Here is a 43756-nt window from a genome sequence, read left to right as displayed (position 1 = left end):
CCCCGTGAAGGGGCTGCGCAGGGGCCCGTGAAAAAGGGGGAGGGGGAGCAAAAGTGAAGAGGGGGTGTGCGGTGGCCCCTGGCGCGCGTCGGCCCGCCCGCACGTTTGCCCCCAAGGGCCCGGCGCCGTGCGGTGGGGCGCCGGGCCCTTGGGGGCCGGCTACGGGAGGGCCGGCTACGCGAGAAGGCCGGCGTGCTCCGGGTGCTTCTCAAACCAGCTGACGGCGTAGGAGCACGTGGGGCGCGCGTAGTAGCCGCTCGCGGCGATGCTCGCCACGGCGCGGCCCAGAAGTTCGCCCGCGACGCCCTGCCCGCGCAGGGACTCGTCCACAAAGGTGTGGTCGATTTCCACGATGCCGGGCTCAACCTGGGGGAAGGTCACCTCGGCCAGTACGTTCCAGCTGTCGTCCAGCACCTGCACGCGGTCGCGCTCCATGACGATGTCCATGCTGCCTCCTTGGGTCGGTGGTCCAACGGGGCTATTGTCGCACACGACAACGGGTAGAACCCATACCGAACCCCTACGTCGGCTAAGGACGGAGGCGCGTCATGGCGCGGGCCTGGCACATGGCAAACGGGCATCTGGCAACGGGCGAGAAGGACGGGCGTGCCGTCGTGGTCCTCCGGCGCCTCGATGAGGCGCGCGCCCGTGGGCTCTCGCACACGCAGCGCGAGGTGCTCGGGCAGCTGGAGCACGCCGCGATGCCCTTCCTGGAGCGTACGTCCACGGGCGCCGCGGGCCTCGTGGTCTCCTCGAGCGGCCGGCGGCGCTTCGGCTTCATACTCACCGCCTCCGAGCTGGTGCTCATCGACGACGGGGACACCTGTGCCACGGCGCTCGGCCGCGCCGTTGAGGACCGGGCGCGCGTCGAGGGGCCCGCGGGCGCGCTCTGCGCGCTGCTCCGCGAGCTCCTGCGCGACCACCCGGCCCGGCTCTCCCGCATGCGGGAGGACTTCGAGCGCCTCGAGGAGCAGGTCCTCGAGGGACATGAGCGCCCGGACCGGCGCACGATGATGGCGGACTCGAGGCGCATGCTCGGGCTCGACACGTTCTATCAGGGCATGTCCGACCTCGCGGGCGAGCTTGCCGAGGATGATACCGGCCTCGTGGCGCCCGCGGACCAGGCGCGCCTGCGCTCGCTTGCGCGCCTGCTCGGGCGGCTTGCCGCGCGCCTGGAGTCGCTGCAGGACTACAGCCTTCAGGTGCACGGGCTCTACCAGGAGTCCATCGACCTGCGGCAGAACGGCGTCATGCAGTGGCTCACCGTGGTGACCACCATCGTCATGCCGCTCACGCTCATCACCGGCTGGTACGGCATGAACTTCCCGCACATGGCGCTCTTCGACGCCCCGTGGGGCTATGCGGCGGTAATCGTGGCGTGCGTGACGATAGCGGCCGTGGAGATCGCGTTCTTCTCGCGCCGTGGCTGGCTGAGCTTCGGCGAGCGGCGCCGTCGCGATGGCAGACGGAAAGATTGATGCCCCACCCCAAATCACTCACGCAGGTGGCCGTCGCGGATCTCCCAGGTGCGGGTGGTGCAGGCCGAGAGGAACCTCCGGTCGTGGCTCACCAGAACGAGCGCGCCGGGATAGGCGGCGAGCGCGCGCTCGAGCGCCTCGGTCGAGTGCAGGTCCAGATGGTTGGTGGGCTCGTCCATGACGATGAGCTGGGGGTGGCGCAGGATGCCCTCGGCCAGCATGAGCTTGCGGAGCTCCCCGGGGCTCGTGCGGCCGCCCTCGAGGATGCAGTCTGGGTCTGAGTTGAGCTGCGCAACCGTGGAGAGCACGCGCCCGCGCTCGGCGGGGGGCAGCGCGGCGACGCGCCCCACCACGGCCCCGCGCGCCTCCGCCGGGAGCTCCTGCGGGATGTCCAGCACCTCCACGCCCTGTCCCGCGCCTGCCGCCCGGGTGAGAAGAACCCGCAGGTGCGCGAGCAGCGTGGACTTGCCGGCACCGTTGGGCCCGACAATGCCCACGTGGTCTGTGCTCCCCACCCAGAGCTCGGGAATCTCGAGCGTGCCCTTCGGGCCGCAGGGGATGGTCGCGGCCGGCACGTGCAGCACCGTGCGGCGGCGCGCGGGCTCGGCGTCCATCCAGAGGTCGCCGTCGTAGCGCTTGGTCACGCGGGCCGCGGCAAGGCGCTCCTGCGCGGCGGCCACCCGCGCGTCCATCTGCGAGGAGAGCCGTCCTGCCTGCCCGTCCTTGCCGGTGAAGATCGCGAGGTCGATCTTGCCGCGTGCGTCGCGGTCGCGCGGGTCTAGGCCGCGCTTGCTGCGCCGCGCGTCGGCCCGGGCCGCCTCGTGGGCCCGCGCGTCCTTCTCGGCCGCCAGGCGCGCGAGCTCCTTCTTTGCGGCCGTGCGCTCCGCCGCGACCGTCGCGCGCTCGAGCTCCGCCTGGTCGTGCGCCGCGCTGTAGCCGCCCGGCCGCACGACGATGCCGCCGGGCTCGAAGGACGCGCAGCGGCTGGCGAGCGCGTCCACGAGCTCGCGGTCGTGGCTCACGAGGATCCCGATGCCGCGAAAGCGCGCGAGCGCCGCGCCCAGCTCGGCGCGGGCGTCTGCGTCCAGATGGTTGGTGGGCTCGTCGGCCACGAGCACGTCCGGCCGCCCCCAGAGGGCCACGGCTACCTGCAGCTTCTTGCGCTCGCCAAAGGAGAGCTCGCCAAAGCGCCAGGGCATGTCGTCCTCGATGCGGAAGGCCTCGCGGAGCTCCCGGGCCTCGCGGCCGTAGTCCAGGGCAAAGTCGGTGAGCGCCTCGGGCGGCTCGTCGGCGTCCTGGGCCACGTAGGCGCAGACGAGGCCGCGCGTGACGGAGCCCGCGTCCGGCGTCAGCAGTCCGCAGGCGATCTTGGCCAGCGTGGTCTTGCCGCAGCCGTTGTCGCCCAGAAGGGCGGTCCAGCCGGTGGGGAAGGTGATGGTGACGTTGTCGAGCACGGCCTCGCGGGCCGCGGGATAGGCGTAGCGCACGCCGGAGAGCATCAGTTGCATAGACATCTCTTCTCCGTGCAAAAGTGACAGGCACCTTTGCACGGCAGGCACCTTTGCACATCGGGGTTTCTGATTGAGGATGTCTAGCGAATGCGCACGGCTCTCCTGCTCTCCGTCGGTCCGATGGCGGCGCCACCCGCGCTGCGGGGCCCATTCCCCGCTCGTCCGACGTGGCCAGTATGCCCCGGCGTGCGGCGCGGGTCAAGTATCATGCTGGAGTGACTCACAGGTGGCGAGAAGGACGGTGAGACTGCGTGAGACAGGCGGTCGTGGGGCTTCTGGCGCACGTCGATGCGGGCAAGACCACGCTCGCGGAGGCGCTGCTCGCCGAGGCGGGCGCCATCCGCACGGCCGGACGCGTTGACGGCGGTACCTCCCATCTGGACACCGACGCCATGGAGCGCGAGCGCGGCATCACGATTTTCTCGGCCACCGCGGCGCTCGACTGGGCGGGCGCCCACCTCATGCTCGTGGACGCGCCCGGCCACGTGGACTTCTCCGCGGAGGCCGAGCGCACGATCGCCGCGCTCGACTGCGCGATTCTGGTGGTCGGGGCAAACGACGGCGTGCAGGGCCACACCGAGACGCTCTGGGACCTGCTCGCGCGGCACGAGGTCCCCACCTTCGTCTTTGTGAACAAGTGCGACCTGGAGAACCCGGGGCGAGAAGAACTTCTCGCCGAGCTTGTCACGCGGCTCTCGCCGGGCTGCGTGGACGCGGCGGCTCTGCTTGCCGGCGACGCCGCTGCGGTGGAGGACGCCGCCGCGACGGACGAGGCCGCGCTCGAGGAGTGCCTGGAGACGGGCGCGCTCTCGGCGGAGACGCTGCGGCGCCTGGTGGCGGGGCGTGCCCTCTTTCCGGTGTTCTTTGGCGCGGCGCTGCGGGGCGGGGGCGTTCGCGAGCTGCTCGACGGCATGGTCGCATTTCTCGCCGAGCGCTCCTGGCCCAAGGAGTTCGCGGCGCGCGTCTTTCGCGTGAGCCGCGGCGCGCGCGGCGAGCGGCTTGCCTGGCTCAAGGTCACGGGCGGCGCGCTGCGCGCGAAGACGCCGCTCTCGGGCGTGGGGCGCCGCGGCGAGCCCTGGGCCGAGAAGGTCAACGAGGTGCGGCTCTATCAGGGTGCGAGCTTCGAGACCGTGCCCGAGGTGCCGGCGGGCCGCATCTGCGCCGTCACCGGGCTTTCGCATGTCATCCCCGGCAGCGCCCTCGGCGCGGAGCCGGAGGGTGCCTGCCCCGTGCTCGCGCCGGTCCTCTCCTACCAGGTGATTCCCGAGCCCGGGGCAGACGTCACGGCCCTCGTGCGGGCGCTTCGCGAGCTCGCGGACGAGGACCCGATGCTCGGTGTGAGCTGGCAGGAGCAGCTCCAGGAGGCGCACGTCCAGCTCATGGGCGAGGTCCAGCAGGACGTGGTCGCGGCGCTCCTGCGCGGGCGCTACGGTTTCAACGTGACCTTCGGCCCCGGCGGCATCCTCTACAAGGAGACCGTGACCGCGCCCGCCGAGGGCGTGGGCCACTTTGAGCCGCTGCGCCACTACGCCGAGGTCCGCGTGCTCGTGGAGCCGACGGCCCCTGGTGCCGGCGTGGAGTTTGGCACGCGCTGCGCGACGGACGAGCTGGACCTCAACTGGCAGCGCCTCATCCTCACCAACGCGCAGGAGCGCGACCACCTTGGCGTGCTCACCGGCGCGCCGCTCACGGACGTGCGCGTCACGCTGCTTGCGGGCCGCGCGCACGCCAAGCACACCGAGGGCGGTGACTTCCGCCAGGCCACCTACCGCGCGGTCCGCCAGGCGCTCATGGGCGCGCGCGAGCGCGGCGAGTGCCGGCTCCTGGAGCCGTGGTACCGCTTTCGCCTGACCGTGCCGTCAGACCGCGTTGGCCGTGCGCTCACCGACCTCACGCGCATGGCGGCCGACTTTGCGGCGCCGGCGGCGACGGGCGACGTGGCGCGCATCACGGGCGAGGTCCCGGCCTCCGAGGTGGGGGAGTACGCGCTCGAGGTCGCGCGCTACACGGGCGGTCGTGGCCGCCTCTCGCTGGAGCTCTCCGGGTATCGCGCCTGCCACAACGCCGACGAGGTCATCGCCGCCGCGGCCTACGACCCAGAGGCCGACCTCCCCAACACGCCGGACTCCGTCTTCTGCAGCCACGGTGCCGGCCACACCGTCAAGTGGCGCGACGTGCCGGCACACGCGCATACGGTCGTGGACCCCGCTCGCCTGCGCCCGTACCGGGCCGCCGACGCCACGTTCTTCTCGCGAAACATCGCGTGACCGTCGCGTTTCGTCCCTTGACAGCGGCGCGAGGCACGCTAGGGTTGCCGATGTGGGTAATCAATGGGAGAAGGGGCACTCGCATGACGGCAGCAACATCGGCTCGGGTGGCGCATGGTCTGGGCAGGAGGTCGTTCCTGGGCCTCCTGATGGCGTCGGGCGCGCTCGCGCTCGTCGGCTGCTCCTCGGGGACATCGGCCGCAGACGTGCCCTCCGATGGCGTCGACGGCGTCGAGGGCTCCCGCCTCACCTTCATCGGGGACGACAACTTCAAGCCCTACCGCTACGTCGAGACCGCAGACGACGGCAGCAAGAAGACGGTGGGGCTCGACATCGCGGTGGCCGACGAGCTGGCCTCCCGTCTCGGCTTCACCTACGAGTTCAGGCCCATGTCCTTCACCGGCACGCTGCCCGCCATCCAGAACAAGCAGGCGGACTTCTCCATGGCGCTTGCCTCCAACCCGGAGCGCGAGGAGACCTTCGACTTCACGCAGGGCTACTACCAGCCGCGCGTGGGCGTGCTCACGAAGGAGGGCGCCGAGCTCAGGGACGTGGACGCGCTCGACGGGTGCCGCCTCTCCTGCATGACGGGCACGGTCCAGAACCAGATGCTCACCGAGCTGTGCCCCGCCGCCCAGATCTCCACCTACGACACCGCCGACCAGGCTATGCAGGAGGTCGTGGCCGGCCGCGTGGACGCCTACGTGTGCGACGGCGCCGAGGGCGACTCCATGGCAAAGGCCAACCCGGGCCTGGCCTGCACGCTCCTGCCCGACGACGAGACGAGCGACTACGTGGGCGTCTACCGCATCATGGGCTGGAAGGGCGCGCCCTTCATCCCCGCCTTCGACGGCGCGCTCGACGACATGAAGGCCGACGGCACCCTCGAGGAGCTCATACACGCCTGGGTGGGCCCCGACTTCTCCTGCGGCGCCTAGCGCGGCTGGCGAGAAGAACGTGCGCTTTGACCTGATCGCCCCCTACGCGGGGATGTTTCGCGACGGCCTGGTGGTGACCCTCCAGTTCACGGGTTTCTCGCTCGCGGTGGCGCTCGCGCTCGGCGCCGTGCTCGCGCCGCTCAAGCTCGTGCGCTGCCGACCGCTCGCCTGGGTGCTCCGGCTCTACACCTCGCTTGCGCGCGGCATCCCGCTCATGGTGCTGCTCTTCCTCGTCTACTTTGCCACGCCGCAGCTCACGGGCTGGGCCATCACGCCGCTCCAGGCGGGGGTGGCCACGTTCGGCCTGGCGGGCGCGGCGAACGTCTCCGAGGTCCTGCGCGGGTGCATCCAGGGCGTTGACCGGGGGCAGTACGACGCCGCGCGCTCGCTGGGCATGACATTTTCGCAGGCGATGCGCCACGTCATGGTGCCCGAGGCCCTGCGCTCGGCGGCGCCCGCCCTCGTCAACGAGGCGATCACGATGCTCAAGGGGTCGGCCCTCGTCTCCACGATCGGCGTCGCGGACACGCTCAAGGCGGCCACCACGGCACAGGCCATGACCTTCCGCTCCTTTGAGCCACTGATCGTGGCGGCGCTCATCTACTATGTGCTCGTGGTGGCGCTCACCGCGCTCGGTGGCGTGCTTGAGCGGCGTCTTGCGTGAGAGGGGAGTCGTAACATGGGGGATAGCCCACAGTTCAGGTCCGCCGAGCGCGCCGACGTGCCGCTCGTCCTCACGTTCATCCGCGAGCTCGCGGACTACGAGGGCATGCTCGACGAGGTCGTGGCCGACGAGGCCACCCTCGAGGAGCAGCTCTTCGACCGCCGCGCCGCCGAGGTGATCTTTGCGCTGGAGGACGGGCGCGAGGTGGGCTTTGCCCTCTTCTTCCACAACTTCTCGACCTTCCTCGGCCGGGCGGGCCTCTACCTGGAGGACCTCTACGTGCGGCCCGAGTGTCGCGGGCGGGGCTACGGCAGGGCGCTGCTCCGGCGGCTCGCGCAGATCGCCCTCGAGCGGGGGTGCGGCCGGCTGGAGTGGTGGTGCCTTGACTGGAACCGCCCGAGCATCGACTTCTACCTCGCGATGGGCGCCGAGCCCATGAGCGACTGGACGGTCTACCGCGTGGCCGGAGACGCCCTCGCGGACCTCGCGGGCTGAGGCCGGGCGTCCGGCGAGAAGGACGACGGCTCGCGGGTCCTTCTCGCCCTGTGCCTTCGCCCAACATCAAATCTGGCTGCGGCGTTTTGGCACTTTGCGCCCCTTTTTATGGCCCGAAAGTGCCAAAAATCCGCGTCCAGATTTGATGTTGGGCCGATACGCACCAGGGCGGCATCGGACACCGCCCTAGACGAGGTCATATGGCATCTGCCTGGTCACCAGGTAGAAGAGCCCCAGCACGGGCCATGCGAGCGAGAAGAACAGGCAGCTCGCGCCCAGCACGGCGGCGCGCAGCACGTAGAACGCCGCGCGCCGCGCGCCCGTGCGCTCGCGGGTCTCGCAGCTCATCCGCACGAAGGCGCCGCCCGGCGTGGAGCCGCCGTGCCGCCAGGGCACCACGACCTCGACCCAGACGAACGCCGCGCACAGCGCCACGTCCATGAGCTGGGAGCGCACGCCCTCGGGGACGCCGGCGGGCCCCAGCCCAAGCGCCAGCGCCCCTCCCGCCGCGAGCGAGACGAGCCCGACGACGAGCAGGTCCAGCCAGAGCGCCACGCAGCGCCGCACGAAGCCGGGCTCGTGCGTGACCTCGCCCTCCTCGGCGAGCGCTCCGGGCGGTAGCACGCGCGCGAGCGCGGCCGCGCAGGCCCACCCCAGCGCCGTACCGCTCGTGTTGTAGATGAGGTCGTCCACGTCCGCCGTGCGGTAGGCGTACGGATAGACGCCGAAGAGCCCCGTGCCCTGCGCGACCTCGATGGCCAGCGACGCGAGCAGCCCCACGACCACGGAGCGCCAGAACCCCCAGCGCAGCAGGCGCCCCGCGATGAACCCCAGCGGCATGAACAGCACCACGTTGAAGGCTATCTGCGGCAGCGTGCTCGCGCCCTCGCGCGCGAAGTCCCCCACGAAGGCCAGCGGGTCCAGTTGCCAGGGGATGCCGTAGGTGATGCCGGGGCCGGAGCTGCCCTCCGGCAGCGGCCAGAGCGTGAAGCAGCCCAGTCCCAGCACGTAGAGGACCGCGAGGTAGGTGGAGACGACCGTGCCAAAGCGCGGGCGCCCGTCGCGGTGGTAGACCCAGGCCAGGATTGGCAGCGTGAGCACCACCGACGCGAACGGCCACAGCACGAGCGCCAGCACAAAGTTCTCCGTATAGCCCGCAAGGAAGCGCCTGATGAGGTTCATGTCGTCCGTTCTTCTCGCCCGGCTTGCCCGAGCCATTGTGAGGGAGGGCCGGACGCGCCGCCATCGGATCGCCTTGCGGTTGAGTGAGGGTTTCGTAAGGCGCGGGCTGTGGACGGTTCCTCGGCCCGGAGCGTCCGCAAGCCGCACGCTCGTGGGCGCGTGCGGCTTGCGGACGTTTTGGCGAGAGGAACCGTCCAAGCCCGCGCGTCTCCCTTGTCGCGTCCCCGGCGCGCCACTATCATGGTGTGGAAACGTTTCCACACCGCCTCGCCCGGGGAGGGCTGCCCATGTCCGTCGTTCTTCTCGTTGTTATCTACGTGGCCTTTGTGGGGCTGGGGATCCCGGACTCGCTCTTTGGCGCGGCATGGCCCGCCATGCACCCTGAGCTGGGCGTTCCCGTCTCGTGGGGCAGCATGGTCACGATGGTCACCTGCTGCGGGACCATCGTCTCGAGCCTCTCCTCGGCCGCGCTCATCGGCCGCTTTGGCACCGGGCGCGTGACGGCGGTCTCCACGGCGCTCACGGCGGCGGCGCTCCTGGGCTTTGCCGTGGCGCCGGGCTTTCCGTGGATCTGCCTGCTGGCCGTGCCGCTGGGCCTTGGCGCCGGCGCCATCGACACGGCGCTCAACAACTACGTGGCGCTGCACTACAAGGCGACGCACATGAACTTCTTGCACTGCGCCTACGGCGTGGGCATCACGGTGAGCCCGTTTTTGATGTCGCTCGCGCTCTCGGGTGGCACCTGGCGCGACGGCTACCTCGAGGCGGCCGTCGTCCAGGTGGCCATCATGGCGGCCACGATCGCGATCTTGCCGCTGTGGTCGCGCGTGGGCCACGAGGGCGCGCCGGGCGAGCAGGACGACGACCCCGCACCCATCGCGGCAAGCCCGCTCGCCCTCATCCGGCGCCGCGACATCCGCCTGGCCTGCCTCGTCTTCATGGCGTCCGTCGCCATCGAGGGCGTCTGCAACACCTGGTGCGCGAGCTACCTCGTGAGCGAGCGCGGCATGGCGGCCGGTGCCGCCGCCGGCATGGTGACGGTCTACTACGTGGGCGTGACGGCGGGGCGCTTCCTCTCCGGCGTGCTCGCCAACCGCCTCTCGAACAAGCAGCTCGTGGGCCTGGGGCAGGCGGTCACCTTTGTGGCCGTGCTCGTGCTTCTGGCCCCGCTGCCGCTCACGGCGGCGCCCGTGGGCCTCTTCCTCGTGGGCTTTGGCAACAGCCCGCTCTACCCCAACATGCTGCACCTCACGCCGCGCCTCTTTGGTCGCAACCTCTCCCAGTCCGTGATCGGCGTGCAGATGGCCGCCTCCTACGTGGGCTCGCTCACGCTGCCGCCGCTCTTTGGCGTGGTGGCGGAGCGCGTGGGCTTCTGGCTCTTCCCAGTGGCGCTCTTTGTGCTCTCCGTGGTGGTGCTCGCCGCGTTTCTTGGCCTCATGGCGCTCAAGGGCTGGAGGCCCCGACGCGGCTAGAATGTGCAAAAGTGCCTGTCCCCTTTCCACGTAAAGGATGCGTGCCATGAGAATCTACAAGGGAAACCCCGAGCTCGTCTTCCGCGGCAAGGTGGCGCCGTGGTATGGGCTGGTCTCCGGCCTCGTTGCCGTGGCGGGTGCGGTGCTGGCGCTCCAGCCGGGGATGCCGGCGGGCGTTCCGGCCGCGCTGCTCGTTATTGGGGCGCTGCTCCTCTGGCCCGTCGTGGTGCGCAACCGCGTGGAGCTCTACCGGGACCGCCTTGAGATCGTCTTTGGCTGGGGCCGCACGATCATCCCGTACGAGCACGTGCGCGGCGTGAGACCCTGCGAGGGCTTGCCCGAGCAGTTTACCTCCCATCGCTGCACCACCTCGTCCGACGGCGTCTTCATCGAGGCCCCGCAGGACGGCGACGCGGCGGTCTGCGTGATCGGCAACGAGGTGCTCATGGCCGAGCTCCGTCGCCGCGCGGGACTGGACGCGGGGCAGGCCCAGGCCGGGCGCCCTGCCGAGAGGGCCTGAGGCTACGCCGGGCGGCGCGCCACCACGGCAAAGGTGAGCGGGATGCGCGGTGCCCCCGCCGGCATGGTCCAGCCGTCGGGCGTCTCCACGAGGCAGGGGAGCGAGCGCCACTCGGCGTAGGGGCTCTCGCGGAAGTCCTCGATCGAGAGCCCGGCCGCCAGCAGGCTCCCCAGGACCTCCTGGAAGTCATGGTTCCAGTTGTGCGCACGGGTGTGCGCGATCGTGCCCGCGGTGCCCGGCACGTAGCTCCCGTCGTCCTCGTAGTCGTCCACGCTTCCGGAGAGGTAGTCGCCGTGCACCTCGAGCGACTCGTAGACGAGCGCGCCCAGCAGCGGATGGTCGTCACGGACGAGAAGAACGCCGCCGGGCCGAAGCAGCCGCGCCGCCGAGCGCGCCCAGCTCGCGAGCTCGGGCAGCCACTCAAGCGCGCCCGTCCCGGTGACCACGACGTCGAAGCGACGGTCGATCGCCTCTGAGGCCCGCCGCGCGTCCCCCTCCACGAAGCTGACGTCCTCCCCGGCGCGCGCGGCGATCTTACGCGCGTGCGCGAGCGAGGCGGGGGAGAAGTCGAGGCCCCACACCTCGGCCGCGCCGAGGCGCCTCCAGCAGAGGGTGTCCGTCCCGATGTGGCACTGCAGGTGCAGCAGCGAGCGCCCGGCAAGGCCGTCCGGCCCCAGGTGGGGGCGCAGCACGTCATAGTCGCGCCGTGCCACGGGCGAGACGTACGCGCGGTCCGCAACGAGCCGCTCCACCTCGTAGAACGGCGACGTCGCGTGCACCTGCGCGCGGTCGTCCCAGTTGAGGCGGTTCTCGGCCACCCTGTGCTCGGTCTCTGCGTCCACGTTCTTCTCCCTCTCCCTTGTGGGGCTTTGTCCTCGGATGACCTCTCCGTCCTAGGTGGCGGGTCGGCCGCCGGGGGCGACGAGGCGCCAGAGGCACCCGCCGGGCGCGGTCGCGCGCTCGGCCTCCTCTCGGGAGCGCAGCTCGACGAGCCGGCATTCCGGCGGGCGGGCGCTCAGCAGCTCGCGGATGCGCGGAAGCTGCTCGTCCGGGAAGCGCTCGACATAGCGGGCGAACTCGGGGTCGAGCTCCGTCTCCTGCCAGGGCAGGTCCTCGCGCGGCCGGCCGATGCGCGCGCGGATGCCGTCGAGGCACGTCTCGAGCGGCAGGTCAAGAAGGACGATAAGGTCGGCGCGCTCGACGCGCGAAGGGAGCGTCCCGAGGTAGGTCCCGTCGATGATCCAGCGCTCCTGCGACACGAGCCTGCCGTGCGCGGTGTCAAACTCGTCCTGCGTGACGTGCCCGCCGTCGGGAAGGTGCCAGAGCGTGTCGAGGTAGTGGAGCGGCAGGCCGGTGATCTCGCGCAGCCTCCGCGCGAGCGTCGACTTGCCCGAGCCCGGGCTTCCCACAATCGCCACGCGCCTCATGGTCGCCCTCCTCTGCCAATCGCGATGGGCCAGAGAGTATACATTGGCCTCGGGCACGCTACAATGCCGCCAGCGATGAAGGAGGGGCGCATGGCAATCGAGCGTGTGGCGATCATCGGCAGGGGAGCGGTGGGCCTGCTCTACGGCACCATTGCCGAGAAGAACCTCGGGCCCGGGTCCGTCGAGTACGTGATGGACGACGCGCGCCTTGCGCGTCACGCCGGCGAGACGCCGACCGTGAACGGCGAGCCGCTTCGCGTACCCACGGTGCCCGCGAGCGAGGCCGCTCCCGTCGACCTGGTCATCCTTGCGATCAAGGCGCCCGGCATGCCCGTGGCCCTGGACACGATGGAGCGCCTGGTGGGGCCGCATACGGCCATCGCGTCGCTCGTGAACGGCGTCACGAGCGAGGAGCGCATCGCCGAGCGCTTTGGCTGGGAGCGCACCGTGCTCTCCGTGGCGCAGGGCATGGACGCCGTCTTCATCGGCGACGACATGACCTACGCGCATCCCGGCGAGGTCCGCTTTGGCGCGGCGCCGGGCACGGCCGCGGGCGTGGTGGAGGACGTCGCGGACTTCTACGCGCGCGCCGGCATCCCGCACGTGGTGGAGGCCGACATCCGCCGCCGCATGTGGGTGAAGCTCATGCTCAACGTGGGCATCAACCAGACCTGCATGGTCTATGGCGGCACGTACGGCTCCGCGAGCGAGCCCGGCAGCGAGCAGAACCGCTGCTTCGTGGCCGCTATGCGCGAGGCGCTCGCGGTGGCGCGCGCCGAGGGCGTGGACGTGACCGAGGTTGACCTCGCGCAGATGGCGGCGCTCATTGCCTCGCTCGACCCGGACGGCATGCCGTCCATGGCGCAGGACCGCGTGAACGAGAAGCCCACCGAGGTCGAGGAGTTCTCCGGCACCGTGATTCGCCTCGCCGAGAAGCACGGCCTGCTCGTCCCCACCAACCGTTGGCTCTACGAGCGCATCCGCGCCATCGAGGCGGGGTTTAGGGCGCAGGCCCCGGCACCGGCCGACGACGGGGCGCGCTACCGCAGCACGGACGCGGCGATGTAGGCGGCGTAGAGCACCACGAAGGCGACGCCCCCGGCGCGGCTCATCTCGTGGCGCCGGCCAATGAAGGCAAATCCCACGAGTGCGAGCGAGAAGACGGCGAGCAGCGCCAGGTCGAGGTTGTAGGCCGCGTCGTACGGGATGTTCGCAAAGAGCGCCGGGCCGCCCATCACGAGCAGTAGGTTCGAGATGTTGGAGCCCACGACGTTACCGACGGCGATGTCGGAGTTGCCGCGGAAGGCGGCCACGACGCTCGTCACGAGCTCGGGCAGGCAGGTGCCGAGCGCCACCACGGTGATGCCGATGACGCGCTCGGAGACGCCGGCGGCCGCGGCGATGGCGGTCGCGTTGTCCACGACGAGGTCGGCGCCCACCTTGAGCACGACCGCGCCGACGACGACCAGCCACACCGCCATGCCGACGCTCGGGCGCGGTGCGGGCCGGGCCTGTGCGTCCTTCTCGCCCGCGCCCTCGGCGAGGCCCACGATGGCGGTGCGGGCTACAAAGGCGGCAAAGGCAACAAGAAGAACTGCGCCCTCGAGGGCCGTGACCTGGCCGTCCGTGTTGGCGAACAGGGCGAGCAGCCCGCAGGCGGCAACGCTCACGGGAATCTCGAAGCGCTGCGTGCCGCGGGAGAGCGTGACCGGGGCTATGACGGCCGAGAGGCCGAGGATGAGCAGCAGGTTGGCAAGACAGCTTCCCACCACGTTGCCGAAGGCCATGTCGGCATGGCCGCTCACGGCCGAGGTGACGCTCACCACGAGCTCGGGCAGGGAGGTGCCAATGGCAACGACGGTGAGCCCTGCCACGCGCTCGGGCATGCCAAAGCGCGCCGCGAGCCGGCACGCGCCGTCCACGAGCAGGTTGGCACCGCCTATGAGCAGGGCAAATCCAATGACGACGGCGAGGAGGCCAAGAATCACGTCGGTCCTTTCGGGGTCGGGGATACCGTTCCTGAGTATTCCATGCGCCCTCGGACCGTCCTGCGTCCCCGGGCCCGACTCCCATCCGATTACACAACTGCCTGCGAGGCCGTTACGGCGCCTGCGCCTGCGATGGCTCCTCGGCTCCGGGCTGCGCGCCGGTTACGTACACTCCTGTCGGTTACGTACACTTCCGCCGGTTACGTACACTCTTGCCGGTTACGTACACGCGGCCACAAGTCGTTTACCTGCGGAAACAAAAACCGCCCAGGCGAGAAGGACGACTTTTCGTGTACGTAACCGTTTGAAGTGTACGTACCCGACAGGATCGTACGTAACCGACAGGATCGTACGTACCCGGCGGGGCCGTGCGTACCCGGCAGGATGGCGGACCTGGGGCTCTTCTCGCCGTGCGGGATGCGTGGGCGCGGGGCTCATGTTACGTTGCGTCGTCACACAAGGCCGGCCCCTCGCGCCGTGCGACCTGCTACACTTGCTCCAACCGTATACCGAGGGCACGGTTCGAAGAGCTGCTACGCCTAGTAGAGAAAAAGGATTCCGGTTTGACTCCGGATCAGCACACGGCTGTGTCTTAGATGGCGACCGCGCGCGTCGCCGATTCCGCCCTGCCCTCCCGACGCCCGGATTCCGGGAGAGAGCGAGGCATCATGTCCCACAAGAACCTGTCGAGAAGGACCTTCCTCTCGTGGCTCGCCGGCGGAGCGGCCGCCTGCGCGCTCGCGCTGAGCGTCTCCGCGTGCGGCGGCGCGCCCGCCTCAGAGGCCCCGACCACGGCCGCCGAACCCACCATCGCCGTCTCCGTGACCATTGACCCCACGGCTGCCGAGGTCGACGCCACCACCGTTGACGTCGACGTCCCCGAGGGCGCCACGGTCTACGACGCGCTCGTCGAGACAGGGGCCGACGTCAACGCCAAGGACAGCTCCTACGGCACGTACGTGGCCGGCATCAACGGCGTTGCCGAGCAGGACTTTGGCCCCATGAGCGGCTGGCTCTTCGAGGTCAACGGCGAGTCGAGCGACAAGGCCTGCTCCGAGTACGTCCTTGAGGACGGCGACGAGGTCACCTGGACCTACGTGACCGACTTCACCGCGACCGAGTAGGCCCGTGGCAGCCCGCCCCACACCCCTTGAGACCTGGCACGCGACCGTCCCCGCCGCGCTCTTCGCGGGGGCGGTCGCGCTCACCATGCTGGCGGTTCACCCCGTCATCGCGGCGCTCTCGCTTGCCGGGGCGCTTGCGTTCTCCCTTGGGGCGAGGGGCGTGCGCGCCACGCTCCGGGGGCTGCGCTGGCAGCTCCCGATGCTCGCGCTCGTGTGCCTGGCAAACCCACTCTTCTCGGCCTCGGGCTCGACGCTGCTCCTCAAGCTGGGGCCGCGGAGCGTCTACGCCGAGAGCCTCGCCTACGGCGCCACGATGGGCGCGGTCATGGTGGCCGTGGTCGTGTGGCTCGAGGGCGCCTCGACGGCGCTCACGCAGGACCGGCTCCTCGCGCTCGCGGGGCGGCGCGCGCGGGCCCTGCCGCTCGTGGCCTCCCTTGCCGCGCAGCTCGTGCCCCAGATGCTCGGCCGCGCCCGCACCGTGCGCGCGGCCCTCGCGGCGTGCACGGTGGCGGGCGGCGCCCGACCGACGGCCCGGCACGAGCTCGTCCGCACCTCCACGATGCTCCTCTCCTGGTCTCTCGAGGACTCGCTCGAGCGCTCCGACGCCATGCGCGCCCGGGGCTGGGAGTCGGGCTGCACCCGGACGAGCTATCGGCCGGACCGCCTGCGCGCCCGCGACGCGGTGGCGCTCGCGGCCCTGGGCGCCCTTCTTGCCCTATGCGCCGCGTGCGCGTGGGCGGCCTGCTCCGGCTGGCGCTTCTACCCCCGGATGACGGGCCTTGGGCCCTGGTGGCGCTACCTGCCGCTGGCGGTGCTCTTTGCGCTGCCGTCGCTCGCCGCGGCGACGGACGGGGGCGGGGCGCCCTCCCGCGTCGCGACGCCCGGCGCCGCGGCTCCCGCCGGCTGCGGGAGGGGGGCGCGATGAGCGCGCTCGAGCTCTGCGACGTGACCTTCTCCTATGCCGCCGCGTCCGGCACGCGCACGGCGCCCGTGCTGCGCAATGTGTCCCTGGAGGTGCCCGAGGGCGCCTTCGCGCTGCTCGTGGGGGCCACGGGCTCGGGCAAGTCGACGCTTTTGCGCCTGGCCAAGCCCGAGATCGCGCCGGCCGGAGAGCTCGTGGGGGCCGTCCGCGTCCTCGGGCGCGACGCGCGCGGGATGGTCCCGCGGGACTCGGCGCGCGCGGTGGGGTACGTCTTCCAGAACCCGGACGCCCAGGTGGTGTGCGACACGGTCTGGCACGAGATGGCCTTTGGCCTGGAGAACCTCGGCGTGCCCGAGGGCGAGATGCGCCGCCGCGTGGCCGAGACCTGCGACTACCTGGGCATCGAGCCCTGGTTCCGGGCGCGCACGGCGGAGCTCTCCGGAGGGCAGCGCCAGGTGCTCTCGCTCGCGGCGGCGCTCGCCATGCGCCCGCGGGTGCTCCTGCTCGACGAGCCCACGAGCATGCTCGACCCCCTTGCCGAGAAGAACTTCCTCTCGCTGCTCTTCCGGGCCAACCGCGAGCTCGGCATCACCGTCGTCGTTGCCACGCACGCGCCGGAGGCGATGACGGACGTTGCGACCTGCGCGTTCGAGCTTCGTGACGGGGAGGTTCGCGCGGCCTCCCTCGAGGAGCTCTCCCGGCCGGTCCCGCTGGCCGTGCCCGGCGGAAGGAGTGGCGAGGCGCCTCGTGCGGGCGCGCCGCTCGTGTGGGTGGGCAACGTCTGGCACCGCTACGCGCGGGACGGGCGCTGGGTGCTCCGTGGGCTCGACCTTAAGGTGGGGGAGGGGGAGGTCCGCGCGCTTCTCGGGTCAAACGGCTGCGGCAAGTCGACGCTTCTCGACGTCGTCGCGGGCGTCAGCCGGCCCCAGCGCGGCCGCGTCAGAAACGCCGCGGCGGCGGGCCAGGCGCTCCTGCCCCAGGCCCCCAAGGCGCTGCTCGCCTGCGAGACCGTGCGCGAAGAGCTCTCGGAGTGGGCGCCCGCCGGGGGGTACGGGCCGACCGAGGTGGACGCTGCCCTGGAGGGGCTCGGGCTCGCGGGCGCCGCGGACCGGCACCCCTATGACCTCTCGGGGGGCCAGCAGCAGCTGCTGGCCCTGGAGAAGCTGCTGCTTGTGCGGCCGCGCCTCCTGCTGCTCGACGAGCCGACCAAGGGGCTTGACCGAGCGGCGCGCGAGCGGGTGGCGTGCCGGGTGGCGCGGGCGCGCTCCGACGGCGCGACGGTTCTTCTCGCCACGCATGACAGGGAGTTCGTCCGCGCGGTGGCCGACAGCGTCTCCCTCATGTTTGACGGCTCCCTTGCCGTGACCGAGCCTGCGGGGCCCTTCTTCGCCAGCTCGTGGCTCTCGTGACGGGGCCTGGCAGGGCCGCGGGGGCAAAGGGCTGCCAGCAGAGGCGGCAGGCCCGCCGGTATCCGGGGCGGCCGGTTTAGAACTGCAGGAACGGCTCCGTTGCGGCGAGGTCGTCCTCGTCGAGGTCCTCGAAGTCGAAGTCCTCGTCGTGGTCGTGCTCAATCTCGTCGTCCTCGTCGCCCCACGCGTAGGCGTTGGCAAAGTCGTCGCTCTCGTCGAGCGCGGGAAGCGCGCTCGTGATGCTGCAGAGGCCGTCCATGGCCGGGACGATCTTCTGCCACTGGCAGATGACGGGCTCCTCGGGCACCCCCTCGAGCTCGGCGAGCGAGTCGAGGAAGATCTCATGGGCGCCCTCGAGCAGGTCGGAGGTGCTGCGGACGTGCTGGAAGTGGGCCGCGAACTTCTCCATGGCCTCGTCGGTGGTCTCCGCCTCCACGACGCAGGGCATGAGACAGTAGTTGTCCTTGCTGTCCGTGTCGTCGTTGTAGCTGAAGTTTCCGATGTACAGCATGGTGGCCTCCCTGCGCTCGGGCTCCCACGTGCGGGCGCCTATGGCACACTGGTACCCATGATGGAGAGGCAGCATACAACCCCCTTCCGCGAGCGGGCGCTCGCGGCCCTCGAGGTGCCGGCGCTCGTGGCGGTGCCGGTGGCGCTCGTGGGGCTGGGTCTTGTGGGCGTCGACGCCACGGCCGGCCTCACGCTCGTCGTGGCGCTTCTCGCGCTGCTGCTCGTCTTTGCGAGCTTCGAGGCGTCGCGACCGGCCCTGCGCCAGCTCATGCCCACCGCGGTGCTCGCGGCCGCCGCGGCGGCGGGCCGCGTGCTCTTTGCGCCCCTGCCCGACGTGAAGCCGGTCTCGGCCATCGCGATCGTGGCGGGCGCGGCCCTGGGGCGCCGGAGCGGCTTTGTGGTGGGCGCGATGGCGGCGCTCATCTCCAACTTCTTCTTCGGGCAGGGCCCCTGGACCCCCTGGCAGATGTACGCGTGGGGGCTCGTCGGCTATGTCGGGGGCGCGCTTGGCGAGAAGGACCTGCTCTCGCACGCGCCCGTGCTGTACGGCTGGGCCTTTGCGTCCGGGCCGGTCTACGGCCTCATTCTGAACGGCTACCACGTCCTCGGCTACGTGCGACCGCTCACCTGGCCGGCCGTTGCCCTGGCGTGCGCGGCGTCCGTGCCGCTCGACGTGGTGCACGGGCTCGCCACCGTGGCGTTTCTCGCCGCGACCTGGCTCCCCTGGGGCCGTGCGATCCGGCGCGTCGTGGCCAAGTACGGCCTCTAGGCGCCCCGTCCCGCGGTCCACCTGCCGCCGGGAACCGACCGGATGGCCCGCTGGGCGAGGCGCGCCGCGCCTTGCGCCCCACAGGACGTAACGTATTTCAGTGAGTTTTAGGTCTTGCGGCCCCGGGCTCTGCCGGCTGCGGCCGAGCGTGGCCCGTGGGCTGGGCCCCCGTGGCGAGGAAGGGAGTGGCCATGAAAGTATCCCCGTTGTCCCGTCTGCCCAAGTGGCGCCGTCTTGCGCCCGTGGTCACGTTGCTCGTGGTCGCGCTTGCGCTCGTGGCGGGACCCGCGCGGCAGGCGCTCGCGCAAGAGGGCGCCGAGGCGTTTGCCGTCTACTGCGAGACGGACAAGACGCTCACGCTCTACAAGGACGAGGCGGCCAACGTGCCTTCCGAGGGCGGCTCCTATGGCGGCAAGGACGCCACCCGGGTCTTTGTCATCGACGAGACGGTCGCCCGCTATGGCGAAAGCCCGTTTGCCGCCGTGGCGGACGCGGTCGAGAACGTCGAGATAGCCGCGTCGGGCACCGCGGGCAAGATCGCCCCCCTGAGCACGGACCACTGGTTCGAGGGCTTCGAGAGGCTCCAGGAGGTCGACGGCTGGGAGAACGCGGACACCTCCAAGGTCACCAACACGAGCTACATGTACTACGGCGCCGACCTGAGCCACGGCCTCTCGGCTCCGGAGTTCAACACGTCCTCCGTCACGAACATGAGCCACATGTTCGAGTTCTGCTCCGGCCTCACCGCGCCGGACTTCTCGAGCTGGGACACCTCCAGGGTCACCGACATGACCGCCATGTTCAGAAACTGCCGGTCGCTTTCTGCTCCCAAGCTCTCCGGATGGGACGTCTCTGGCGTCACGAGCATGCGGGACATGTTCTATGGCTGCGGCGCGCTTGCGAGCGCCGACCTCTCGTCGTGGGAGCCTTCCAAGGTGACCTCGATGAGGCAGATGTTCTATCAGTGCACGGCGCTCACGTCGCTCGACCTCTCCGGGTGGGACACGCCCGAGCTCAAGAACCTCGCCTATGCGTTCTTCCAGTGCGCCAAGCTTGCCTCGCTTGACCTCGAGGGCTGGAGCGCCCCCAGGCTCGATGACCTTCAGCACACGTTCGACCAGTGCACCGCCCTCACGTCGCTCGACCTCTCGAGCTGGGGCACCACGGTTGTCGAGGACATGGCGTACGCCTTCAACGGCTGCACCGCCCTCGAGGAGCTCAACCTCGACGACGTCGCGGTGAAGAGCTCCTATGGCGAGGCGTTCGACCGCTGCGGGTCCCTGGTCAAGGTGACCTTGGGGGACGAGTGGGCCTTCCTCGACAACGGGAGGCTGAACCTCCCCGAGGCCACGGGCAGGCTCTGGTACCGGGCGGATACGGCCGGCGACCCCACGGGTGACGGCTACACCCCCGACGAGCTCGCCGCCGCATGGGACGGCGCCACGATGGCGGGCACGTGGGTCCTCTCCGACCCCATCGCCGAGCCCGCCCTCGAGGCCTTTGCGACCTACGACGCCTCCGACGCGTCCCTCACCATCTACAAGGCGAGCGACCGGCCCGAGGTGGGCGACACCTACAACGGCAAGGCCGTGAGCCAGGTCTTTGGCATCAACGAGGAGACGGCATGGTTCTCCACGAGCCCCTTCGTCAAGGTTCAGGGCTCGCTCAGGTCCGTCACCTTTGCCGAGCCGGAAGACCCCGAGAACAGGCTTGCCCCGACGAGCCTGAACTACTGGTTCAGGGACTTCAGGCAGATTAGGTCCATCGATGGCTGGGAGAACGTCGATGGCTCCCGCGTCAAGCGCATGGAGGGCGTGTTCGAGGGGTGCGAGGGGCTCCAGAGCATCGACCTCTCCGGCGTCGACTTCCCCAACGTGAGCAGCATGAGCAGGCTGTTCGAGAGCTGCACGAGCCTCAGGTCCGCCAACCTCTCCGGCATCGTCGGCCCCAGCGTCACCAACATCAGCAACCTGTTCCTGTACTGCTCGGCGCTTGCCGACCTTGACGTCTCTGGCTGGGACACGTCGGGGGTCACGAGCCTCTACAGCTTCTTCCAGGGCTGCAAGCGCCTCAAGGAGGTCGACCTCTCCAGCTGGAACCTGGGCAGGGCGACGAACGCCAACTGGATGTTCACCGACTCGGCGGTCGAGCGGGTCACGCTCGGAGAGGGCTTCCGCTTTGTGGAGGGCAGAGACTCCTTCCTCCCGGAGAAGGCGGGCAAGCTCTGGTACAGGCTTGACGCCGAGGGCAGCCCCGTCGGCACCGGCTACACCGGCGAGGGCCTCGCCGCGGCATGGGACGGCGCCGCGATGGCCGACACCTGGCAGCTCGCCGACGAGCCCGCGGCTCCCGAGCCCATCGAGCTGACCGGCCTCAGCGCCCCTGACTCCCTCACGTACGGCGAGACCCTCACGGTCACCTTCACGCCCCGGTCCGGCGACGAGCTCGTCGCCTCCGGCACGGCCACGCTCAGGCTTGGCGACGCGGTCCTCGCGGTCGCGGACGAGCCGCAGGCCGACGGGTCCTTCTCGCTGAGCTACGACACGGCCGAGAAGGACGTTGCCCTTGGGGAGCAGACGCTCACCGTGACCTTTGAGAGCGCGGGGTACGAGGCCGCCACAGCAACCGCCGAGGTCACGCTCTCCGCGAAGCCCCTCACGGCCGAGGTGACGAGCAGTCTGGACAAGACGTGGGACGGCTCCGACGAGGTCGACGGCCTTGAGGTGGAGCTTCTCGGCGCGCTCGAGGGCGACGACGTGACCGTCTCCGCGACGGGCACCTACTCGTCCTCCGACGCCGGCGTGCGCGGCGTGACGCTTGCGCTCACGCTCTCCGGCGACGACGCCGCGTGGTATGCGGTCTTTGCCCCGGCCGGCCTCTCGGGCACGATCGGCGCTGCGAGCATCGCCGGCGAGCTCGCCCTCTCCGGCACGCCGGTCTTTGGCGAGACCCTCACGGCAACCTACGAGCCCGTCTCCGGCGAGCAGGTCACCTATGCGTGGACGCGCGACGGCCAGGTCATCGACGGCGCCACCGGGCGCGCGTACGTGCTTGTTGGGGAGGACGTGGGCGCCCGGATAGCCGTCGTCGTCACCGCCTCCGACGCCAACCACGCCGGCAGCGTGGCCTCCGAAGCCGTGACCGTTGCCAAGGCCGCGCAGGACGCGCCCGCCGCGCCTGTGGCCAGCGCGACGTCCCCCACCACGATCGAGGTCGAGGCGCTGGCGGAGAGCCCGGCGGGCGCCAGGGTCGAGTACAGCATCGACGGTGGCAAGACCTGGCAGGAGGGGACCACGTTCGGGGGCCTCGACCCCGAGACCGCGTACACGGTGATTGCCCGCTACCAGGAGCTGGGCACGCACGCCGCCTCCGAGGCGAGCGAGGGGACCACGGTGTCCACGCCCGCGGAGCCGCTTCCCACCTTCGTCGTGTCGGTGAGCGCCGAGGGCCAGGGCGCGGTCGACGGTGGGGGAGCCTTTGAGCAGGGCGCTACCGTCACCGTGACGGCCACGCCCGCCGAGGGCCACCACTTCGTCGCGTGGCTCGTGGGCGGCGAGCAGGTGAGCACGGAGGCCTCCCACACCTTTGTCGTTGAGGCAGACGTCGAGCTCGTGGCCAGGTTCGAGCAGGACGAGCCGGACACGCCCGAGCCCGATGAGCCTGACGTTCCGGAGGCCCCGGGCCCGGACACGCCTGCGCCCGACGACTCGGAGGTCCCGGGCCCGGCCAAGCCCGCCGGCACCAGGCCTGGCGAGCGGAACGAGCCCGAGCTTCCCGCCACGGGCGACGCCGGCGCGGCGACCAGCCTCGCGGTCGCCCTTGCCGGTGCCTGCGCCCTTGGCGTGGGAGCATGCCGCCGTCGCGGCTGACGCAGGCGATAGGCGCGCGTTGCGGGCCGCCCGTCACGCCCCGTTGCGTGACGGGCGGCCGTTCTTGTCGCCAGAGCTTCTCCGCATCGCCGCCGCCATCCCTTTACATTTTCCTCGTCCTTCGCTATCGTAGGCACGTTTCATGCCGTGAATCACTGTCGAGGGTTCCGCGCGCGGGGGCAGCCGTCCGCGGGGCAAGAAGGAGATGTGCATGTCCGGACACTCTAAGTGGGCAACCACCAAGCACAAGAAGGCCGCCATCGACGCCAAGCGCTCGTCGCTCTTCTCCAAGCTCTCCCGCAACATCACCGTTGCGGCCAAGCTCGGCGGCGACCCCAACCCGGACAACAACGCGACGCTCGCCGCCGCCGTTGCCCGCGCCCGCATGGTTTCCATGCCCAACGCCAAGATCAAGGCCGCCATCGACAAGGCCTTCGGTTCCGGTGCCGATGCCGCCAACTACTCCGAGATCACCTACGAGGGCTACGGCCCCGCGGGCGTGGCCGTCTACGTTGACTGCCTGACCGACAACAAGAACCGCACGGCGGCCGACGTCCGCTCCGCGTTCTCGCACTCCGGCGGCTCGCTCGGCACCTCTGGCTCCGTTGCGTTCCAGTTCGAGCGCAAGGGCTCCATCGCCGTGGAGAAGGTCATCAAGTCCGAGGACAAGAAGGTCGCCGACCGCGAGAACGCCGTGGACGAGGACGAGTTCATGCTCGCCGTGGCCGAGGCCGGCGGCGAGGACTACGAGGACGCCGGCGAGGAGTGGATCGTCTGGACCGCCTACGACAAGATGCAGGAGGTCCAGAAGGGCCTCGAGGAGCAGGGCATCGAGGTCAAGGGCTCCGAGCTCACCATGGTCCCCACCACCCCGACCGACGTCTCCGTGGCCGACGCCAAGAAGGTCCAGCGCCTCGTCGACCGCCTCGACGAGCTGGAGGACGTCCAGAACGTCTACCACACCATGAACATGACCGACGAGATCGCCGAGGCCCTGGAGGCCGACGACTAGGTCGCGCGCTGGTTCTTCTCGCGCGACGCGTTTCGTCTGTGCTGTGAGGCTCGCTCGAAGTCACGCTTTCCGGCTTGGAAAGGTGACTTCGAGCGAGTTTTTTCTTGCGGCTCACGAAAAGTCACGCTTTGCAGGCTGGAAGCGTGACTTAGTGTGAGTCTTCTGGGATGGCTCGTTCAAAGTCACGCTTTCGGCCGCTCGTCCGTGAGATTTGATGAGCTGGCGGCGAAAACTCGTCAAAAGTCACACATTCACTTCGAAGCGTGACTACTGATGAGCTGGCGGAGAGAGCTCATCAAAAGTAACGTTTGCACGCCTTGAAGCGTGACTTAGTGTGAGCTTGCGAGAAGAACTCACACTAAGTCACGCTTTCGTGTTCCAAAGCGTGACTATCAGCGAGTCAGCGACGCGAGCTCGCTCAAAGTCACGTTTGCTCGCGCTAAAGCGTGACTGTTGATGAGCTGGCAGCGAAAACTCACAGAAAGTCACGCGTGCCCGGGATGCGCCCGCGCCGCCCGCGCGTCCGTGGCGCGCCGAGTGCGGCTGCTACTCCACCGTGCCGTACGCGGCCGCCCAGCCATGGCCGGTGAGAATCGAGTTGAGCTGGTCGCACAGGCGCGTGCGCGTGAAGTTGCCGGAGGGCAGGAGCTCCACCACCTCGGTGAGGTCGTCGTTGAGGTCGAAGGCGTCGGCGCGCACGAGGATGTCTATCTTGGAGACCGTGGCGCGCGCCGAGACGCCCGGCGCAAAGAGCGCGTCCACGAGCCGCTGCAGCTCGCCGTAGTCCTCCGACCGCACCTCGAACATCGCGTCCTCCCTGTAAGCGTTCCTTTTCGTCTGGAACATGGTAGCAGCCGCGCGGCGGTTTGCATCTATACTCGGGAGAGCCGACTAGAGGAGGACTCATGGCAAACGCCTACCAGAACATGACCGACGTCCAGCTCGACGCCGCCATTGCGGACCTTGAGGCTCAGGCTGCCGACCTGCGCGCCCTGAACCTCAAGCTCGACATGGCCCGCGGCAAGCCGAGCCCCGAGCAGACCGCGCTCTCCAAGCCCATGCTCGACCTGCTCACCAGCGAGAGCGACCTCTCCGACCAGGGCGTCGACGCCGACAACTACGGCGCGCCCGACGGCCTGCCCTCCGCGCGCGCCCTCGCGGCGGAGCTTCTCGGCGTGGACGCGGCCAACGTTTCCGTCATGGGCTCCTCGAGCCTCAACATCATGTACGACTGCGTGGAGCACGGCTACGTCCATGGCATCGGCGGCGAGAAGCCCTGGTGCCAGCAGGGCGAGGTCAAGTTCCTGTGCCCCGCGCCCGGCTACGACCGCCACTTCACCGTGACGGAGAGCTTTGGCATCAAGAACGTGCCCGTCCCCATGCGCGAGGACGGCCCGGACATGGATGTGGTCCGCGAGTACGTCGAGAAGGACGCCACGGTCAAGGGCATCTGGTGCGTGCCCAAGTACGCCAACCCCACGGGCGTCACCTACTCCGATGAGGTCGTCCGCGCTTTCGCGGCGCTCAAGCCCGCCGCGCCCGACTTCCGCATCTTCTGGGACAACGCCTACGCCGTCCACACCTTCGAGGGCGAGGGCGACGAGCTCATGAACATCTTTGACGCCCTTGCCGAGCAGGGCGGCGAGAAGAACCTCGTCTACGAGTTCGCCTCCACGGCCAAGGTGACCTTCCCCAGCTCCGGCATGGCGTGGGTCACCGCGAGCCCGGCCGACATGGCGGAGCTGCGCCGCGCCTTTGCGGCCATGCGCGTCTCGCCCGAGAAGATCTCGCAGCTCGCGCACGTCCGCTTCCTGAAGGACGCCGCCGGCGTGGCCGAGCACATGAAGAGGCACGCCGCGCTCGTGGCCCCGCGCTTCGCCCTCGTGGAGGAGAAGCTCACCTCGGGTCTCGGCGAGCTCGAGTGCGCCACGTGGACGCACCCCAAGGGCGGCTACTTCGTCTCCTTCGAGGGGCCGGAGGGCTCGGCAAAGGCCATCGTCTCGCTCGCCAAGGAGCTCGGCGTCACGCTCACGCCCGCCGGTGCGCCCTGGCCCTACGGCGAGGACCCGCGTGACACCAACATCCGCATCGCGCCCACCTACCCGAGCCTCGAGGAGCTCGGCCAGGCGCTCGACGTCTTCGTCGTGGCCGTGAAGCTTGTCTCCGCGCGCCTTGCGCGCGCCGAGCGCGCCTAGGCGCCTGCGCGTCGCCTGCCCGGCCGGGACGGCCCGCACCGCCCCGGCCGGGCGGCTTTGGCAAAGTTCTGTTATTATCGCCGCTCGTGGGTGCCTCCCGTGCGATGGGGTCCCGCGTGGCATACTCTTAGAACTTGCGGGCGCCCGCGCCCCGCACACGTCAAGACGAAACGAGAGGTCCGGAGATGGCGAGCAGGTATAAGGTCAAGAAGGAAGCGACCGAGGAGCAGGGCGAGAAGGCCAAGAAGACCCGGGAGCGCAAGCCCGGCGAGCTCTCCCGCTTCCAGAAGACGGTCATCGTGCTCTTTATCGTCGTCTTTGCGCTCTCCACGCTTGCCGGAGCCCTGGCCTCCGTCTTCCAGTCCCAGAACCAGAGCCAGCCCCTCACCGTCGAGACGATCGACGAGAACTACGAGGGCGTCGTCGCCGACCTCGAGGCCAAGGTGGCCGAGAACCCCGAGGACACCGAGTCCCTCAAGTCCCTTGGCGACTACTGCTCCTCCTGGGCCATGAACGTGAGCATGCTCGCCGCCTCCGACGAGGACACCGCGCACTCCAACGACCTCCTCACCAAGGCCATTGGCTACTATGACCAGTACCTCGCCCTCGAGGACTCGAACGAGGTGGCCACGTCCCGCGCCATGTGCTTCTACTACCAGGGCGACACCGCCACTGCCGTGACCACCCTCCAGGAGCTCACGGCGGCCGGCGGCGCCGAGTACGCCCCCGCCTGGGCCGACCTTGGCCTGCTCTACGAGCAGCAGGGCTCCACGGACGAGGCCCGCGCCGCCTACGAGAAGGCCGCCGAGCTCGACCCCGAGGACGAGGCCGGCGTCAAGAGCTACGCCGAGGGCCGCATCTCCCAGATGGACGAGGCCGCGTCCGACGATGACGCCACCGCGGACGAGGCCGCGTCCGACGATGACGCCACCGCGGACGACGCCGCGGCCGACGACGCCGCCGACGCGGGCCAGACCGCGGAGGGCACCCCCGACGCCCAGGCCGATTCCGGCAACTAGCACCTCTCGGAAAGGAGCGCCCCCATGGGCCTTTCCCTCACCATCACCAACAACGCCGACGTCGCCGCGGGCACGCTCTCGTGCGTCGTCCTCGTGGACGGCGAGGTCGACGTCTCCAACGCCGACCAGCTCCGTGACGCCCTCGACGGGCGCCTCGCGGCCGGCGCGAGCGAGCTCGTCGCCGACCTCTCCCGCACCCCCTACATCGACTCGACCGGCATCGGCGTGCTCGTGGGCGTCGCCCACCGCGCCTCCGAGGCGGGGGTGCGCTTCTCCGTGGCTCGTCCCCAGAAGAACGTGGCCCGCGTGCTCGGGCTTCTCGGGGTCTCGGGCGAACTCAACATTCGCGAGGCCTAGCCGGCCGCAGAGGAAGGAACACCCTTGTTTGGCATTGGAGAGGGCGAGCTCGTCCTTATCGCTCTGTTTGCGTTCATGATCTTTGGCCCGGACAAGCTCCCGGGCATGGGGCGCACCCTCGGTCGCGCCCTCCGCCAGTTCAAGAGCGCCCAGGAGGGCTTCACCGAGGTCGTGCAGACCAACATCGTGGACCCCGCCGCCGAGGCCATGAGCGACAGCCCCAAGCGCCCGACCCGCAACCGCGCGGCCGAGCTCGAGGAGGACGCGGACCTCGACCTTCCCGAGGGGGAGGCACGTCCCAGGCGTGCCGAGACCTTCGCCGAGCGCAAGAAGCGCCTCGCCGCCGAGAAGGCCGCCCGCGAGGAGGCCGAGGCCGCGGCCGCATCCGGCGAGGCCGACGGGGACGCCGCCGAGAAGAACGAGGGCAGCGAGGCCGCGCCCGCTGCGCCCGCCACGGCCGTCGAGACCCCCGAGCCCGCCAAGCCCTCCCTGGCCGACCTGTATGCGATGACCCCCTCCTCGAAGCCCCGCGCCGGTGCGGACGCCGAGGACGGCCCGAGCGCGTCCCACGAGGCGAGCGAGGAGCGTAGCGACGAGCGGGGAGCGGCTGGGGACAGCCCCAGCGACCCCGCCGGCGCCCCCGACGAGAAGAAGGAGGCCTAAGCCATGCCGATCGGTCCCGCCCGCATGCCCATCATGGATCACCTCGGCGAGCTGCGCCGCCGCCTCACCATCGTGGTGGTCTCGGTCATCGTGTGCTCGCTCGTCGTCTACTTTGCCACCCCCACGCTCATCGAGCTCATGATTGGCCAGATCCAGGAGGCCATGCGCGGCGCCACGCTCGTCGTCACGACGGTCCTGGGCGGCTTCACGATCCGCTTCAAGGTCGCGCTGTTCTTCTCGGTCATCATCTGCAGCCCCATCATCATCTGGGAGGTGCTGGCGTTCTTCCTGCCGGCGCTTCGGCCCAAGGAGCGCAGGTGGGTCGTGCCGACGGTGGCCGCGATGGTGGCGCTCTTTGCGCTGGGCATGGTGTTCTGCTTCTTCGTCATCCAGCCGGCGGCCTTTGGGTGGCTGCTCGACCAGTCCTTCGAGATCGGCTCGATCATCCCCAACGCCGAGGACTACCTCGACATCTACATGCTGCTTGAGATCGGCTTCGGCATCGCCTTCCAGCTGCCGCTCCTGATCTTCTACCTCTCGATCCTCCACGTCGTGCCGTACCGCACGTTCCGCTCCCAGTGGCGCATCGTCTACGTTGCCTTCATGGTGCTCTCCGCCGTCGTGACGCCCGACGCCTCGCCTGTGACGATGATCCTCATGTTTGCGGTCCTTATCTTCCTCTACGAGGCGGCGCTCGCCGTGGCGCGCTTCATCATCGTCTCGCGCGACGGCGCCGAGGCCCTCAAGTGGAGCCGAGAGGACTACGAGCAGCACGAGTTCGACAAGCAGTAAGGAGCGCCCTTGAAGCTCATCGTCACCGAGAAGAACGACGCCGCCCAGCAGATCGCCCGGCTGCTCTCCGAGTCAGGCAAGCCCACGGCCGACAAGGTCTACAACACCCCGGTCTACCGCTTCCGCATGGGCGGGGAGGACTGCGTGACCATCGGCCTGCGCGGGCACATCCTCAAGGTGGACTTCCCGGTGCAGCTGACCTTCGACGACAAGAACGGCTGGCAGGGCCTCACGGCAGACGGCGAGCTCCTGCCCGCCGACGTGCCGGACGGCCTGGCGCGCCCGCCGTACAAGTCCCGTCGCAAGCCCTTCCTGGCGGACGGGGTGGACCTCAAGGGCTGGAAGATCCAGAGCCTGCCCTACCTGGTCTGGGCGCCCATCGAGAAGCTCCCTGCCGAGAAGGAGATCATCCGCGCCCTCAAGAACCTCGCCAAGAAGGCCGGCTCCGTGGTCATCGGCACGGACTTCGACCGTGAGGGCGAGCTCATCGGCTCCGACGCGCTCCGGCAGATCCGCGAGGTCGCGCCCGAGGTGCCGGTGGCGCGCGCCCGCTACTCCGCCTTCACCAAGACGGAGATCGACCACGCCTTTGCCAACCTCGTCGAGTTGGACCAGGACCTCGCCGACGCCGGCGAGTCCCGCCAGTACATCGACCTCATCTGGGGCGCGGTCCTCACGCGCTACCTCACGGCGGCGCGCTGGAGCGGTCTTGGCAACGTGCGCTCGGCCGGCCGCGTCCAGACGCCCACGCTCGCCCTCGTGGTGGAGCGCGAGCGCGAGCGGCTTGCCTTCAAGCCGGACGACTACTGGGTGATTCAGGGCAAGGGCGAGAAGGACGGCTCCGACTTCCGCATCACCCACGCCACCGCGCGCTTCTGGGAGAAGGACGCCGCCGACGCCGCGTACGGGCACGTGGCCGACGCCACCGAGGGCCGCGTTGCGGCCGTCGAGCGCAGGAGCCGCACGCAGCGGCCGCCCGCGCCCTTCAACACCACCTCGCTTCAGGCCGCCGCCGCGGCCGAGGGCATCAGCCCCGCCCGCACCATGCGCCTCGCCGAGAGCCTCTACATGGACGGCCTCATCTCGTACCCGCGCGTTGACAACACCGTCTACCCCTCCTCGCTCGACCTGCGCGACTGCGTGCGCACGCTCGCCAAGGTCCCGCAGTACGCCGGCACCTGCCAGGCGCTGCTCTCCCAGGGCAAGCTCACGGCCACGCGCGGCAAGCAGGAGACCACCGACCACCCGCCGATCTACCCGACGGCGGCGGCCTCGCCGGACGCGCTCCAGCCCGCCGCGTGGAAGCTCTACAACCTCATCGCACGGCGCTTCCTGGCCACGCTCATGGGCCCGGCCACGATCGAGGGGACCAAGGTCACGATCGACGTGGCGGGCGAGCCCTTCACGGTCTCCGGCAGCGTGCTCGTGACGCCGGGCTTCCGTGCCGTCTACCCCTACGGCCTCAAGAAGGACGACCAGCTCCCGGCCCTCGCTGAGGGCGACGTCGTGGGCGTCTCCGACATGGAGCTCCTGGCCAAGCAGACCGAGCCCCCGGCGCGCTACAGCCAGGGCAAGCTCATCCAGGAGATGGAGAAGCGCGGCCTGGGCACCAAGTCCACGCGCGCGAGCATCATCGACACGCTCTACGAGCGCAAGTACTTCAAGAACGACCCGGTGGAGCCGAGCCAGCTGGGCATGGCGATCATCGACGCCCTCGCCACCTACGCCCCGCGCATCACCTCGCCGGACATGACGGCCGAGCTCGAGGGGGACATGACGCGCGTGGCCGACGGCGCCGAGACGCAGGAGCAGGTGGTGAACCACTCCCGGGCGCTCCTCGCCGGCCTCATGGACGCGCTCGTGGAGCACACCGACGACCTCTCCGAGGCCATCGCCGACGCCGTGACCGCGGACGCCAAGGTGGGCGTCTGCCCCAAGTGCGGCCGCGACCTCGTGGTGAAGAGCTCGGCCAAGACGCGCGGCAGCTTCGTGGGCTGCATGGGCTGGCCGGATTGCGACGTCACCTACCCGCTGCCCCAGGGCAAGATCTCGGCGCTCGAGGGCGAGGCGGCCGTGTGCCCCTCGTGCGGGGCGCCGCGCGTGAAGGTGCAGCCGTTCCGCAGCCGCGCGTACGAGGTGTGCGTGAACCCCGCGTGTGAGACCAACCGCGAGCCGGACGTGGACGTGGGCGCGTGCCCCGCCTGCGCCGAGGCCGGGCGCTCCGGACGCCTGATCGCGCACAAGTCCGAGAGGAGCGGCAAGCGCTTCATCCGCTGCACCAACTACGAGGAGTGCGGGACCAGCTACCCGCTGCCCGCGCGCGGCGCGCTCGAGGCCACGGGCGAGACCTGCCCGGACTGCGGCGCCCCGCTCGTGGTGGTGACGACGGCGCGCGGCCCGTGGAAGCTCTGCCCCAACATGGAGTGCCCGGGCCGCGAGAAGAAGGAGGCCGCCCGCGCCGCCCGGGGCCGTGGCGCCGCCGGCCGCAAGGCGCCCGCGAAGAAGGCCGGAGGCCGGAAGAAGTCCTCGTAGCGAGGTTCTTCTCGCCGCGCCTCGCCTGCGTTCTTCTCGTCCCGCCGACCCAAGCCGCGCCTGCGTTCTTCTCGCCTGACGCCCGAGTTCGAAACTGGGTGGCATCCTTGATGTTGATATCAAAGGTGCCACCCAGTTTTGTGCAATATGCTGCAGAATCGGGCTTCTCGTGTACGCTTTTGGGTGTTTTGGGACCCCACGACATCAAAGACCCTACCCAATATCGCTCGGGGGACCGGGTCGCGTCACCGGGGGACCGGGCCGTATCGGCCGGGACGGCCTGCGAGCTGGCTCGGCCGCGCGCCGTCGTCCGTCGTGCGACAATGGCCAAAAAAGACGGGAGGCTCCATGCTCGACCTCAAGCGCGTGCTCGCGAGCAAGCCCAAGCCGCCGGCGGACGTGGAGCTCACGCCGCTCTGGACGCCGTGGGGCGAGAAGATCCGTGACGGCCTGGTAGGCGATGGCCTGGCTGGCGACAGGCCGGAAGGCGCCGCCTGCCAGGGCCACCCTCGCCCGCAGTTCTCGCGCGGCACATGGACCTCGCTCAACGGCTGGTGGGAGTGCGCCTTCGTGCCCGCTCCGGACGCCGCGCGGGCGTGGCGCGGCGCGATGCCGCCCGCGGATGCGGCCTGGCGGCCCATCCGGGTGCCCTTCTCGCCCGAGGCCCCGCTCTCCGGCGTGGGCCGTCGGCTCGCCCCCGACGAGCTCCTGTGGTACCGGCTTGACGCGACGCTGCCCGTGCCCACGGCGCGCGAGCGGCTGGTGCTTCACCTCGACGCGGTCGACTGGGCCTGCGTCCTGTACGTGAACGGCGCTCGTGCGGGCGAGCACACGGGCGGGTACCTGCCCTTCTCATGCGACGTCACCGACCTGCTCATCCCGGGCAAGAACCGACTCGAGCTCTGCGTCTTCGACCCGTCCGACACGGGCGTGCAGCCGCGCGGCAAGCAGCGCCTTGCGCGCGGGGGCATCTGGTACACGGCGCAGAGCGGCATCTGGCGGGACGCGTGGTGCGAGGTCGTCCCGAGGGAGCGCCTGCTGGACCTGGACGTGCGGACCGTGCCCGAGGAGGGTCGCGCCCTCCTGCGCGCCTCCGTGCTCGCCTCGGGCGAGCGACCCATGGAGCTCGTGGCGCGGCTGCTCGACGAGGGGGCCGAGGTCGCCCGCGCGGGCGCCATGGTCGTGACGGCGGGGGAGAGCGAGGTGGAGCTTGCGCTTGAGGTGGGCGAGGCGCACCTCTGGCATCCGGACGACCCACACCTCTATGACCTCGAGCTTGCGTTTGGCTCCGATCGCGTGACGAGCTATGTGGGGTTCCGCTCGGTCGAGGTGCGCCCGGACGCGCGCGGCGTCCAGCGCGTGCACCTCAACGGCAGCCCGATCTTCCTGCGCGGCGTCCTCGACCAGGGATACTGGCCGGACGGCCTCATGACCCCTCCCTCCGAGCGCGCTCTCGCCAGCGACATCTGCGCGGCGCGCGGGCTGGGGTTCAACCTTCTGCGCATGCACCTCAAGGTGGAGTCGGCGCGCTTCTATGCGCTCTGCGACCGCATGGGGATGCTCGTCTGGCAGGACATGGTCTCGGGCGGCGGCCCCCTGAGCCCCTGGCACTCGAGCTACAAGCCAACGCTGCTGCGCGCGAGCTGGGGCGGCCGCACGGACGAGGGGCCGCGCGCGTGGCGTCAGCTCTCCGCCGGCGACGAGGCATATCGCCGGGAGTGGCGCGACACCTGCGCGGGAACGGTGCGGCTCCTGCGCGCGCACCCCTGCATCGTGGGCTGGACGCTCTTCAACGAGGGCTGGGGCCAGTTTGACGCCCGGGCCGCCACGCGCGCCGTCTGCGAGCTCGACCCCACGCGTCCCATCGACGCCACGAGCGGCTGGTACGACCGCGGGTGCGGCGACTTTCTGAGCGTCCACAACTACTTCCGCCCCCTCGAGGTCTGGCCCGACCGCGCCCGACCGGCCCGCGCGTTCGTGATCTCGGAGTTTGGCGGCGTGAGCTGGGCCGTTCCGGGGCACGTGAGCCTCTCGACGTCGTACGGCTACGAGGAGGCCGCGGGTGGGGAGGAGTTCTCGCGCGAGGTCCGCGACCTTCTGGCGCATGCGGTCGAGCTGGAGGGGAAGGGGCTCGCGGGCTTTGTCTACACCCAGCTCACGGATGTGGAGGAGGAGACCAACGGGCTCGTCACCTACGACCGTCGTGTGAACAAGCTGGCCGCGTCGGGGTAGAAGGAGGGGTGCCGTTGGTAAGACATGAGAAAGGTGGCGCGATGAAAGTTCTTCTCGTCAACGGGAGCCCGCACAAGGCGGGGTCGACCAGCCGGGCGCTAGAGGAGGTCGCACGCTCGCTGCGAGAGTGCGGTGCGGAGACGGAGATCTTCTGGCTCGACGCGCGGCCGCTTGGTGGATGCGCGGCGTGCGGCGCCTGCTCGAAGCTCGGGCGCTGCGTCATTGACGACGCGGTGAACGCGTTTCGCGAGAAGGCCGCGGAGGCCGACGGCTTTGTCTTTGGCGGGCCCACGCACTACGCCCGCGCCGGGGCGTCGCTTCTCGGGTTCATGGACCGGCTCTTCTACAGCAACGGTCGCGCCGGCGAGCCCGACGTGCTCGCGCACAAGCCGGCCGCGGCCGTGAGCGTGGCACGCCGTGCCGGCACCACCTCGGCGCTCGCCGACATCGAGAAGTTCTTCACCATCTCGCAGATGCCCATCGTGAGCAGCCGCTACTGGAACTTGGTGTACGGCAGCAGCGCCGAGGACGTCGAGCAGGACGCCGAGGGCCTCTGGACCATGCGCCAGCTCGGGCGCAACATGGCGTGGCTGCTGCGCTGCATCGAGGCCGGGCGCGCGGCGGGCGTGGCGATGCCCGCGTCCGAGGAGGGCGTCTGGACGAACTTCGTCCGATAGCGCGTCTGGCCGCTCAGGCGAGAAGGACGTGCGGCCGCGGGGCGTGGCGGGGTCGGGGCGTGCGCCGCGGAGCGCGCGAGAAGAACGTGACTTCGCGCGAGCTTTCTCTCGCGACTCACGCAAAGTCACGCTTTCTTCTCGAAAACGTGACTAAGAATGAGCTGACAAATTCGACTCGCTCGAAGTCACGCTTGCGGCCCCGAAAGCGTGACCATGGGTGAGCTTTCTCTCGCGACTCGCTTAAAGTCACGCTAACCGCCCCGAAAGCGTGACTTTGAGCGAGCTCGGCCGCCTAACTCACTCGAAGTCACGCTCGGGCGAGAAGAACGCGAGAAGAACGCGAGAAGAACGTGACTTTGAGCGAGCTCGCGCTCCTCCTCGCCCGCGCGACCTCGGCGCATGGTTTTCTCGCGGCGCACCCCTGGGACGCGCTACCATAGAGCGACTGGTACCGGGCCCGGAGGGAGGCACATGCGCGGGGTGTTCATCACGCTCGAGGGGGCGGACGGCTGCGGAAAGACCACGCAGGCGACGCTCGTCGCCGCGGCGCTCGAGGCGCGCGGCCGCGAGGTCGTGCGCCTGCGCGAGCCCGGCGGCACCCCCATCTCGGAGAAGGTCCGCGCGCTGCTTCTGGACCCCGCCAACGCGGAGATGGTCCCGGAGTGCGAGCTCCTGCTCTACGAGGCGAGCCGCGCCCAGCTCGTGCGCCAGGTGATCGAGCCCGCGCTCGAGCGCGGCGCCTGCGTCCTGTGCGACCGCTACTACGACTCCACCTTCGCCTACCAGGCCGGCGGCCGCGGCCTCGACGAGACGCTCGTCCGCCAGTCCAACGTGCTCGGCAGCTGCGGGCGCGTGCCCGACCGCACGCTCGTGCTTGACCTCGACCCCGCGCTTGGCTTTGCGCGCGCCACGGCCGGCGGCGTCGACCGCATGGAGGCCGAGGGCCTCGCGTTCCAGGAGCGCGTGCGCAACGCCTACCTGCGCCTCGCCTCCGAGGAGCCCTCCCGCGTGCGCCTCGTGGACGCCTCGGGCAAGAAGGAAGAGGTCACGGCCCGTGTCCTCGCCGCGCTCGACGATCTTTGGGGTGAGTGAGGTGACCGCCGCCCCGACCTCTCCCGTCCCGTCGGCGCCGGTCCCCCCGGTCCTCGCCGCCCTTGCCGACCAGCCGCGCGTGCGCGACTTCCTCGCCACGGCCGTGGCCGAGGGCCGGCTCAGCCACGCCTACCTCTTCGTGGGCGCCCCCGGCTCGGGCAAGCACGAGGCCGCCGAGGCGCTCGCCCGGTGCGTGGTCTGCCCCCACGGTGGGGACGCCACCTGCGACGAGTGCCGTCGCGTGGCGCATCGCACCCACCCCGACGTCCGCTGGCTCGCCCCCGGCAGCGCGTCGGGCTACCTCGTGGCCCAGGTGCGCGAGCTCATCGAGGACGCGGGCCTGGCCCCCGTGCGCGCCCGCACCAAGGTCTACGTGCTCGAGCGCGCCGAGCTGCTGCGCGGCAACGCCGCGAACGCCCTGCTCAAGACCCTCGAGGAGCCGCCCGAGGCCGTGATGTTCATCCTCTGCGCCCGCACCACGGCCGCAATGCTCCCCACCATCGTCTCGCGCTGCCAGCAGGTGCCCTTCCGCTCGGTCTCGCCCGCGGCCGGGGCCGAGACCGTCATGCGCGCGTGCGCCTGCACGCCCGCCGAGGCGCGCATGGCGCTCGCGGTGGCCGGGACGCCCGCCCGTGCCGTGGACTTCCTCAAGTCCCCGTCGCGCCGCGAGGTCAGGCGCCTTGTGGTGGGCGCCCTGGACTCCCTTGCCCGCGACGACTCCTGGGACGTTCTTCTTGCCGCGCGCGACCTCGTGGCCGCGGTGGCCGTGCCCCTGGCCGACGTCCGCCAGGCGCAGGAGGACGCCCTGCGCGAGTCCCAGGACTTCCTCACCGCCGCCGCCCTCAAGCAGGTGGAGGACGCCAACAAGCGCGAGCTCACCGCCCGGGAGCGTTCGGGTATGATGGAGGCCCTGTCCGCGGCGGAGTCGCTGCTGCGCGACGTCCTCGCGCGCTGCGAGGGCATCCCGGGCGGCGCCGTCAACGACGACGCGGCCGCCGTCGTGGACCGCATCGCCGCCGGCTGCGACACCGCCGGCGCGCTCAGGGCCATCGAGGCCGTCGGCCGCGCGGCGGATGACCTCGCCCACAACGTATCGCCGCAGCTGACCCTCGAGGTCATGCTGCTTCGCATCAAGGAGGCACTCGCATGCCCACCGTCATTCCGGTGAAGTTCTCGTATGCCGCCCGCGACCTGTGGTTCGACCCGGCGGGCACCGGCGCCCAGGAGGGCGACCACGTCATCTGCGCAACCGAGCGCGGCCGTGAGATCGGCCTGGCCACGGCAGACGCCCGCGAGGTGAGCGCCGACGAGCTCTCCGCCACGATCGGCCACGCGCAGCTGCGCTCCGTGGTCCGCCTGGCCACGGACGCCGACCTCGAGCGCGCCGACGGGCTCGCCCGCCGCGGCGACGAGGCCATGCCGACGTTTCGTCGCCTCGTCAAGGAGTCCGGGCTGGACATGAAGCCCGTGGGGGTGGAGTACCTCTTCGACGGCGAGAAGGCCGTCTGCTACTTTGCCGCCGAGGAGCGCGTGGACTTCCGCCAGCTCGTGCGCGACCTCGCGCGCGAGTTCCACGTCCGCATCGACATGCGCCAGATCGGCGTGCGCGAGGAGGCCGCCATCGTGGGCGGCTACGGCCACTGCGGCCAGGAGCTCTGCTGCCGTCGGTTTGCCACGGGCTTTGACCCGGTGTCCATCCGCATGGCCAAGGAGCAGGACCTGCCCCTCAACTCCACCAAGATCTCCGGCGCGTGCGGCCGGCTCATGTGCTGCCTGCGCTACGAGTTCGAGGCCTACCGCGACTTCAAGAGCCGCGCGCCCAAGAAGAACGCCGTGATCGACACGCCGCTCGGCAAGGGCAAGATCGTCGAGTACGACACGCCCAAGGAGCAGATCTGCCTGCGCCTTGAGAACGGCAAGCAGGTCCGCGTGGCGCTCGCCGACATGACGGCCTCCGAGGCCGCGCACAAGAAGTCCGAGGAGCTGGGGTGCCCCTGCCGCCCGGACACCGTGACGCGCGAGGTGCTCGACCGCCTGGAGTCCCCGGACGTGCAGATGGCGCTCGCCGAGCTGGACCGCAAGATGGGCGTCGTCCCCGAGCCCGCGCCGGACGCCTCGGACATCTTCGTCGAGCCCAAGCGCAAGCGCCGCCGCCCCTCCAACGGGGGCCCGGCCGGCGAGAAGGGCCCGCAGCGCGAGAAGAACGCGCGTCGCGACGCCGCGGGCGCCCCCTCCGGCGACGAGGCGCCCGCGCGCCGTCGTCGCAAGCGCCGCCCGGGCGACGGGGGCGCGCCTGCCCCCCTTGACGTGACCGCCGGCTCTCCCGAGGGCCAGCCGACGCGTCGCCGTCGCCACCACCAGGCCGCCGAGGGCGCCCCCGCCCCCGACGGTCCCGCGCAGCAGCCCGCCCGCCGCACGCGGCGCCCGGGCGACAAGGGCGGCCAGGCCGAGAAGGGCGCGCAGCCGCGGGGCATGCAGCCCTCGCGCAAGAAACGCGCCCAGGCCGCCGGCGGCCAGGGCGCGGCCGGCGGGCAGAAGCCGGCGCCGAAGCACTTCCAGCAGGGCTCCGGCGCCCCGCAGGGGCCCGAGGGCGCGGACCGTCCGCGCCGCCGGCGCCGCCGGGGCGGCCGCGGGCGCTCGGGAGCCTCCGGCGAGGGAGGAGCGCCCTCCGGCGAGTAGGGCGCGCGGGCCGCGGCAGGCCGCCGCACCCTCCTGGCGCGGCCATGACCTGCACGGCAGGCGGGGCCCCGGGCAGACGTGCCCGGGGCCCCGCTCGTTCTTCTCGCCGTCCTCGTTGCGGCGCTGCGGTCGGGGACGGCCGCGCCCCTTCCGCGGCCGGTCGCCCGGCGCCGCCCTACGCCAGCGCGGCGAGGCGCAGGACCAGCTCCACGGTCCCCACGGCGTAGCCGCCGCGCGCGAAGAGGCCCACGGGCGCGCCCCCGTCCCCGGCCCGGGCGTCGAGGAGCAGGGCCAGGGGAAGCAGCTCGGGGTTGGCGAACATGCGGCGCGCGAGGCGCTCGGGCAGCTCGGAGAAGTCGTCGTGCGCGAGCGTCACGGCGGCCCCGGCCGCGCCCAGCGCCCCGAGCGCGCGCCCGAGCGTGGGGTCGTCCCCGGCGTCCCCGCGGGTCACGAGCGTCACCAGGACCTTCGAGGCGGCCACGGCGTCGGCGGCGTCCGCGAGCTCGTTCAGCAGGTGCTCCGTGGGCTCCTCGGCCGGCTCCAGGAACGCGAGGAGCGTAAGGCCCCCTCGCCCGTCGACGAGCGGGGCGGCGCCGGGGAGGGGGATGCGCTGGAGCAGGTCCTCCGGGCGCGGCTCGCGCCGGCGCACGGTGAGGGCGCAGGGGCCGCTCACCTCAAAGACGCGCTCCGTGGCCTGCTGGTTGCCGTTGGGCAGGCGCGTCGTGGAGGTGAGGCGGTAGGTCCCCGCCGGCACCTCGAGCCTTGCGGGGTCCGCGTCCCAGAGGTCGAGCTGGTGGAAGCCCCAGAGCTCCTGGCCGTCGGTCTGCATGGCGGCCCCCAGGCGCGCCAGGCCCCAGTCGGTCCCGTAGGAGAGCGGGGCACCCTCCTCGCCGGCGATGGCGAGGGGCCAGGTGCGCTCGCCCGCGGCCGCGCCCTCGACGCAGGTCCAGCGGCCCTCCCCGAGCACCTCGGCGCGGCCGTCCGCGGGCGCGAGCCGCGCGGGCACCCCAAGGCTGCGGCACGCCGCCACGAAGAGCGTGCGCAGCGTCACCTCCGAGGCCTCGCCGGACGCGAGCGCGCCTGCGGGCGTGCCGACGAGCTTGGCCAGGTGCTCGGCGGGCGAGAAGGACAGGCGGGAGGCGAGCCAGGCCCACGCGGCGGCCGGGTCGGTGGCCACGAGCGCGGCGAGCTCGGGCGGCAGCGCGTCGGGAAGGGCCGGTCGCCACGCGCTCAGGTGCTCGAGGCCGATGCGCGGCGAGAGGACGGCGTGCTCCCAGAGGTCGCGTTCGGGCTCGGGGGCAACGGCGGGCTCGGCCGCCGCCGGAGCCTCGGCGGCCCGATCGTGGCGGCCCGCCCGGTCACGTTTGCCAGCAAGGGCGGAGCGGAGGTGGTGCTCGAGGACGGCGGGGTCGGCGTCCAGGTAGTCCTTCTCGGCGAGGGTGGCAAGGAGCGCCAGGCGCTCGGGCTCCGTGCCGGCGGTGAGGAACGAGAAGATCTCCTCCGCGTGGCCGCGCGCGGCGTCGAGGACGCGCGCCACGAGCGCGGCGTCGTCAGCGGGGCGCAGCTCGGCCGCGCGGGAGGCGAGCTCGGCCGCGCGCTCGCGCATCCGCCCCACGCGCCCGCGCCGGGCCGCGTCGGCGGCCGCCTTGCGAGCCCGGCCGCGCGCGGCGCCCTCGGGGGAGAGCGCCTGCGTGGGGGCCGGATGGTCCTCGGGGGCGCGCACGTCGACGTCGTGCCAGGCGCCCGCGACGGCCCCGCCCGGCGCCGGGGCGAGCGCGAGGGCCACCTCGGAGGTCGTGGCGGTGTCCACGTCCTTCTCGGCCATGAGGCGGCCCGCCGAGGCGTGCACGCGGACGCTTCCGCGGCCGAGCTCGAGGGAGCAGCGGCCCTCCGCGTCCGCGCGGAGCACGGTGAGCGGGCGCCAGCCGGCCATGTTGAGCACCTCGAAGGCCACGGCGGCGCCCGCCGCGGGCGCGCCGTCCGGGAGCGTCGCGCGCACGGAGAGGCGCGTGGTGGCGGCGTAGCGCGCCGTCACGTTGACGAGCACGGTGCAGCCCGTGCTGCCCGCCACGTCCTCCGGGTCGCAGCCAAAGTCCGAGAAGAGCCGCGTGGCCACCATCGGGGCGCGTCCCGAGGCGGCGGTGAACCAGCCGCGGTCGAGCGCCTCCTCGGGCTCGCAGGCGCCGAGGTAGTGCCAGCGGCCGTCCGCCCAGGCCTCAACCCAGGCGTGGTTGTCGTCGCAGTGCGCCCACCAGGGCACGTAGAGCTGGCGGGCCGGGATGCCCACCGCGCGCAGGGCCGTCACGAGGAGCGTCGACTCCTCGCCGCAGCGCCCGGCCGCGCCGGCTATGACGCCGGGCGCCCCGAGGGTGCGGCCGTCCGTGGCCTGGTAGGTGGCCATCTCGGCGCACCAGTAGTTGACCTCGATGACGGTGCGCTCGCCGGAGAGCCCCGCGAGGCGCGGCACGAGCTCGTCGCGCAGGGCGGCGCGGCAGTCGGAGAGGGGCTCGTTGTTGACGCGCGGGCAGGCGACGTAGTGGACGAAGAGGTCCTCGGGGACGTCCGCGGCGGGGCCCTTGCGCAGCTCGAGCGCATGGCGCGCAAAGGAGCGCAGCAGGTCGACCGGGGCGTCGAAGACGTCCGTGAGCGGGAGCGTGGCGAGGAAGTACCGCGTGAGGGCGGCCTCGTCGGCGGGGGCGCCCGCGAGCGCGGCCTCGGCGTCCCGGGCACGCTCGCCCAGGTGCGGCAGGCGGGCCTCGTAGCGGGCGGCGGTGTAGGCGAGAAGCTCGGGGGAGAGCGGCATGGGGGCTCCTTCGGTCGCTCGGGCGCGCTCGGGCGCGCCGGAGGGGTGTGCCCGCCCATGGTACGCCAACGTCACCGGGCGGGGCTGGGGCGCGGCCGCGGGCAGCGTCGCACGGTCCTTCTCGCCCGAGGCGGCGGCCGTCGCGCGTGGGCTGACCTGTCCTGCGCGGCGCGCTACCATGGAGCTCCCACCACACTCCCGAGGAGGCCCCATGTACGGACTCATGACCGAGGCGAGCTTTGACTCCGCCCACTTCCTGACGGACTACTACGGAAAGTGCGAGAACCTGCACGGCCACCGCTGGCGCGTCGTAGCCTACCTCTCCGCCCCCGAGCTCGGCTCGGAGGGCACGCAGCGCGACATGGTCGTGGACTTTGGCGTCTTCAAGCGCGCCCTGCGCGCGCTCGCGGAGGAATTCGACCACACCTTCCTCGTGGAGGAGGGGTCGCTCGCGCCGGCGACGCTGGAGGCGCTCGAGTCGGAGGGCTTCTCGCTCACCGTGCTTCCCTTCCGCACGACGGCCGAGAACCTCGCGCGCCACTTCTGCGAGCGCATGTGCGAGCAGGGGATGCCCTGCTCGCGCGTGGACGTCTACGAGACTCCGCTCAACTGTGCGATATATGTCCGGGACGAGGGGTAGGATTCGACCTATACTTCAGGTTAGGAGCGGAGCGCGGCCGGCCGGTCGCGGGAGGCGGAGGTGCGCAATGGGCAACCATCCCCTGCATGGAGTTAACCTCACGGGCTGGCTGACGCTTGAGTCATGGGTCACGCCCGAGCTCTTTGCGCAGGCGGGCGCCCTGGACGAGGGGGCCCTGGCCGCGACGCTCGGCGCGCAGCGCTACGCCGAGCTCGTCCGCGCCCACCGCGCGGAGTTCGTCACGCGCGAGGACTTCGTCAAGATCGCCGCGCGCGGCTTCAACGCCGTGCGCCTTCCCGTTCCGTGGTACGTCTTTGGCGAGCAGGGCCCCGCGCCGGGCCCGTACGTCGGGTGCATCGAGTACGTTGACCAGGCGCTCGAGTGGGCGGAGGAGATCGGGCTCAAGGTCGTCTTTGCCCTTGCGATCAATCCCGGCGCCCCGCATCACGACAGCGGCACGGCTCCTGACCTCGCCGACTGCCACGTGCCGCGCCGCGAGGTGCTCAACGTCATCTACATGCTCGCCAAGCGCTACGCCTCGCGCGTGGGGTTCTTTGGCTTTGAGCCGGCCGACGACGCGGTCCCCCAGGTCCGCCGCGGCCTCATGGTCACCGACGGCGTGCCCCTGCACCGCCTGCGCAACTACTATCGCGAGGCCTACGAGCTCGTGCGCGCCGCGGCGGGGGAGGACCCCGTGTTCATCCTCCCGGACGGGGGCGTGCCCTCCGGGTGGGGGCGCTTCATGGCTCAGCGGCACTACGTGAACGTCTGGCTGGACTGCCACCTCGACCGCCCGTCCGTGCGGATGGACGTGTCCGGGCCCTCGGGCGTGCGGCGCCTTGTGAGCGCGCACGAGCGCCACGTGGCCGACGCCCGGCGCTCCCGCATGCCGGTCATGGTGGGCAAGTGGTCCGCCTCGCTGCCCATCGCCGACTCCCAGATGACGCCCGAGGGCCGGATCGCGCTCGAGCGCGTCTACACGTCCGAGCAGATCGGCTCGTTCGAGAAGTGCCCCGCCTGGTTCTTCAACACCTGGAAGACCTCCGGGATGCTCGCGGGGTGGGACGCGCGCGTGGCGCTCGCCACCTTCGAGCGCGGGATGATCGTCTGATGCCGGGAGTCCTGAGCGTCGTCGGGACGCCCATCGGAAACCTCGAGGACGCCTCGCCTCGCGTGCGGCGGGTGCTCGGGGAGGCCGACGTGGTGCTGTGCGAGGACACGCGTGTGACAGGGCGCCTCCTGAGCGCGCTTGGCCTGCGCGCGCGCCTGGAGCGCTGCGACGAGAACGTCATGGAGCGGCGCGTGGCCTCGGTGCTCGAGCGCCTGGCGGCGGGGGAGCGCGTGGCCTTTGTCTCCGACGCGGGGATGCCGGGCGTCTCCGACCCGGGCCAGCGGCTCGTCGACGCCGCGCTCGACGCCGGGACGCGCGTGGAGGTGGTGCCGGGGCCGAGCGCCGTGACCTGTGCGCTCGTGGCGTCGGGCCTGGCGAGCGAGCACTTCTTCTTCGAGGGGTTCCTGCCGCGCCGCCGCGGCGCGCAGCTGGCGCGCCTGGGCGAGCTCGCCGCGGTGCCGGGGACGCTCGTGGTCTACGAGAGCCCGCGGCGCGTGGCCGAGACGCTCGCCAACGTGGCCGAGGTGATGGGCGGGCGTCGCGTCGCGCTCGTGCGCGAGCTCACCAAGCTCCACGAGGAGGTCGTGCGCGGCGAGGCGTCGGAGCTCGCGGCGGAGGTCGCCGAGCGCGGCGAGGTGCGCGGCGAGTGCGTGATCGTGATCGCCGCGCCGGGCTCGGAGGAGCTCGCGGCGCGTCGGGCGGCCGCATCCGGCCCCGAGCGCTCGCTCGAGGAGGAGATCGCCGCAGGGCTTGCCGCCGGCGAGCCCAAGAGCGCGCTGGCCAAGCGGCTCGCGCGGACGTTTGGCCTGCCGCGCGCGGAGGTCTACGACGCCGTGGTGTCCGCTGCGGGCTAGGTGCGGCTGGGTCTTGGGCCGCGCGCCGGGCGCGGCCGCGCTTTACGAGCTGCGGGTTCTTCTCGTCCCTTTCCGGGGCCTCGGACGAGTTCGAAATTGGGTAGTCGACCCTTTTCGTGCGCATCAAGTTCCGGCTCTTGGCCCTTTTCTTACCGGGATTGGGTAGCGGGTTTGATATGCCGGGCCCTCGTGGGCTCGAAAAGCGTGAGTAACACCGTGATTTACTCGGTATTGGGTGGCGATTAGCTCGGTATTGGGTGGCAAGTTTGATGTGCGACGGCCTCGAGCATCAAGCATGCCACCCAATACCGTCCCAACAGCCTCCTGAGCATCAAGCATGCCACCCAATACCGTCCCAACAGCCTCCGGGCATCAAACATGCCACCCAATACCGTCCCAACGGCCCTCCGGGCATCAAGCATGCCACCCAATCGCGCCCCCCGCCTCTTGGCCCTTTTCTTACCGGGATTGGGTAGCGGGTTTGATATGCCGGGCCCTCGTGGGCTCGAAAAGCGTGAGTAACACCGTGATTTACTCGGTATTGGGTGGCGAT

Annotated in this window: 37 protein-coding genes; 28 read left to right on the top strand and 9 right to left on the bottom strand. The window is 71.0% G+C overall.

From position 1 onward, the window contains the following. Window positions 1-174: 174 nt before the first annotated feature. Window positions 175-447 (bottom strand): GNAT family N-acetyltransferase, encoded by a 273-nt coding sequence (locus B5F84_RS08020; RefSeq protein ID WP_087322574.1) that lies wholly within the window; start codon window positions 445-447, stop codon window positions 175-177. A gap of 119 nt (window positions 448-566) precedes the next feature. Here B5F84_RS08020 and B5F84_RS08015 point away from each other — a divergent pair, with 119 nt between their 5' ends. Then, window positions 567-1478, top strand: coding sequence for a CorA family divalent cation transporter (locus B5F84_RS08015; RefSeq protein ID WP_239378320.1), 912 nt, complete (start codon window positions 567-569; stop codon window positions 1476-1478). A 14-nt stretch (window positions 1479-1492) separates the two neighbouring features. Here B5F84_RS08015 and B5F84_RS08010 read toward each other — a convergent pair whose 3' ends face one another. After that, entirely contained in the window at window positions 1493-2986 is a 1494-nt protein-coding gene (locus B5F84_RS08010) for an ATP-binding cassette domain-containing protein (protein ID WP_087322569.1), read from the bottom strand. A gap of 254 nt (window positions 2987-3240) precedes the next feature. On the opposite strand from B5F84_RS08010, the gene B5F84_RS08005 reads away from it, so the two are divergent. The 4 genes from B5F84_RS08005 (at window position 3241) to B5F84_RS07990 (ending at window position 7353) form a co-directional block, all read left to right on the top strand. Continuing rightward, window positions 3241-5256: a TetM/TetW/TetO/TetS family tetracycline resistance ribosomal protection protein gene (locus B5F84_RS08005; protein ID WP_087322567.1), complete on the top strand. Its 2016-nt coding sequence runs from the start codon at window positions 3241-3243 to the stop codon at window positions 5254-5256. A gap of 83 nt (window positions 5257-5339) precedes the next feature. Then, complete coding sequence (locus B5F84_RS08000) at window positions 5340-6194, top strand: ABC transporter substrate-binding protein (RefSeq protein WP_158094521.1); 855 nt, start codon at window positions 5340-5342, stop codon at window positions 6192-6194. Between the two features lie 19 nt (window positions 6195-6213). Next, window positions 6214-6858 carry an amino acid ABC transporter permease gene (locus tag B5F84_RS07995; RefSeq protein ID WP_204205539.1) on the top strand — a complete coding sequence of 215 codons (645 nt, stop codon included), beginning with the start codon at window positions 6214-6216 and terminating at the stop codon, window positions 6856-6858. Between the two features lie 15 nt (window positions 6859-6873). Further along, window positions 6874-7353: a GNAT family N-acetyltransferase gene (locus B5F84_RS07990; RefSeq protein WP_087322563.1), complete on the top strand. Its 480-nt coding sequence runs from the start codon at window positions 6874-6876 to the stop codon at window positions 7351-7353. Window positions 7354-7539: 186 nt separating this feature from the next. Here B5F84_RS07990 and B5F84_RS07985 read toward each other — a convergent pair whose 3' ends face one another. After that, a complete protein-coding gene (locus B5F84_RS07985; RefSeq protein WP_087322561.1) occupies window positions 7540-8535 on the bottom strand; it encodes a VanZ family protein in 996 nt (331 codons plus the stop codon). Window positions 8536-8822: 287 nt separating this feature from the next. Between B5F84_RS07985 and B5F84_RS07980 the strand changes: the two genes are divergently transcribed. Further along, complete coding sequence (locus B5F84_RS07980) at window positions 8823-10007, top strand: MFS transporter (RefSeq protein ID WP_087322559.1); 1185 nt, start codon at window positions 8823-8825, stop codon at window positions 10005-10007. Window positions 10008-10053: 46 nt separating this feature from the next. Continuing rightward, window positions 10054-10527 (top strand): hypothetical protein, encoded by a 474-nt coding sequence (locus B5F84_RS07975; protein ID WP_087322557.1) that lies wholly within the window; start codon window positions 10054-10056, stop codon window positions 10525-10527. A 2-nt stretch (window positions 10528-10529) separates the two neighbouring features. Here B5F84_RS07975 and B5F84_RS07970 read toward each other — a convergent pair whose 3' ends face one another. Together B5F84_RS07970 and B5F84_RS07965 are read right to left on the bottom strand one after the other, a co-directional pair. Further along, the gene (locus tag B5F84_RS07970; protein ID WP_087322555.1) at window positions 10530-11369 is read right to left on the bottom strand and encodes a class I SAM-dependent methyltransferase; all 840 of its coding nucleotides are present in this window, start codon (window positions 11367-11369) and stop codon (window positions 10530-10532) included. A 51-nt stretch (window positions 11370-11420) separates the two neighbouring features. After that, window positions 11421-11954, bottom strand: coding sequence for a hypothetical protein (locus B5F84_RS07965; RefSeq protein ID WP_087322552.1), 534 nt, complete (start codon window positions 11952-11954; stop codon window positions 11421-11423). A gap of 90 nt (window positions 11955-12044) precedes the next feature. Here B5F84_RS07965 and B5F84_RS07960 point away from each other — a divergent pair, with 90 nt between their 5' ends. Further along, entirely contained in the window at window positions 12045-13022 is a 978-nt protein-coding gene (locus tag B5F84_RS07960) for a 2-dehydropantoate 2-reductase (protein WP_087322551.1), read from the top strand. Here the strand turns inward: B5F84_RS07960 and B5F84_RS07955 are convergent. Further along, a complete protein-coding gene (locus B5F84_RS07955; protein WP_087322549.1) occupies window positions 12995-13942 on the bottom strand; it encodes a calcium/sodium antiporter in 948 nt (315 codons plus the stop codon). The two genes, B5F84_RS07960 and B5F84_RS07955, sit on opposite strands and share 28 nt — an antisense overlap. A gap of 668 nt (window positions 13943-14610) precedes the next feature. Here B5F84_RS07955 and B5F84_RS07950 point away from each other — a divergent pair. The 3 genes from B5F84_RS07950 to B5F84_RS07940 are packed head-to-tail and all read left to right on the top strand — an operon-like array spanning window position 14611 to window position 17397. After that, on the top strand, window positions 14611-15066 hold the full coding sequence (locus tag B5F84_RS07950) for a DUF4430 domain-containing protein (RefSeq protein ID WP_158094520.1): 456 nt from the start codon (window positions 14611-14613) through the stop codon (window positions 15064-15066). A 4-nt stretch (window positions 15067-15070) separates the two neighbouring features. Further along, window positions 15071-15991, top strand: coding sequence for an energy-coupling factor transporter transmembrane component T (locus tag B5F84_RS07945; protein ID WP_087322545.1), 921 nt, complete (start codon window positions 15071-15073; stop codon window positions 15989-15991). Beyond that, on the top strand, window positions 15988-17397 hold the full coding sequence (locus tag B5F84_RS07940; RefSeq protein WP_087322543.1) for an ABC transporter ATP-binding protein: 1410 nt from the start codon (window positions 15988-15990) through the stop codon (window positions 17395-17397). The genes B5F84_RS07945 and B5F84_RS07940 overlap by 4 nt, the downstream gene beginning before the upstream one ends. Window positions 17398-17473: 76 nt before the next feature. On the opposite strand, the gene B5F84_RS07935 is transcribed toward B5F84_RS07940, so the two are convergent. After that, window positions 17474-17908, bottom strand: a complete 435-nt coding sequence (locus tag B5F84_RS07935) for a hypothetical protein (RefSeq protein ID WP_087322541.1) — start codon at window positions 17906-17908, stop codon at window positions 17474-17476. Window positions 17909-17965: 57 nt separating this feature from the next. Here B5F84_RS07935 and B5F84_RS07930 point away from each other — a divergent pair, with 57 nt between their 5' ends. The 3 genes from B5F84_RS07930 to B5F84_RS07920 all read left to right on the top strand — a co-directional run bounded on the left by B5F84_RS07930 (window position 17966) and on the right by B5F84_RS07920 (window position 23557). After that, a complete protein-coding gene (locus tag B5F84_RS07930) occupies window positions 17966-18676 on the top strand; it encodes an ECF transporter S component (protein ID WP_239378319.1) in 711 nt (236 codons plus the stop codon). 191 nt (window positions 18677-18867) lie between these two features. Then, window positions 18868-22545: a BspA family leucine-rich repeat surface protein gene (locus B5F84_RS07925; RefSeq protein ID WP_087322539.1), complete on the top strand. Its 3678-nt coding sequence runs from the start codon at window positions 18868-18870 to the stop codon at window positions 22543-22545. A gap of 211 nt (window positions 22546-22756) precedes the next feature. Then, a complete protein-coding gene (locus B5F84_RS07920; RefSeq protein ID WP_087322537.1) occupies window positions 22757-23557 on the top strand; it encodes a YebC/PmpR family DNA-binding transcriptional regulator in 801 nt (266 codons plus the stop codon). Window positions 23558-24103: 546 nt separating this feature from the next. Here B5F84_RS07920 and B5F84_RS07915 read toward each other — a convergent pair. Beyond that, window positions 24104-24403 carry a hypothetical protein gene (locus B5F84_RS07915; RefSeq protein WP_239378318.1) on the bottom strand — a complete coding sequence of 100 codons (300 nt, stop codon included), beginning with the start codon at window positions 24401-24403 and terminating at the stop codon, window positions 24104-24106. Between the two features lie 59 nt (window positions 24404-24462). Between B5F84_RS07915 and B5F84_RS07910 the strand changes: the two genes are divergently transcribed. From B5F84_RS07910 to ricT, 11 genes are all read left to right on the top strand, one after another. Continuing rightward, a complete protein-coding gene (locus B5F84_RS07910) occupies window positions 24463-25752 on the top strand; it encodes an aminotransferase class I/II-fold pyridoxal phosphate-dependent enzyme (RefSeq protein ID WP_087322533.1) in 1290 nt (429 codons plus the stop codon). Between the two features lie 185 nt (window positions 25753-25937). Continuing rightward, on the top strand, window positions 25938-26771 hold the full coding sequence (locus tag B5F84_RS07905) for a tetratricopeptide repeat protein (protein ID WP_087322531.1): 834 nt from the start codon (window positions 25938-25940) through the stop codon (window positions 26769-26771). Between the two features lie 24 nt (window positions 26772-26795). Beyond that, window positions 26796-27128: an STAS domain-containing protein gene (locus tag B5F84_RS07900; RefSeq protein WP_087322530.1), complete on the top strand. Its 333-nt coding sequence runs from the start codon at window positions 26796-26798 to the stop codon at window positions 27126-27128. Window positions 27129-27152: 24 nt separating this feature from the next. Further along, window positions 27153-27791: a twin-arginine translocase TatA/TatE family subunit gene (locus tag B5F84_RS09760; protein WP_087322528.1), complete on the top strand. Its 639-nt coding sequence runs from the start codon at window positions 27153-27155 to the stop codon at window positions 27789-27791. A gap of 3 nt (window positions 27792-27794) precedes the next feature. Further along, window positions 27795-28583, top strand: coding sequence for a twin-arginine translocase subunit TatC (gene tatC, locus B5F84_RS07890; protein ID WP_087322527.1), 789 nt, complete (start codon window positions 27795-27797; stop codon window positions 28581-28583). Window positions 28584-28592: 9 nt separating this feature from the next. Then, window positions 28593-31115, top strand: coding sequence for a DNA topoisomerase I (locus B5F84_RS07885; RefSeq protein WP_087322525.1), 2523 nt, complete (start codon window positions 28593-28595; stop codon window positions 31113-31115). Between the two features lie 348 nt (window positions 31116-31463). Beyond that, window positions 31464-33347 (top strand): sugar-binding domain-containing protein, encoded by a 1884-nt coding sequence (locus B5F84_RS07880; protein ID WP_087322523.1) that lies wholly within the window; start codon window positions 31464-31466, stop codon window positions 33345-33347. A gap of 41 nt (window positions 33348-33388) precedes the next feature. Continuing rightward, window positions 33389-34024 carry a flavodoxin family protein gene (locus B5F84_RS07875; protein WP_087322522.1) on the top strand — a complete coding sequence of 212 codons (636 nt, stop codon included), beginning with the start codon at window positions 33389-33391 and terminating at the stop codon, window positions 34022-34024. Between the two features lie 471 nt (window positions 34025-34495). Then, window positions 34496-35116 (top strand): dTMP kinase, encoded by a 621-nt coding sequence (gene tmk / locus B5F84_RS07870; protein ID WP_087322520.1) that lies wholly within the window; start codon window positions 34496-34498, stop codon window positions 35114-35116. Further along, entirely contained in the window at window positions 35109-36284 is a 1176-nt protein-coding gene (locus B5F84_RS07865; RefSeq protein ID WP_343225136.1) for a DNA polymerase III subunit delta', read from the top strand. The genes tmk and B5F84_RS07865 overlap by 8 nt, the downstream gene beginning before the upstream one ends. After that, a complete protein-coding gene (gene ricT / locus B5F84_RS07860) occupies window positions 36263-37795 on the top strand; it encodes a regulatory iron-sulfur-containing complex subunit RicT (protein WP_087322518.1) in 1533 nt (510 codons plus the stop codon). Before B5F84_RS07865 ends, ricT begins: the two co-directional genes overlap by 22 nt. A gap of 175 nt (window positions 37796-37970) precedes the next feature. On the opposite strand, the gene B5F84_RS07855 is transcribed toward ricT, so the two are convergent. Then, window positions 37971-40598, bottom strand: coding sequence for a transglutaminase domain-containing protein (locus B5F84_RS07855; RefSeq protein WP_087322516.1), 2628 nt, complete (start codon window positions 40596-40598; stop codon window positions 37971-37973). A 211-nt stretch (window positions 40599-40809) separates the two neighbouring features. On the opposite strand from B5F84_RS07855, the gene B5F84_RS07850 reads away from it, so the two are divergent. The 3 genes from B5F84_RS07850 to rsmI all read left to right on the top strand — a co-directional run bounded on the left by B5F84_RS07850 (window position 40810) and on the right by rsmI (window position 43203). Further along, a complete protein-coding gene (locus B5F84_RS07850) occupies window positions 40810-41238 on the top strand; it encodes a 6-carboxytetrahydropterin synthase (protein WP_087322514.1) in 429 nt (142 codons plus the stop codon). 67 nt (window positions 41239-41305) lie between these two features. Further along, complete coding sequence (locus tag B5F84_RS07845; RefSeq protein WP_087322512.1) at window positions 41306-42349, top strand: glucan 1,3-beta-glucosidase; 1044 nt, start codon at window positions 41306-41308, stop codon at window positions 42347-42349. Beyond that, the gene (gene rsmI, locus B5F84_RS07840) at window positions 42349-43203 is read left to right on the top strand and encodes a 16S rRNA (cytidine(1402)-2'-O)-methyltransferase (protein ID WP_087322510.1); all 855 of its coding nucleotides are present in this window, start codon (window positions 42349-42351) and stop codon (window positions 43201-43203) included. The genes B5F84_RS07845 and rsmI overlap by 1 nt, the downstream gene beginning before the upstream one ends. Window positions 43204-43756: the final 553 nt, after the last annotated feature.

This window comes from Olsenella sp. An290, assembly GCF_002159535.1.
Classification (GTDB): Bacteria; Actinomycetota; Coriobacteriia; order Coriobacteriales; family Atopobiaceae; genus Thermophilibacter.
The sequence above is the reverse complement of the archived record's forward strand: the minus strand, read 5'-3'. Positions and strand labels throughout refer to the sequence as shown.

Coding starts and splice junctions, on each gene's coding strand:
- B5F84_RS08020 (WP_087322574.1), bottom strand. CDS start 447: ATGGACATCGTCATGGAGCGCGACCGCGTGCAGGTGCTGGACGACAGC.
- B5F84_RS08015 (WP_239378320.1), top strand. CDS start 567: ATGGCAAACGGGCATCTGGCAACGGGCGAGAAGGACGGGCGTGCCGTC.
- B5F84_RS08010 (WP_087322569.1), bottom strand. CDS start 2,986: ATGCAACTGATGCTCTCCGGCGTGCGCTACGCCTATCCCGCGGCCCGC.
- B5F84_RS08000 (WP_158094521.1), top strand. CDS start 5,340: ATGACGGCAGCAACATCGGCTCGGGTGGCGCATGGTCTGGGCAGGAGG.
- B5F84_RS07990 (WP_087322563.1), top strand. CDS start 6,874: ATGGGGGATAGCCCACAGTTCAGGTCCGCCGAGCGCGCCGACGTGCCG.
- B5F84_RS07985 (WP_087322561.1), bottom strand. CDS start 8,535: ATGAACCTCATCAGGCGCTTCCTTGCGGGCTATACGGAGAACTTTGTG.
- B5F84_RS07980 (WP_087322559.1), top strand. CDS start 8,823: ATGTCCGTCGTTCTTCTCGTTGTTATCTACGTGGCCTTTGTGGGGCTG.
- B5F84_RS07975 (WP_087322557.1), top strand. CDS start 10,054: ATGAGAATCTACAAGGGAAACCCCGAGCTCGTCTTCCGCGGCAAGGTG.
- B5F84_RS07965 (WP_087322552.1), bottom strand. CDS start 11,954: ATGAGGCGCGTGGCGATTGTGGGAAGCCCGGGCTCGGGCAAGTCGACG.
- B5F84_RS07960 (WP_087322551.1), top strand. CDS start 12,045: ATGGCAATCGAGCGTGTGGCGATCATCGGCAGGGGAGCGGTGGGCCTG.
- B5F84_RS07950 (WP_158094520.1), top strand. CDS start 14,611: ATGTCCCACAAGAACCTGTCGAGAAGGACCTTCCTCTCGTGGCTCGCC.
- B5F84_RS07940 (WP_087322543.1), top strand. CDS start 15,988: ATGAGCGCGCTCGAGCTCTGCGACGTGACCTTCTCCTATGCCGCCGCG.
- B5F84_RS07935 (WP_087322541.1), bottom strand. CDS start 17,908: ATGCTGTACATCGGAAACTTCAGCTACAACGACGACACGGACAGCAAG.
- B5F84_RS07930 (WP_239378319.1), top strand. CDS start 17,966: ATGATGGAGAGGCAGCATACAACCCCCTTCCGCGAGCGGGCGCTCGCG.
- B5F84_RS07925 (WP_087322539.1), top strand. CDS start 18,868: ATGAAAGTATCCCCGTTGTCCCGTCTGCCCAAGTGGCGCCGTCTTGCG.
- B5F84_RS07920 (WP_087322537.1), top strand. CDS start 22,757: ATGTCCGGACACTCTAAGTGGGCAACCACCAAGCACAAGAAGGCCGCC.
- B5F84_RS07915 (WP_239378318.1), bottom strand. CDS start 24,403: ATGTTCCAGACGAAAAGGAACGCTTACAGGGAGGACGCGATGTTCGAG.
- B5F84_RS07910 (WP_087322533.1), top strand. CDS start 24,463: ATGGCAAACGCCTACCAGAACATGACCGACGTCCAGCTCGACGCCGCC.
- B5F84_RS07905 (WP_087322531.1), top strand. CDS start 25,938: ATGGCGAGCAGGTATAAGGTCAAGAAGGAAGCGACCGAGGAGCAGGGC.
- B5F84_RS07900 (WP_087322530.1), top strand. CDS start 26,796: ATGGGCCTTTCCCTCACCATCACCAACAACGCCGACGTCGCCGCGGGC.
- tatC (WP_087322527.1), top strand. CDS start 27,795: ATGCCGATCGGTCCCGCCCGCATGCCCATCATGGATCACCTCGGCGAG.
- B5F84_RS07880 (WP_087322523.1), top strand. CDS start 31,464: ATGCTCGACCTCAAGCGCGTGCTCGCGAGCAAGCCCAAGCCGCCGGCG.
- B5F84_RS07875 (WP_087322522.1), top strand. CDS start 33,389: ATGAAAGTTCTTCTCGTCAACGGGAGCCCGCACAAGGCGGGGTCGACC.
- tmk (WP_087322520.1), top strand. CDS start 34,496: ATGCGCGGGGTGTTCATCACGCTCGAGGGGGCGGACGGCTGCGGAAAG.
- ricT (WP_087322518.1), top strand. CDS start 36,263: ATGCCCACCGTCATTCCGGTGAAGTTCTCGTATGCCGCCCGCGACCTG.
- B5F84_RS07855 (WP_087322516.1), bottom strand. CDS start 40,598: ATGCCGCTCTCCCCCGAGCTTCTCGCCTACACCGCCGCCCGCTACGAG.
- B5F84_RS07850 (WP_087322514.1), top strand. CDS start 40,810: ATGTACGGACTCATGACCGAGGCGAGCTTTGACTCCGCCCACTTCCTG.
- B5F84_RS07845 (WP_087322512.1), top strand. CDS start 41,306: ATGGGCAACCATCCCCTGCATGGAGTTAACCTCACGGGCTGGCTGACG.
- rsmI (WP_087322510.1), top strand. CDS start 42,349: ATGCCGGGAGTCCTGAGCGTCGTCGGGACGCCCATCGGAAACCTCGAG.